Origin of the sequence: Enterovibrio qingdaonensis, assembly GCF_028683135.1 — a bacterium.
GTDB classification, from domain to species: Bacteria; Pseudomonadota; Gammaproteobacteria; order Enterobacterales; family Vibrionaceae; genus Enterovibrio; species Enterovibrio qingdaonensis.
The window spans coordinates 57,672-104,688 of the sequence record NZ_JAJUBB010000018.1 but is presented as its reverse complement, the minus strand read 5'-3'; the positions used below and the strand labels follow the sequence as shown (position 1 = coordinate 104,688).

Annotated in this window: 37 protein-coding genes (1 of these 37 running past the window's edge); 19 read left to right on the top strand and 18 right to left on the bottom strand. The window is 46.9% G+C overall.

Annotated elements, in window-relative coordinates; translation table 11 throughout:
• Nucleotides 1-297: 297 nt before the first annotated feature.
• From LRP49_RS19770 to LRP49_RS19725, 10 genes are all read right to left on the bottom strand, one after another.
• On the bottom strand, nt 298-2,622 hold the full coding sequence (locus LRP49_RS19770) for a KAP family P-loop NTPase fold protein (protein WP_274144245.1): 2,325 nt from the start codon (nt 2,620-2,622) through the stop codon (nt 298-300).
• A 390-nt stretch (nt 2,623-3,012) separates the two neighbouring features.
• Entirely contained in the window at nt 3,013-4,413 is a 1,401-nt protein-coding gene (locus LRP49_RS19765) for a xanthine/uracil/vitamin C permease (protein WP_274144243.1), read from the bottom strand.
• A 144-nt stretch (nt 4,414-4,557) separates the two neighbouring features.
• The gene (locus LRP49_RS19760; protein WP_274144241.1) at nt 4,558-5,706 is read right to left on the bottom strand and encodes an iron-containing alcohol dehydrogenase; all 1,149 of its coding nucleotides are present in this window, start codon (nt 5,704-5,706) and stop codon (nt 4,558-4,560) included.
• A 100-nt stretch (nt 5,707-5,806) separates the two neighbouring features.
• The gene (locus LRP49_RS19755) at nt 5,807-6,703 is read right to left on the bottom strand and encodes a sulfite exporter TauE/SafE family protein (protein WP_274144239.1); all 897 of its coding nucleotides are present in this window, start codon (nt 6,701-6,703) and stop codon (nt 5,807-5,809) included.
• Nucleotides 6,704-6,771: 68 nt separating this feature from the next.
• On the bottom strand, nt 6,772-9,276 hold the full coding sequence (gene hpfG / locus LRP49_RS19750) for a (2S)-3-sulfopropanediol dehydratase (protein ID WP_274144237.1): 2,505 nt from the start codon (nt 9,274-9,276) through the stop codon (nt 6,772-6,774).
• Nucleotides 9,277-9,450: 174 nt separating this feature from the next.
• On the bottom strand, nt 9,451-10,425 hold the full coding sequence (gene hpfH, locus LRP49_RS19745) for a (2S)-3-sulfopropanediol dehydratase activating enzyme (RefSeq protein ID WP_274144249.1): 975 nt from the start codon (nt 10,423-10,425) through the stop codon (nt 9,451-9,453).
• 403 nt (nt 10,426-10,828) lie between these two features.
• Nucleotides 10,829-11,809: a LacI family DNA-binding transcriptional regulator gene (locus LRP49_RS19740; protein ID WP_274144235.1), complete on the bottom strand. Its 981-nt coding sequence runs from the start codon at nt 11,807-11,809 to the stop codon at nt 10,829-10,831.
• Nucleotides 11,810-12,011: 202 nt separating this feature from the next.
• Entirely contained in the window at nt 12,012-13,517 is a 1,506-nt protein-coding gene (locus LRP49_RS19735) for a PIG-L deacetylase family protein (protein WP_274144233.1), read from the bottom strand.
• 77 nt (nt 13,518-13,594) lie between these two features.
• Nucleotides 13,595-14,719: a radical SAM/SPASM domain-containing protein gene (locus LRP49_RS19730; RefSeq protein WP_274144231.1), complete on the bottom strand. Its 1,125-nt coding sequence runs from the start codon at nt 14,717-14,719 to the stop codon at nt 13,595-13,597.
• Nucleotides 14,720-15,103: 384 nt separating this feature from the next.
• Nucleotides 15,104-15,412: a hypothetical protein gene (locus LRP49_RS19725; RefSeq protein WP_274144229.1), complete on the bottom strand. Its 309-nt coding sequence runs from the start codon at nt 15,410-15,412 to the stop codon at nt 15,104-15,106.
• Nucleotides 15,413-15,432: 20 nt separating this feature from the next.
• Between LRP49_RS19725 and LRP49_RS19720 the strand changes: the two genes are divergently transcribed.
• The 9 genes from LRP49_RS19720 (at nt 15,433) to LRP49_RS19680 (ending at nt 24,426) form a co-directional block, all read left to right on the top strand.
• Nucleotides 15,433-16,155 (top strand): FadR/GntR family transcriptional regulator, encoded by a 723-nt coding sequence (locus tag LRP49_RS19720; RefSeq protein WP_274144228.1) that lies wholly within the window; start codon nt 15,433-15,435, stop codon nt 16,153-16,155.
• 77 nt (nt 16,156-16,232) lie between these two features.
• On the top strand, nt 16,233-17,156 hold the full coding sequence (locus LRP49_RS19715; RefSeq protein WP_274144226.1) for a 2-dehydro-3-deoxygalactonokinase: 924 nt from the start codon (nt 16,233-16,235) through the stop codon (nt 17,154-17,156).
• Nucleotides 17,146-17,793: a 2-dehydro-3-deoxy-6-phosphogalactonate aldolase gene (locus LRP49_RS19710; protein ID WP_274144223.1), complete on the top strand. Its 648-nt coding sequence runs from the start codon at nt 17,146-17,148 to the stop codon at nt 17,791-17,793. Before LRP49_RS19715 ends, LRP49_RS19710 begins: the two co-directional genes overlap by 11 nt.
• Before the next feature lie 20 nt (nt 17,794-17,813).
• Nucleotides 17,814-18,815, top strand: a complete 1,002-nt coding sequence (dctP, locus tag LRP49_RS19705) for a TRAP transporter substrate-binding protein (protein WP_274144221.1) — start codon at nt 17,814-17,816, stop codon at nt 18,813-18,815.
• Nucleotides 18,816-18,875: 60 nt separating this feature from the next.
• Complete coding sequence (locus tag LRP49_RS19700; RefSeq protein WP_274144220.1) at nt 18,876-19,388, top strand: TRAP transporter small permease; 513 nt, start codon at nt 18,876-18,878, stop codon at nt 19,386-19,388.
• Nucleotides 19,388-20,668 (top strand): TRAP transporter large permease, encoded by a 1,281-nt coding sequence (locus LRP49_RS19695; RefSeq protein ID WP_274144218.1) that lies wholly within the window; start codon nt 19,388-19,390, stop codon nt 20,666-20,668. The genes LRP49_RS19700 and LRP49_RS19695 overlap by 1 nt, the downstream gene beginning before the upstream one ends.
• 10 nt (nt 20,669-20,678) lie before the next feature.
• The gene (dgoD, locus tag LRP49_RS19690; protein ID WP_274144216.1) at nt 20,679-21,827 is read left to right on the top strand and encodes a galactonate dehydratase; all 1,149 of its coding nucleotides are present in this window, start codon (nt 20,679-20,681) and stop codon (nt 21,825-21,827) included.
• Between the two features lie 2 nt (nt 21,828-21,829).
• Nucleotides 21,830-23,518 carry a dihydroxy-acid dehydratase gene (ilvD, locus tag LRP49_RS19685; protein WP_274144214.1) on the top strand — a complete coding sequence of 563 codons (1,689 nt, stop codon included), beginning with the start codon at nt 21,830-21,832 and terminating at the stop codon, nt 23,516-23,518.
• Nucleotides 23,515-24,426: a dihydrodipicolinate synthase family protein gene (locus LRP49_RS19680; protein WP_274144213.1), complete on the top strand. Its 912-nt coding sequence runs from the start codon at nt 23,515-23,517 to the stop codon at nt 24,424-24,426. Before ilvD ends, LRP49_RS19680 begins: the two co-directional genes overlap by 4 nt.
• 59 nt (nt 24,427-24,485) lie before the next feature.
• Here LRP49_RS19680 and LRP49_RS19675 read toward each other — a convergent pair whose 3' ends face one another.
• Genes LRP49_RS19675 through iolD form a run of 6 tightly spaced genes read right to left on the bottom strand, consistent with a single transcriptional unit; the run spans nt 24,486 to nt 31,481 of the window.
• Nucleotides 24,486-25,655 carry a Gfo/Idh/MocA family protein gene (locus LRP49_RS19675; protein ID WP_274144211.1) on the bottom strand — a complete coding sequence of 390 codons (1,170 nt, stop codon included), beginning with the start codon at nt 25,653-25,655 and terminating at the stop codon, nt 24,486-24,488.
• A 21-nt stretch (nt 25,656-25,676) separates the two neighbouring features.
• On the bottom strand, nt 25,677-26,504 hold the full coding sequence (locus LRP49_RS19670; RefSeq protein ID WP_274144209.1) for a class II fructose-bisphosphate aldolase: 828 nt from the start codon (nt 26,502-26,504) through the stop codon (nt 25,677-25,679).
• Nucleotides 26,505-26,514: 10 nt separating this feature from the next.
• Nucleotides 26,515-27,375, bottom strand: a complete 861-nt coding sequence (locus tag LRP49_RS19665; protein WP_274144208.1) for a 5-deoxy-glucuronate isomerase — start codon at nt 27,373-27,375, stop codon at nt 26,515-26,517.
• Between the two features lie 10 nt (nt 27,376-27,385).
• Nucleotides 27,386-28,438 (bottom strand): 5-dehydro-2-deoxygluconokinase, encoded by a 1,053-nt coding sequence (iolC, locus tag LRP49_RS19660; protein ID WP_274144206.1) that lies wholly within the window; start codon nt 28,436-28,438, stop codon nt 27,386-27,388.
• A complete protein-coding gene (locus tag LRP49_RS19655) occupies nt 28,431-29,603 on the bottom strand; it encodes a Gfo/Idh/MocA family protein (protein ID WP_274144204.1) in 1,173 nt (390 codons plus the stop codon). Before LRP49_RS19655 ends, iolC begins: the two co-directional genes overlap by 8 nt.
• 24 nt (nt 29,604-29,627) lie before the next feature.
• Nucleotides 29,628-31,481, bottom strand: a complete 1,854-nt coding sequence (gene iolD / locus LRP49_RS19650) for a 3D-(3,5/4)-trihydroxycyclohexane-1,2-dione acylhydrolase (decyclizing) (protein WP_274144202.1) — start codon at nt 31,479-31,481, stop codon at nt 29,628-29,630.
• A gap of 306 nt (nt 31,482-31,787) precedes the next feature.
• On the opposite strand from iolD, the gene LRP49_RS19645 reads away from it, so the two are divergent.
• The 6 genes from LRP49_RS19645 (at nt 31,788) to LRP49_RS19620 (ending at nt 38,065) form a co-directional block, all read left to right on the top strand.
• Entirely contained in the window at nt 31,788-32,678 is an 891-nt protein-coding gene (locus tag LRP49_RS19645) for a TIM barrel protein (protein ID WP_274144200.1), read from the top strand.
• A gap of 72 nt (nt 32,679-32,750) precedes the next feature.
• On the top strand, nt 32,751-33,884 hold the full coding sequence (locus LRP49_RS19640) for an ABC transporter permease (protein ID WP_274144198.1): 1,134 nt from the start codon (nt 32,751-32,753) through the stop codon (nt 33,882-33,884).
• A 39-nt stretch (nt 33,885-33,923) separates the two neighbouring features.
• Nucleotides 33,924-34,733 carry an ATP-binding cassette domain-containing protein gene (locus LRP49_RS19635; protein WP_274144196.1) on the top strand — a complete coding sequence of 270 codons (810 nt, stop codon included), beginning with the start codon at nt 33,924-33,926 and terminating at the stop codon, nt 34,731-34,733.
• Between the two features lie 173 nt (nt 34,734-34,906).
• Complete coding sequence (locus tag LRP49_RS19630; protein ID WP_274144193.1) at nt 34,907-35,875, top strand: sugar ABC transporter substrate-binding protein; 969 nt, start codon at nt 34,907-34,909, stop codon at nt 35,873-35,875.
• Between the two features lie 177 nt (nt 35,876-36,052).
• The gene (locus LRP49_RS19625) at nt 36,053-37,114 is read left to right on the top strand and encodes a LacI family DNA-binding transcriptional regulator (RefSeq protein WP_337992958.1); all 1,062 of its coding nucleotides are present in this window, start codon (nt 36,053-36,055) and stop codon (nt 37,112-37,114) included.
• A gap of 111 nt (nt 37,115-37,225) precedes the next feature.
• Entirely contained in the window at nt 37,226-38,065 is an 840-nt protein-coding gene (locus tag LRP49_RS19620; RefSeq protein WP_274144189.1) for a MurR/RpiR family transcriptional regulator, read from the top strand.
• Nucleotides 38,066-38,081: 16 nt separating this feature from the next.
• Here the strand turns inward: LRP49_RS19620 and LRP49_RS19615 are convergent, their stop codons facing one another.
• Nucleotides 38,082-39,251, bottom strand: a complete 1,170-nt coding sequence (locus LRP49_RS19615; protein WP_274144187.1) for a phytanoyl-CoA dioxygenase family protein — start codon at nt 39,249-39,251, stop codon at nt 38,082-38,084.
• Nucleotides 39,252-39,408: 157 nt separating this feature from the next.
• Here LRP49_RS19615 and iolB point away from each other — a divergent pair, with 157 nt between their 5' ends.
• The 4 genes from iolB to LRP49_RS19595 all read left to right on the top strand — a co-directional run bounded on the left by iolB (nt 39,409) and on the right by LRP49_RS19595 (nt 44,960).
• Entirely contained in the window at nt 39,409-40,239 is an 831-nt protein-coding gene (gene iolB, locus LRP49_RS19610) for a 5-deoxy-glucuronate isomerase (RefSeq protein WP_274144185.1), read from the top strand.
• A gap of 49 nt (nt 40,240-40,288) precedes the next feature.
• Complete coding sequence (gene iolG / locus LRP49_RS19605; protein ID WP_274144184.1) at nt 40,289-41,278, top strand: inositol 2-dehydrogenase; 990 nt, start codon at nt 40,289-40,291, stop codon at nt 41,276-41,278.
• 216 nt (nt 41,279-41,494) lie between these two features.
• Complete coding sequence (locus LRP49_RS19600) at nt 41,495-43,423, top strand: bifunctional 5-dehydro-2-deoxygluconokinase/5-dehydro-2-deoxyphosphogluconate aldolase (RefSeq protein WP_274144182.1); 1,929 nt, start codon at nt 41,495-41,497, stop codon at nt 43,421-43,423.
• Nucleotides 43,424-43,448: 25 nt separating this feature from the next.
• The gene (locus tag LRP49_RS19595; RefSeq protein WP_274144180.1) at nt 43,449-44,960 is read left to right on the top strand and encodes a CoA-acylating methylmalonate-semialdehyde dehydrogenase; all 1,512 of its coding nucleotides are present in this window, start codon (nt 43,449-43,451) and stop codon (nt 44,958-44,960) included.
• A gap of 41 nt (nt 44,961-45,001) precedes the next feature.
• On the opposite strand, the gene LRP49_RS19590 is transcribed toward LRP49_RS19595, so the two are convergent.
• Nucleotides 45,002-47,017, bottom strand: partial view of a serine/threonine protein kinase gene (locus LRP49_RS19590; RefSeq protein WP_274144178.1) — the 3' portion only. The gene runs 900 nt beyond the window's last position; the window shows 2,016 of its 2,916 coding nt (coding positions 901-2,916); the start codon falls outside the window, past its right edge; it ends in the stop codon at nt 45,002-45,004.

The window sequence follows — 47,017 nt, the reverse complement described above, 5'->3', positions numbered from 1 at the left end:
ATCTCCCTATTTCTTATTGAGGAACTGGGTAATTGTATGGGAACATAGAATAGATAAATAGAACTTCCAAAAGTGTCTGTCCCTTTTTTCTGCTAAATACAGAATATAAAGGATGGAAAATAGCAAAATCATACAAGTGTCGATAAAAGATACTATCTGCTCAAAAATTACAGTTGAAATGCACTCTCTAGCGTATAAAAAGGAAATATACGTTAGAGAGTATTTTATCCATACATGATCAGGGTATATGAAGCTGTTCGATAGATGAAGATTATCCTACCCACAGCATTTACACAATTATAATACGGAGAGCATGTTTGCCGAGTACTTCAGTTCTTCTAGTATATCAATGCTAATATTAGGATTTGAATAGCTAGGTAAACTTTCGCTGTTACTAATGTGAATCAATATGTCAATGATGATCTTTTCGTCACATTCAATATCCCATGTGTCAATAAGTTTCTTATCTAGAAGTCTTACGTGAAATATTTGCTTTAAAATCAAATACTTATAATAGAATATCCTGATTTTACGTGGTGTTGGATTATTGAGTCTTGAGATTGATTCAATTAACGCAGTCTCTTCTTCTTTTGATATTTCAATTTCTCTTTCTATGTCCAACTTGTTTGTTTTAAGCTCGGAATTCTCAGATGATTTACTCTCGCCATTATCATCCACCGTAATAACGGTTTCGGATGAATAAATAGGCTCTACAATCAATGCATCTTGACTTTCTGACATTCTATTATCAGGAGCATTTAACTCTTTCCGATCATTTTTAACTAAGTTTGATATGTATTCTTTGACTTCGTCTATTTCTAGGTCATTGAGCTTTATACCTATTATGAATATTTTTTCAATGTATTCTTTAAATAAGTTTCTGTCATTATTGTTTAGCTTTTGATATTTATCTTCAATTGAGTTTTTAAGTATTTTCTCATCAATTGCAGTTATGATAATCAGTCTTTTATGAATTTCTGGATTATCAAGGATGATTCGTAGTCCATCAATTAATTTTACTATTTTGCTGGTTTCACACCTATCAATATCATCAACAAATAGGATGACTTTACCATCATTTTCTTTTGGTATCCATGTTTTAAGAAGGTGCTCAATCTCATTCTCTATCTCAGCTTGCATTCCCAAGTAATCAGAATACCCTGGTTTATGAATATATTGCTTGACAATATTCAAAGCTCGATTCTTATTTGTTAGATAGAATAAGAATAACTTTACAATAAAAATTACACTGAATGAGTTTACTATTAGCTTAATTAATTCGGTGCTGCCATTATAAAAATTCCAATAAATAGAAAAAGATATAATGAGAAGAAAACTAAATATAGGTAAATATTTGTGCTTGCTATAATTGAGACTAAATAGTTTTATTGAACTCGACAACCACTTTGGTAAACATTTATGATTTGGGGTTAAGTATGCATTAATTAAGTTTTCATACAAGTACGCCCAAGATTCTTTTGTTTCTTGATACTTCCAAGCTGAAAAATCAACTCGATGGTAACTATTATCGTTAGAACTTATACTTTCCCAAATTTTGTTGAAGAGATACGTTTTTCCGCGTCCCCATTTACCAAAGATACCCACCATCATTCCTGATTCGTCTGGTTTTTTAGTAATTATTGCCGACAAGGATTTAGATATGGACTCTACATTAAACGATGGAGGAGCCTCCTTAATTAATATGGTTTTAGGTATTTTTATTGGATTGTTTCTTTGTCTAGGTATTGAATTATACCAATCAATAATATACTGATAAGACAATGAATTCTTATTGTTTGCTAAGGAAAGTGTTCCTCTAGTGTTAGGGAATTTATCCATATCACTGTTTGCATATTCTAGGACAATAACTTTCCTTCTATATTTGAACCAATCTAAGTTTAGGGTTTCATCCTTATTATCATTTATTTCTTCCAGTTCGCTATTAACTTGTACTAAAGCGACTGGGATGTTTCCTCTTCGAACTAGAACAATATCGTTGATCTTCATCTTTTCGAAATTGATGAAGGAAGGTTCTTGTTTACTTTTGCCTAAACCTATAAGAGCATATTTCTCAAGAAGTTCTTTCTCCTTCCCCCAATTTACGTAATTTGGATGTAGTTGCATATGCCAGAGCTGAATGTTTGAAGCTACGTCGTTCTCTAAAGGGGCGTTAAAATCAGGAGTATGGCTTTGTGATGTAAGGGCTAACAAAGTGTCAGAGATACCTAACACGTCGCCGTCAACATAGACATCGTATGTATAAAATGTATGTAAAACACGGATTACTTCAGAGCTATTTGTTAAGATAGACCCTTTATAATCATATAAGACGAAATGACTGTTGATGTGATGTTGGATTTCTAGAGCTATTGATTCAAGTCTAAAACCTTTATCTTCATACTCTGCAATGGTGTAGTTTGAAGTGTTTTTTACATTTCCTGATTCACGCATGCCAGGAAACACTTCTTTGGAGTAGTGAGGTGGCTCTGAGTTCAGATTGTTCGAGCGTACTTTAAAATCATCTGGGTCATTGTCATCATCTGATAGTTGATCAGCAATTTCGTAAGGGATGCCATCTTCTCCCCATAAGCCATTCTCTCGTCCCCACTCATAATCACCCATACTAAACTTTACCTAAATATATGAAATTGTTTATATAACTCTATTGTATCAAGCATGATCAATACATGGAATTGCTTATTTTTAGCTTGAGATTAGCTATTATGTTCGAGCTTTTAGTTTGTAATTTTTAACTGAACCTTTAAATGGAACGTAGTTACAAAGCGGTAATTTGTGCTTTGAAAGACTCTCTTATGGCTGTCGAGTCGAGTGTGATTCATTGATGGATATCTGATTTTCTATTTTCAACGGAAAAACCTCCATTGAGTCAAAGACTTTGATTCTTATAGGTTTCAGTGTAGATAATTTACAAATCCCTATCTCTCCGTCAAATTAGAAAAGCCCGCTCACAGAGCGGGCTTTTCATATCTAAAACAAATCACTGACTAAGCACTAGCGTCCATTCGCCACACTAGGTTTTGCGCTGTCTCTCAGCTCGGTCGATTCCAACTCTGCCGCGATTTCGCTTTCATGTCGGTGGCTTTTGCCAAGGTTAACAAACAGGCAAAGGATGATCCCTGCGCCTAAGCCCCATGCGGCACCTTTGGTGGCGATGATGGCGGCCATCACGCCTGCAATACCTAAATCATTGACGGTTTTTGATTTCGTCACACCCACGCGGAACGAAACAAAACCCTGAATAAGCAGTGTGGCTGCCAATGCAATGCCCAACACTGGTTTTACCAAGGTGACGATAGGCAGCAAAAAATAGCCGACAAAGGTGCCGTAACGGTAGGAAATAGCACCATTGTTGATGGAGTTCATGGTCTTAGGCCCCAGCTTGAAGCGTTCACAAACTACTACTTGCATGGCTGCCGCAAGCGGGCCGCACAAGGTGATCGTCGGGCCGAAAATACCCATCAGGACATTTCGCATACCAAAGATCATATTGGAACGGTTGGCGTTGTAATCAATCTTCTCATCTGGGCGCTTTTTACTGGCGTCTTCCAACAGACATTTGGCTTGAACAACATCACCAAACAAAATGATGTAGGTAGAAATCACGGCAGGTAAACCCATCACGAACATTTCGAGTGGGGGCCAGCCAAGGCCAAAGATAGTCCAGTTCTGGAACAATTCCCCAAAGGCGAGGGTCGTAAAGCCCCACTCAATTTGAGGCCATGGGATTTCACCCACTAAAGGGCCGACAATAATCGCCAGCAGGATAATCGGTAATGAGCCTAAATCGGCCAGAATCTTGGTGAACTTGTTGGCGTTTCTTTGGCTCTTGAAGTGGCTAGAGAACAATAAATAGAAGCCAACACCGGTACAAACGATGATAGAAATAGGGGCCTGTTCAAAGCGACCACCTTCAACCAATACCGAGTTAACGGCAGCGATGCCCGCACCGATAATAATGCCAGATTTCATGGCATTAGGAATGATAGACGCGACACGCTCTCCCAAGCCTGCAACGCCTAAGAGAATAGAGAGCACACCTAAAGAGATCTGAAACGCGATGAGTGCATGAACACGCTCTACGCCAATATCAAATTGGCCAAGGTAGAGAATGACAATAGGGATTGCGGGTGTTATCCAGCCGGGGATGATCGGGTCACCCAGCAGAATGTGTAAAAAATAGAACAAGCCATTTAAGACGACAATGGTCACTGCGACTTCAAATGGCATTCCTAGATATTCTTGTAGAATCGGAATCATGCCTAGGCACACTGCACAAAGCAGCAGACCTTGCATAAAATCTACTTTTTCAAAGCCTACATGAATGAAGGGTATCCTGAGCTTAAAGGGGCCAGCAGGTATATACGGCTGTTCCTCTCCATGTTCTCTTTTCATGACAAACCTATAAATAAAAAATTCCATATATATCCACTCACAAAACCTGTGTTGGTTGCTGCCATGAAAAAGTAGCTATATATCGAATTTCAGAAACAGGGCACTCGAAACAACCAGAGGGTTTCGAGTGCCGATATAGGTCGATTAGATCGCTTGTTTGTAAAGCTCAATCATATCTTCAAGCGTGGTCTCACGTGGGTTACAAAGCACGTTACCGCTCTTCATCGCGTCTCTTGCCATCTCTTCGATAAGGTCGCTTTTCACGCCGACTTCAGAGAGCGTTCTTGGGATCTTGAGGTCATCGTTCAGCTGTTGGATCTCTTCGATTAACATCTCAGGCGTGAAGTTTTCTACTGGCGCATCACCTTTACGGATGAAGTTGTAAATCACTTCATAGCGGCCTTTGTCAGCCACAGCGTTAAACTTCATCACGGTAGGCAGCAGAATGGAGTTAGCAACACCGTGTGGTACGTGGTAGAAGGCACTCACAGGGTGGCTCATGGCATGCACGTTACCGAGGCGAGCCCACGCAAACGCGATACCCGCAAAGTTGCTGCCGACCATCATGGCGCAAGCGGCATCTTCATCTTCGCGATTGGCAACGAACTTACGCAGGTTGGCACCAATCAGCTGCATCGCTTTCTCTGCCATGGTGTCGGTAAATGGCGATGCATTTTTGGATACGTACGCTTCGATTGCATGAATCAAGGCATCAACACCACACGCGGCTGCAATAGATTCAGGCGCAGTCATGATCAGTTGTGGGTCCAAAATCGCGTATTTTGGTAGGGTCTCGTAACTGACGATAGAGAACTTATAGTTGATCGCTTCATCTGTAATCACAGACGATGCCGTGGCTTCGCTGCCGGTTCCCGCTGTGGTTGGGATTGCGATCATTGGCACGATAGGGCCAGGTACTTTGTTCAGGCCTTCATATTGTTTAATGTCGCCGCCAAATTTCGCAAGAATACCAACGGTTTTGGCAACATCAAGCGGGCTTCCGCCACCTAACGCAACAATGCTGCTCGCACCACATTCTTTGTAAAGTGCTGCCGCTTCGTTGACGATTGTAATCGTTGGGTTAGGTATAACGTCCAAGTAAGAAGTACATTTGATACCACCTGCTTCGATGATCTCTTGCACTTTTTTTACTACGCCAAGGCTTTCAAGTCCGCGGTCAGAAATCAAAAATACGTGGTCTGAATTATTGTTGGTTAGGATCTCAGGTAATTTGTTTAAGCTGCCCAAGCCAAATTCAATATTTTGTGGAATTTTAAAATTAAAGTCTTTCACTGAATGTTCCTCAACAAACAAGTACGCCGATAAGCAGTACTTGTTTGGAATGTAAAAAATATCTGTAGCAACAATTGCTACTTAAAAAGGTTGTGGTGAATTAGCGAGTCTGAAGCTTTTCAACGTTTACTTTACGTTTTTTGAATACGTTGAATGTGTAACCCGCTAGCACGATCGCGGTGCCGATCATTGACATCATTTTGCTGTCAGCCGTCCATGGAATGTTACTTAGCAGCATGTTAGAACCGATGATCAGCAGAACCACGTAAACGATGCGTAGGAATTGTTCGCGGTTGATCTTCTCAAGGAAGCGCATACCGAAGAAGAAGCCAATACCCGCCAGAGGAAGAGCAATCAACAGAGCACTGTTCAATTCGTTGGTGAATGCGCCGTTTTGGTGTTGGTTAAAGAGGTTCCAAGAGTTCAGTACTACCCAAAGCATGGTCATGGTATTACGGAATTTTTTCTTGTCTTTTACTGCTTCCAGTGTGTAAACAGTGATAAGTGGACCACCGATGTTAAACGCGCCGTGCACAATGCCGCCAAGGATCAAACAGCCGTAACGGAAGGTGCGTTTTACAAGTGTGTCAGCCACTTCAACGTCGTCCATTTCTTTGATGACAAGCGGCTTGATGACGTACTTGTGAAGGTTCATCAAGGCAATGATGGTAACCATGGCACCGATGAGCACTTTTGCGGTTTCTGGGCTGATTTGGTAGAACAGATATTGGCCAATCAAAATGCCTGGCGCACATAGAACAACAATCTTACCCAGATCTTTCCATGAGATATCTTTTCTGCCCTTAACGGCTAAATAGTACAAAAAGGGAATAGTAATGGCAGTGCCGTAAGGCACACCCATGGTGGTACCCAGTAAACCGTTGGTCACAGGGGCGGCGATAACGGTACAGCCAAAGCCTGTTGTGCCTTGGATAAAGAAACCAATTACTTGCATTAATCCAACAAGCAAGTAGTCAATTTTAAACGTGAAATCCACGAGAGTGTCTCCAGACGAGGAGGATAGACGTCCTATCCTCCTGGGTTATTGTCGGTTGATTTGCGTGATTAGAAACGTAGCTCGGTACGGTCAATCAAATCGTTCTGTAATGGGAGACCCAGTTCCACGAAGTAAGCACTGTAACCAGCTACGCGTACTAGCATGTCTTTGTACAGCTCTGGGTTCTTCTGAGCTGCGCGCATTTTGTCTGCACTCATGATGTTGAACTGAACGTGCATCCCTTGCTTTGACATGTACTCATCAATGAAGCTGATTAGGATGTCGCGGCCTTCAACGCCAGCGACGGAGTCTTCAGGGAAACGAAGGTTGAGCAGCGTGCCGTTAGTGGCTTTGGCATGGTCAACTTTGGTGACTGAGTTAACTACCGCAGTTGGGCCAGCAAAGTCATGGGAGCCGCCAGCGGTATGTACTGGGCCCATGTTGTCTGAAATTGGCTCTTGGGCTTTGCGGCCATCAAGAGAGGCATTCATAAAGAGACCCATACCCACGTTCGCATTTACTGTGTATACGCCTGGGCTGAATGAGCCACCACGCAGGGTTGGACGACCGGAAATGTTTTTGCAGTAGCATTCAAACATGTATTTGAAGAGCTCATCCGCTTCGTCGATGTCATTGCCGTAGTGAGGGATCTTGGTGCTGTTGACCAGCGCATAAAGCTTGTCGTGGCCTTCCCAGTTGTCACGCAGTGCGGTTAGCAGCTCTTTACCTGTGTATGACTTGTCTTCGAACATCAGTTTTTTGATGGTCGCCAGCGAGTCCGCACAGGTCGCAATACCTGCCGCTTGAGGGCCAATACCGTTGTATTTCACGCCGCCCGCTGTCATGTCACGACCAGATTCGATACAGCCTTCGAAGAATGCTGAGATAAATGGCGTCGGTTTAAGTGCTGCATGCACTTTATCGGTAATGTTTAGCGTGCTGCAGAGTTGGTCGCACCAGAATTCAAATTGCTTATCAACGCTGGCAAGCACGTCTTCAAACGATTGGTACGTTTCAAGGCTTCCCGTATCTGGCCCTAGTTGAAGGTCGGTGTTTGGTCCTGCAACAAGACGACCGTGGTTCAGCACCATTTCCATCATCTTGGCGGCGTTAACGTAACCCGCGTCTTGCCAGCCATGTTCTTTACCCGGAATGGTTGGTTCTACACAACCGACAACGGCGTAATCAAGGGCTTCTTCTTGTGTCATGCCTTTGGCAAGCATGGCTTTAATCGCAGGACCGTCGTTAAACAGTTTCGGGTGGCCGTATCCTGCACGAATACATTCGGTGACTTTGACTTTCAGCTCGTAAGGCGTGTTTTCGTGCATGCGAACACATACCCATGGGTTCATCATGCGGGTATGAACAGATGCCTCAAGCATAAGCATGGTGAGGTCATTCGTCGCATCATTCCCTTTTGTATCAACACCACCAATCGTTAGGCTTTCACCACCGAAACCGCGGCCGTTACGAACGCGCACCGTGCCTTTGTCTTTCAGTTTGGTCGGGTTGTTCATTTTGACGTAGAGCACTTCAATCAGCTCTAGAACGAACTCTTTTGCTACGCCGTTGTTTTTAACGTCCGCCAGGTAAATTGGGTTCAGCCACTGGTCCATACGTCCGTAAGAGATTGAGTGACCATTGCCTTCGATTTGCGTCAGCGTCGTTGCAAAGTTAAACAGCTGAACCGCTTGCCAGAATGTTTGTGGCGCGCCGCCAGCAATCTGGTAACAGTTCTCTGCCATTGCAGCAAGTTCTTGCTTTCTTTTCTCGTCTGACTCGCTTGCCGCCATTTCGTTTGCAAGGTCTGCGTAGCGAGTGATGTATTTTTTCGCCGCGTTTTGTGTGATCAGCGTTGCTTTGTAGTAATCACGTTTAGCGGCACAATCGGCGTCTTTCTTCGACAGTTTCGCCAGTGCCTCTTCTGCTTGCGCGATGACACCATCAAAACCTTCACGCATTAAACGCGCAAAATCCATGGCGAAGTGGCCGATACCGGCAAAATGGTAGTTATTGGTTTGGAAGATCTTCTCGCCAATGTGTGAGCCATTTTTCTGGTCTTGGTCTAGTGTGGCAGTGATCATTTCGTTCACTGTTTTGCCTTTCCAATACGCGCAAAGTTCTAATATTTCAGCACGTTCTTCATCGCTACGAATATAGAATTGGTCGTTGGTGCGCTCTTCAAACGGAGAGTTGGTGATTTCATCAATGATCCAATCGACAGAGAATTCTGGGTAGATAGGGGACGCTTTTGCAGGTGCTGCAATTTCACCAAGAATCAGGTCTTCTTCGTAGATATACAGAGTGGTATTGAGAAGAATGTTTTCGAACGCATAAGCACTTTGCAGAATGCGTGGCGCAACTTCGTGCTTCTTAAATGCTTCGGTGACTAAACGCAGACGCTCTACATCAATCTCATAAGGGCGATCTAAAAAGGTTTGGCGTAAACGGTTAACACGCGGGAAGGGAGACCAATCATCGTGTCCTACTTCATAACCTAGACCATAGACTTTATCAAACGCATCGACGCCGCGAGCAGACGTGGTTTGCTTATTTGCTACAGATTCGTACATGTAACATCCTTATATTTTATCAAATGCAAAAACAAAGATGATTGGGTCAAATATCTTTGTTTTTGTATTTAACGTACGCAGTATTAACGTGATAAGAAAAAGAGCACAGATGCTCTTATTTCTTCTCTGTTATATCGATTTAAATATGTCGATTGAAAATATTATGCGTGAAGGCTATTTCTCTCTTGTCCCAACAACACAATGAATACCTCTGCTGTTGAAGTAATCTGCAATGTTACTTATCTTCTGTTGGAACGCATTCCTTTCAAAAACAACGTCTTCCATTTGGTATGGCAATCCCAATGAGCGATACTTTTCCTCGCCTAGGCGCATAAAGCTCAACAGTTGTAGCGTCCTGACTTTGTTATCTAAATTATTAATAATGAAGTCAGCGGTGGCTTGGATGTTCTTCTCATCATCATTCACATTTGGAATGACGGGAATTCTTAAAATGAATTCAATATTTTCGTGCGCGAGTTTTGTTAGGTTCTCTAAAATTCTCTCGTTATAAACACCGGTATAGGCTTTATGCACATCGGTATCCATGTGTTTAATGTCAGAGATCACTAAATCTGTATGAGGCAGTATTTTTTCAAGTTGAGACCACTTGCCGTAGAAGCTGGATTCCAAACAGGTATGTATCTCTTCTGCTTGGCAGGTTTTAAACAGTTCGGCGACAAAATCCGCTTGGCCGATGGGATCACCGCCAGATACGGTCACACCGCCGCCAGAACGCAGGTAAAACCCTTTGTCTTTACGAATCACTTTCATGCATTCGTCGATAGACATGGTGTTGCCCCATTTTTTGATAGCGTCAGAGGGGCAGGCGTTATGGCACTTCATGCAGTTTGTGCATTTACTGCTGTCGATTTCCGTGAGTTTCTCGTCGACAAACGTCAGCATGCTGCTGTCAGGACAAACATCGATGCAGGCACCACACTTATCTTTACCAATGCATTTAGTCTCATAAATGCCGGGTTGAATATAGTGCTTAAAGCTTTCAGGATTTCCGCACCACTTGCAGCGAAGTGGGCAGCCTTTTAAGAACAACTCAGTACGAATGCCAGGGCCATCATCAATCGTGAACAACTGAATATTGAACACGTTGCCATGCTGTTTATCGTTTAAAGGGTTGTTACATAAGTTCATTTTCAATGGTACATCCATGCATACGTATGCAATGGAATTTAGACGATCGGATTTAGTCGTTTATTGACTTAAATCAGAATTGCATGATTTCCGGTATCACATACCCCTTTAGTGGGACATTTATCACTTTAAATTTAGAGAGTTGCGATATTTTTGAGCGGTGGGTTGAAAATGGATGTGGAAGAACCGTGTTGGGAAAAAACACGGAGCTTTATCAGAATTGGGTTGATGTAAATGCAATGTTGCTGCGTTGTGTTTGTTAGTGTGTTTTTCTGATGCATTGTTCTAAGTCGGCTGACTTTATTTCGCGTCGAGCAATTGATGGGTAGTCGAGTCAAAATGCAGTGAAAGAGAGTGACAAAACGACGCTGACTACCCAAGGGGAATAGATGATGGTGAGCCTTTAAGACGCGCGCTCAACTAAGGTACCTTTAAACAGTATGTAGTTACCTGTTTTTTCATTATTGCCGTTAATACGGCCGAACAGATCCTCAACGGCAGACTTACAAATGATATCCGTCGGTGGTTTTATCGTGGAAAGTTGGTAAGAAGGCCAAGAAGCCATAGGAATATCATCGACACCGATAATTTTATACCCTCCTTGATTATGCATTTTTAGACCTTCAATAAAGCCAATACCAATAATGTCGTTTGCACAAAAAACGGCATCAACCTTATGGGAGCTGTTTATCAATTGTTCAGCGGCTTGCATACCAGATTCGATATCGAATGACGCTGATATTCTGATCGGTTCGGCTAAACCTAACTCAAGCGTTCTGCGATGAAATGCGTTCCAACGAAGCTCACAGGTCATTGATCCGCCTTCGCTACCTACAAATGCAAATGACGAACAGCCTTTTTTGAAAAAGTAGTCTGCAGCTTGGTTGCCGGCATCATCATTATCGAGGCCGACACTGTTGGCTCGGAAGCCATCTATGTAACGGTTAATAAAACTTAAACAAACACCGTATTGTTCGCACTGTTCAATAACATTACTGCTCAAACGGCTGGTCGCAATAATCAAACCATCAACTTGATACTCAAACGCCCTTTGAATGGCGGAATCGAGATCGCCGTTGGAGATAGGGCAGAGAATGGCATGTCCACCTTTCGCCTGTATTTCTGATGCCAGCATACGCGCTTGCAAGTCGTACATAGGGTTGGCACTGCTGTCCAATGCGATGGCGATTAAACCGGAACGATTGGAAATCAGGCTGCGAGCTAATGCATTAGGTTTGTAGCCCAACTTCGCTGCACCTTCCAAAATATAGGTCCGCTTTTCATCGCTGATGCTGGCCTTAGGGTTAAAGGCTCGAGATACCATCGATTGGGAAACGCCGAGATGTTTGGCGATATCATTGGAAGTCAGGTTGGGCTTTTTCATGAATGCTTACTGCTTAAGTCTATGTATTGCTTATTGATTCGCAATTTGTGGCGTAATTTTATGCCTTATTAATCCCTACATCAATCATTGTCATGTCTATGAAGAAATAGCGTGGATTGATTCGCTGTCCTGTTTCTACGGGGCATGATGCCGTATTTTAGCGTATCCACTGACGTGTTTGTCCTACCTATTCCGGTGACATCTAAGCAACGGACAATGTTTTTTCCTCTACTTGGTCAGGGTTATTGACAAAATCTTGTGCCAACTCCTCCACGCGCTCTTCAAATGCGCGGAACATAGAAGAACTCCATTCGGACAAGTAGTATTCCGTCCCGTCTAAAAGTGCCCGCGCTGCGTTTAGGCGTTCAGGAAATTTGAACTCAAAACAAGAGACGAAAATGAAAGCGTCTTGCCTTTCTGATAAGCGCGTTAAGGTATTATGTAATCCGTTTGATTGGGCATCATACAGCGTGACGTCAACGTTTCTGTTTTCAAACATCGAAACCCTTGCGGCTTCAGTGCGCTTGGTAAACACCTCTAAAGAAATATCGAACGCAGAGCATGCTTTAATGAATGCCTCGACGTCACCAGCCACAAAGTAGTCATTAAGCACTAAGCAGACTTTTTTGTTCTTAATAGCCAATGAGAGTGCAGGTTTCATTGCATCAAAGCGTTCGAAGTGTTGGTAGGAGAGCGCATTCGGTGTGGTGTTGATTTTCCACATACGCTCTGACGGAACGCCCGTGATGTGGGAGTACGCTGCCGCTTCAATTTTTGGCCACATCTTGTCGACCTTAAACTGGGAACCAAAAATAGAAACGAGGTTTTTCTTTTCATCCATGACGTCTGAAATATCAATATTACAAACGCTGGTGTCGCCGTAAGGGAAAAGGTTAGCGTGAAGCTTTTCCGTAAACGCCTTTCCTGCATCATACCCATAGGGCTGGTCTTCGAAGAAATAGATATCCGCCGTTTCTAAAAGCTCTGGGTGTTGATTAAGCATCAATACCGCAGCGTTGCGGATGTTGTGATGATCGGCATGAAGCCCTGTTGCGAGCGGTAACCAGAGTTCGGTTGGTTTGAGCTCGGAAATGTTGGCATAAAGGTGCTCGGCAAGGTACGAAAGTTCTGATTCAGGGAAGAGGTCGCGGCAGTCTGGTTGGTTCCATCGAATAGGTTGATCGGTCATACCCATCGTTTTATGTGCTGCGCCCATCATTGCGGCAGAAATACGGGCTTCACGTTCTCTTCGACTTGATATGTAGTCGCGTTTTCCGCGTGTTTTCTCTGAATAACTGGTGTAGTCCGTGTATTGGATGGCGGTCAATATGGTGGTGCGCTGCTTTCCGCGTCGCTTGATAAGGGCTCCGCCCACAGACAATGCTGCATCATCAATGTGAGGCTCTAACACGACCAGATGTTTGTCGTCCTCGACCGCCGTATTTGCATCAATACGAGGGTAAGCGTGTACCAATCCGAGTTGAAGCCATTGCTTTAAAATGGGCTCGCACGATGGGTATTTTTTCAGGAGGTCATCAAAAGAGCATGGCGCATCTAATTCAACAAATAGGGAGTGCCAAGGACCGAGCTGGCAAACAGGTTTCTTTGAACGATGATACGAGCCCAGTGTGTAGTAAACGTCATTATTGTCTATTTCAAAGTTTGGATTTCTGATGAAACATAATTGACGTTTTGTTGAATTCTTCATTATCTAACCAATGACCTAGCTGTATTTGTATATTTGATTATTTTTTATTAAATAAATTGCGTTGGTGATGAAGTGCATCACCATGCAAAATCGATAAAGGTATCCCCGTCATTCCCATACCGAATATTGTTTTCGTCTATTAACTGCTTTAATCGGTGATGCTCAGGGTGTGAAGGGTGGTGAATTGCCTCATCCTCAAATGTTCCATTAATCGAATATGCGGACTGTGCCCAAGCCTGAAGAGGATTGATAATAATGGTGTCTGCCTTGAGTTCTTTACCGAGTTGAATGAATACTGGTATTTCATGGTAATTACTTTTTCGATAAATCATGACGATGGAGATAGATTCCAATTCTCCGTTCTCGAGCAATTCTCTGACAAAATACATGTTTTCCATCAAGGTTTGGAAAGAGTCTCCCCTGACAACCTCGTAAGTGGATTCAGTAGCCGCGTCAATTGAGATACAGGCATGAATTTTCTTTGCTCTGAACGTAGGGTGAATGCGGTACCAGTTTTTTCGGTTCCAGAGAACGGCATTCGATCTGAATTTAATTTCTTTTAGGTTTGGGAAGTCGCTGACCGGAAAGTCTCGAAGAAATTTGTTATACCATTTGCTCGCAAACACATCACCGGAACCATCTAACTCTAGGAACTCGATGCCAGGGGTTATGCTTCTCAAATTGCCATAGAGTGTATCCAGCCGTTCAGTGCCAGATTTGTCGATAAACAGGGCGTCGCGACATGAAGGACACTTGAGGTTGCAACTCGGGTCAATGCCCAAATACAAACGGGTCGGCATCCCTGTTAACGTCCCATCAAACGTGTCAGGGCTATCAGAAAACGAGGAATAATTACTTTTTGATAAGTGCTCATCACAACGAATTTCTTCAAGCGTATGCAGCAGTAATCTGGCTTCAGGGCTTTGCTTGTTTGCCAATGCTGAGCAAGATTTTTCGTTACAGTAGCGCAGACTTCCGTCTGTGAAGGACTGACGAAACGTTTTGTAAACTTCGTTGTTCCAAATGCGCTTAGCATCTTCGCTAAAGAGGTTCCCAGCAACAGGGGACATGTTCTTAATATGGGAGCCACAACAGAGGTTCACGTTTCCTAGTTCATCGACTAAAACCTGATTAAAAGGAATGGTGCAAAGGATTGGATTTACAGCAGTAATATCTCGGATATCAATGTTATTTTCGAGCATGTTCACTGTTTCATTCTCTAGCCATAGAGGTTGAAAGGGATATTTAGATTCTGCTGTTTATGAAAACGCAGTTCTAAACGTATTTATATTTTGGTGAATATGCTATTGGCTTTTTTCTGGCGTAGGAATTGTGACACTGTCATTTTGCGACACATAAAGCGAAGGGTTAAAGCGTGGCTTTCAATAATGCTGTCAATTAATTGTTGAATAATGTAATGAATATGGCGGATTTCCTTTTTAAAACTGATTGATTCTATGAAATGCATCGATACTTATTGGAAATGCTCGCAAACGTTTGAGGTTAAATTCGATGGTCGTCGAGTTTTTCGGAATCTGAAATTAGAGTGACATCAATACGGAATGTCACTCATTATTCTTTTGTAGCTAATACAGTTTTTTCACCGGCTCCCATTTCCCCTCATTATCTCTCGATCTCACCGACGCATACACAAACGCCATACCTTGCGCACCGTTTTCGACGGTGGGGTTGGTGAGTGAAAGCGGGTCAGGGGCATTGCCGGAAATGTCATCAACAATGTTTGATGCAAAATCATAGTAAAGGTTGGCAAAGGCTTCGGGGTTCTCACCATCAAAAAATCTACGATTTATACTTTTCTTGGCTGTACTGCATATTCCTTTTTCTGAATAAATACACATAACTGGACATATGATGTATCCTTGCAAAGAAATCATGTCACACAAGAGAAGGTAAGATGAAAACAAAGCCTGTATCTGAAACGCTTGCGGAAGAGATTGCGAATCTCATCGTTTCTGGTCGCTATGGTACGGATGATCAATTACCCGGTGAAAATGAGATAGCCCGTCAGTTCGACAAATCCAGAACGACAGTGCGTTCGGCACTGCAAAGTCTGGCTTCAAAAGGAATGCTTATCATCCAACCGAAAAAACGAACAACCATTGCGGCTATTGAAAATTGGAACTGGTTGGACGGTGATGTATTGCGCTGGACAGCCCAAGTAAAAAGTAGTGATCGCATATTGCGAGACTTGATTGCGACACGTCTGATTTTTGAACCAAATATTGCTGCGTTGGCTGCACTAAATGCAACAAGCCGTGACTTGGCTGAGATTGAGGCTGGTTATGAAATCATGCGTGATGCCAAGGAAGAGATGAACCGTGACAAATTTAATCAAGGTGATATTCGTTTCCATAACGCGATTATTCGTGCCTCACATAACCCGTTTCTTTTAGCATTAGGAGACATGCTTGCCGCCACAATGGAGCTTTCATTTTCCAATACCTTGGAAGAGGATGTGAGTCTAAGTGGCCCCGCACTACAAGAGCACTGGGACGTCCTCGATGCAATCCGAATGCGGGACGCAGCAACTGCCCGAAACTGTATGCGTGAGATGGTGTTGGCGTCTATGCGTAAAGTGCTCAACGATCAGCCTGATTACGTAAATTTAATCCCGTAATAGATTTTAGGTTTTGATCACACACAAAGGGTAAAAAAGTACCTATCATGCTTGTCATACAAGATAGGAATGTATGTATGACAAATATGAGTCTTAAAGCAAGTTGGGTCGCGGTAGATTGGGGAACATCCAATTTTCGTGCATTCCTGATGACGCCAGAAGGTCAAACTATCGACAAGCTGACGGCATCTTGCGGGTTGCTTGCCGTGCCCAACGGCCAATTCTCTGACACCTTTCAACAACTTGTTAGCCCTTGGGCTGACTCCATCAACTCGTTGTCAGTTCTTTTTGCTGGCATGGTAGGTTCCCAGCAAGGTTGGCGTGATGTGCCATACGTATCGCTGCCAGTCTCTCCCGACGCACTAATTCAGAACATGGCCGACGTGACGTTGCCATGGGGCAAAAAGGGTTGGATTGTTCCGGGTGCAACGGGAGATAACGATTTTGACCTGCCAGATGTGATGCGTGGTGAAGAAGTGCAGTTGATGGGTCTAGTAAGTCTTACTGATAACTGTGTTACACACGCCATTCTGCCGGGCACGCACAGCAAACACGTTCACGTTAAGTCCGGTGAACTGACCCATTTTCAAACCTATATGACTGGTGAGTTGTTCTCAGTACTCAAACAACACTCGATTTTAGGTCGCCAACTGCCCGAGCAACAGCATTGTGATACGAGCTACTTGTTGGGGGTGGATGCAGGTCGCAAGGGCGCGTTGAGCTCAGTACTGTTTTCTGCCCGTACACAGCGACTCTTCAACCATGTCGCACCTGAGAATGTAGAGAGCTACCTGTCTGGTGTGCTGATCGGTGCTGAACTCGGCACTCTCAATGAAGACGGGCCTATCTATCTCGTTGGCGATGAAAAACTCTGCCAACGTTACCTTCTTGCCATCGAGCATTTGGATCTGCAAGGAAAGATAATGTCTGGCGACGAATGCTTCCTCGCTGGCATGACCACCATTTATCAGCAAAGTAGGAATCGCTGCCATGTCGCCTGAACAATTTATCGACAGTGAATCGTTCAAGTCTCTGCCTCTTGTCGCCATTCTGCGTGGTATTACGCCCGCAGAAGTGCTCCCGGTGGCGGAGGCATTAATCAATGAAGGGTACACGCTTATCGAAGTACCGCTAAATAGTCCTGATGCACTTACCAGCATTCGCTTATTAGTAGAAAAATTTGGCAACCAAGCCTTAGTCGGGGCGGGAACCGTTACCACGGTATCACTGTTGGATGAAGTGCTTGCCACTGGCGCTCGCCTGATCGTCACACCGAACATGAACCCTGACGTCATTAAACGCGCTGCCGAGCATGGTTGTGTGACATTGCCGGGAGTAATGACGCCAACAGAAGCATTTGAAGCACTAGCGTGTGGGGCGAGTGGATTGAAGTTTTTCCCAGCAGATTCTATTGAACCTCGTTACATCAAAGCACTGAGAGCTGTGTTACCGAAAGGCGTAGCTTGCTTCCCTGTTGGGGGAGTCAATGCAGATCCTGCTCAAATGCGTGAATTTAGACAGGCTGGCGCGTCTGGCTTTGGTTTAGGTTCCGGCCTATATAAACCGGGAAACACTGTAGAAGAAATAATAACAATAGCCCGTCAATATCGTGAAGCATGGGCGAATTCCAATAATTAATATGCTCAAGGAAGCGTGAAATGAAAAAGACCCTTACCTCAATAATTGTATCAATGGCTTTATTTGGACTCACCGGATGTGGTGAAAGCGGCGATGACGTAAAGGTGATGAAAGTGGGCATTGGTGTTCCAGAATCACACTTTGAATTTAAAGCGATGAAGTCTTTTGAGGCATTTGTAGAAGAACAAACGCAAGGCAAATTAGACGTTCAAATATATGCAAGTAACCAACTTGGTAATGACCAAGAAGTTTTGGAGTCAATTAAACTTAACACGGTACAAATGAACCTTCCTGCACCTGCAGTAATGGGAAATATTGTTAAAGAGTTTAATATTCTCGAGCTACCATTTATTTTCCCAACCGAAGATATTGCAAACCAAGTTGTTGACGGTCAATGGGGTAAAGACCTTTTGGGTAAACTCGAAAATGCGGGCTACGTAGGTTTAGGTTACGGTAACTTTGGTTTCCGCCATGTCACCAACAGCATCAAACCGATTACGCAGCTGAGCGACTTTGAAGGTTTGAAACTTAGAACTATGCAAAACCGCTCACACTTGGATGCGTTCCGAGCGCTAGGTTCAAACCCAACGCCAATGCCGTTCTCCGAGCTGTTCTCATCTCTACAGTTGGGCACAGTGGATGGTCAAGAAAACCCATTCACTAATATTTATTCTCAACGCCTGTTTGAAGTGCAGCCTTACGCGTCAGACACTGGCCACGTGTATAGCTGGGTTGTCTTTGTTGTTGGTAAGAAGTTCTATGATGGCCTGACACCTGAGTATCAGAAAATTTTGCAGCAAGGCGCAGATATCGTGAAAGAAGAGATGCGATCAGCGGTGCGCATTCAGGATGAAGAGTCACTGCAAAAAATGATCGAAGCTGGCGTTGAGTTCCATCAATTAACGGACGCAGCGAAAGAAGAAATTCGTGAAGCAGTTGCACCTGTTGTGAAAAAACATGGTGACCAAATAGATCCTGCATTCTTCTCAGAACTACAAAAAGAAGTAAACAAACTTTCTTAATTAATAAAGGGGCTGGCCCAGGCCCCTTTTTATTTAAACATCCAATATTCGAGATTAGCTATGTCTAGATTGCAAAAGATCTTTTCTGACGAATTCGAAGAGTACTTAAGTGTTGCGTTATTTTTGGCGCTAATTGTTTTATGTCTTCTTCAAATATTATTCCGTTTTGTTTTTAACTTTTCGTTATCTTGGACGGAAGAGTTGGCGAGATACGTATTTATTGCCCTTGTTTATGCTGCCTCTTCCCTAGCGGTTATTAAAGGTGCGCACGTTCGTGTTGAAATCATCGACAACTTTGTAAAAGGCAAGGCGAAATATTATTTAGACCAAGTCATTGAAGCCTCTTGGTGTGCTTTCATGATTTATATCGGTGCATACGGCGTTGAAATCACGTTAGAAGCATTGCGTGTGTCTCAAGTGACGCCTGCGCTTGAGTGGCAGATTGGCTGGGTATACATGATTGTGCCTGTGTTCTTCTTCCTTATATCTCTGCGCTTGATTCAGCGCATGTACCAACGTTTTCAGAATAAAGACGTGCTTTGCACTAGCCAAACCGATATGGAGGCTCAGTAATGGTATCTTTCGGAATAACGATGCTGATCTTCGTTGCGTTGCTCTTCGTGGGCATGCCAATCGCAATTTGTATCGGTATGTCGACGCTTGCAGCGTTGTTAATGAATGACATTTCTGGCGGTTTTATTGCCCAAATTTCATTCTCAGGCTTGGACTCATTCACTTACCTCGCAATCCCAATGTTTATCATGGCAGGCTTTGTCATGGAAACAGGTGGCCTGTCGCGCCGTATCGTAGGTTTCGCATCAACCTTGGTAGGTCGTACGACAGGTGGCTTGGGCATTGTTACTGTTATCGCGTGTATGTTCTTTGCAGCGATTTCAGGGTCATCGCCAGCCACCGTTGCTGCTATCGGCTCAATGATGGTGCCGTCGATGATAGAAAAAGGTTACAACCGCCACTTCGCGGGTGCGTTGACGGCGTCGGCTGGTTCGCTCGGTATCTTGATCCCACCTTCTATTCCAATGATTATCTACGCGGTGACGGCGGAGATTTCCATCGGTGATATGTTCCTGTCAGGCTTTATTCCAGGCGGTATGGTTGGTCTGGGTCTGATCTTAACCGTATATCTCATTGCGAAAAAACGCGGCTATGTCGGTATGGCCGAGAAGTTTGACAGCAAAAAGGTCTGGGCCGCATTTTACGATGCGAAATGGGCATTGCTGACACCTGTTATTATTCTTGGCGGCATTTACTCTGGCGTATTTACGGCGACGGAAGCTGCCTGTATCACGGTTATCTACACCCTCATTGTCAGCCTGTTTGTTCATAAAGAAATCACGCTGAAAGACATTCGTCCTATCATCGTGAAATCGGCCATCACCACAGGTTGTGTCATCATCATCCTTGGTTTTGCTACGGCCTTTGCCCGCTACCTGACCATGAGCCAAATCCCGCAAATGATCGGTGAGGCGATTCTTCAGGTAACCGACAACCCGACGATCATTTTGTTGATATTCGTTGCCTTAATTATGTTTACGGGTCTGTTCATCGAAACGGCTGCACAGATTCTGATTTATACCCCGTTGTTCCTGCCTATTCTGGTGGACCTCGGTATCAGCCCTTACCACTTCGGTATCATTCTGATTGTGGGTACTGAGCTGGCACTTATCACACCGCCAGTTGGCGTAAACCTGTTCGTTGCAAAAGGCATCACAGGCTCCTCGATGGTGCAGCTCTCCCGGGCCGTCGTTCCTTTCCTCATCAGTATGTTGTTGGTTCAAATTGCCTTGGTATTCCTGCCTGGCGTGATCACCTTTTTGCCTGAATTAGCGAAGTAGAGAAGTTGCTATGAAAATCGTAAGTTATGAAACATTTATCGTTCCACCACGTTGGTGCTTCCTAAAGCTAGAAACGGATACAGGCCTAGTGGGTTGGGGTGAGCCTGTACTTGAAGGGCGTGCACACACGGTTCAAGCGGCAGTTGATGAGCTGATGGACTATGTGATTGGTAAAGACCCACGCGACATCGAAGATTTATGGAACGTACTTTACCGCGCGTCGTTCTATCGCGGCGGCCCAATTATGATGAGTGCGCTTTCAGGTATCGATCAGGCACTATGGGATATCAAAGGTAAAGATCTTGGCGTTCCGGTCTATCAATTGCTGGGTGGTAAATGCCGTGACTCAATCCGTACCTACTCTTGGATCGGCGGAGACCGCCCTGACGACGTAGCGCGTATGGCAAAAGAGCGCATGGAACTTGGCTTTACCGCAATCAAGATGAATGGCACCGAAGAACTGAATTACATCGATGACTACAGCAAGGTGGATGCAGTGCTTGAGCGTGTTCAGGCGGTACGCGATGCAACCCATAAAGACATGGGTATTGGTATCGACTTCCACGGCCGTGTCCACAAAGGCATGGCAAAAGTATTGATGCGTGAGCTTGAGCCTCTTCGTCCAATGTTCGTAGAAGAACCTTTGCTACCAGAGCACTTCGATGCTATTCACGAAGTCGCGAAATACGGTGCGATTCCTATTGCGACGGGCGAGCGTATGTTTACACGTTGGGACTTCAAAACGCTGCTACAGCGAGGTGGTGTCGACATCATTCAGCCTGATTTGTCTCATGCGGGTGGCATTACCGAAGTGAAGAAAATTGCGTCCATGGCTGAGGCATTTGATGTGGCATTGGCACCTCACTGTCCATTAGGCCCTGTTGCATTGTCTTCATGTGTTCAGGTCGACGCAGTTGCACTGAACGCGGTTATCCAAGAGCAGAGTATCGGTATTCATTACAACCAAGGCTGTGATGTATTGGATTACGTGAAGAATAAGGAAGTGTTCACTTTCAAAGAAGGCTACTGTGAATTGCCGCAGGGGCCGGGCCTGGGTGTGGATATTGACGAAGATTACTTGCGAGAAATGGCCAAGGTCGGACATCGCTGGCGCAACCCAGTGTGGCGTAACAAAGATGGCTCATTTGCGGAGTGGTAATCATGGCTAACTGTGGAAACTGCGGCAATTGTGGCCCTCACTTTAGCTCGATTCTACAGGGTGATGACGGTGCGCTGAAACGCGCACTGTATAAATCGATGGGTCACAGTGATTGTGACCTTCGTAAACCCGTCATTGCCGTTGTGAACAGCTACACCAATGCTACGCCCGGACACGTGAACTTGAATGATGTCGCTGATCGTGTGTTTGAAGGTATTCGTGAAGCAGGTGGTGTGCCGATGATGTTTGGCACTATTGCCCCTTGTGATGGCATTGCTGAAGGGCATCTTGGTATGCGCTACATTTTGGCTGCTCGTGAAGTGATCACGGCATCCATCGAAATCATGGTACGTGCACACCGCTTTGATGGCATGGTACTTCTGGGTTCGTGCGACAAAATTGTACCGGGTATGTTGATGGCGGCGGCACGCCTCGATATTCCCGCGATTTTGGTAAACGGCGGTCCTATGTATCCGGCGGAATATGGTGGCAAACACTGGGACGGTAATATCGTCACAGAAGCCATTGGCTGGAAACAGCGTGGTGAAATTACGGAGGAAGAATTCCGTCGTATTGAAGATTTAGCCGAGCCTGGACCGGGTTCTTGCACCATGTATGGCACTGCAAATACCATGTCGTGTTTGGCAGAATCATTGGGCATGAGTTTACCTCAAACATCAACCATACCAGCCATTGATCCTGCACGTTTTGAAGTTGGCTATACGGCGGGCAAGCGAATAGTAAAATTGGTCGAAGATGGGATTACCGCTCGTCAAATATTGACCAAAGAAGCAATCCATAACGCCATGTGCGCCCTTCTCGCGACAGGCGGCTCAACCAACGCAATATTGCACCTCCAAGCGATTCACTATGAAGCAGGACTCGGCCACCTATCCCTGAGCGAATTTGATGCGCTGAGCCGCACGATTCCGCTATTGGCGGCAATTTATCCGGCCTCTGAGCATGACATGATTGATTTTCACCATGCGGGTGGTATTGCTGCAGTAGAAAAGCAGCTTTCCAGTAAGCTGGCGTTGTCGGCATTGACAGTAGCAGGCACAAAAGCAGATGTTCTGGAAGGGGTCGAAATTATCGAGAATACCCCTGTTGTAAGCAGCTTAGCGTCACCTATCAAACCAGATGCTGGCGTGGCTGTACTCAATGGCAACGTGTCCCCACTAGGCGCAGTGATCAAGCCAGCCGCGGTGCCCGATCATATGTATCACTTCACAGGCCCAGCGGTGGTATTCGATTCTGAGCAAGAAGCAATTGATCGTATTCAACAAGGTGAAATTGCTAAAGGCAGTGTGCTTGTCTTGCGCTACGAGGGGCCCAAAGGCGGTCCGGGTATGCCAGAAATGTATAAGCCAATGAAATTCCTAGAAGGGATGGCTCTCTCCAATGATTGTGCATTAATTACCGATGGTCGTTTCTCTGGCTCTAACCGTGGCCTGTTCGTGGGGCACATTTCGCCAGAAGCGGCAGACGGCGGCGTGATTGCGCTTATTCAGAATGGGGACATGATTGAGATTGATATTGCGCAGCGCACACTGAACCTTGATGTCGATAGCACGGAACTTGAAGCGCGCAAGGCGAACTGGATTCCGTTGAACAAAGAAGTCCCCGCTGGTTTCCTCAACCTTTATCGTGAGCGCGCTGCATCAGCGGCTGAAGGAGCAGTCCTACTATGAGTCGAACCTATACGCCAGTTGAGTTAGCGGGTGTTAACCCCATCGCAGCAATGCCGTTCACACAAGACGGTAAGGTCGATACCCTGTCATTTATCCGCTTAATCGAGCATTTAAAAACGACAGGTTGTCACGGTATTACCTTGTTTGGCATTGCCAGCGAGTTCTACAAATTGACTGAAAAAGAGAAAGAACAACTCGCTACGGTGTTTGTTCAATTGCTGGCAGAAAGTGACGTATATAGCTGTATTTCAGTGACTGACCACTCGACCGAAGTGGCAGTAGAAAGAGCGCGTTACTACCAAGCATTGGGGGCGAATTGCCTCATGCTGTTGCCGCCTTTCTTTTTAAAACCAACAACCGAGCAAATTGTTCATCACATTTGTTCTGTACTTGAGTCAGTTTCTATCCCCGTGTTGGTCCAATATGCACCGGGCGAAACAGGACTGGATATCCCACCATCAGAGATGGCAGAGATCAGCCGCCGTTTTCCGCATGCGGTGTTCAAAATTGAATGCAACCCGCCAGTGGAATACTGCGAAGAACTGCTAACACTGAAGTCAGATGTCGTGATCCTAAATGGTTACGCGGGTTTGTACATGATGGATATGCTGGATATCGGCGGTAAAGGCGTCATGCCGGGATGTTCATTTACAGAAATCTATGTGGAGATCTATCGCCTATACCAAGAAGGAAAATCGGAAAAAGCCAAAGTGCTACACGCCGTCCTATTGGAATATATTCAGCGTTGGATGAGCCATTGTGAGTACATCATCGCTATAGAAAAAGACATACTCAAGCAGCGTGGCATCATAGAGACGGATTACTGCCGATTGCCCGCTTATAAAATTGATGATGACGCAGAAGGTATTACCGGATTCATAGAGACCTTTGGCGACTACCTAAAGTAAGTGAAGCGTGTCTTCCACTTTATGCCCGCGATTTAGCGGGCTTTTCACCATACTAACTATCATCTCAAATCTCTAATAGTCTCCCATTTTCCCTCATTATCTCTCGATCTTACTGATGCATACACAAACGCCATACCTTGCGCGCCGTCTTCAACGGTGGGGTTGGTGAGCGAAAGCGGATCAGGGGAATTGCCGGATATGTCATCAACAATGTTTGACGCAAAATCATAGTAAAGGTTGGCAAACGCTTCGCGATAGCCTTCGGGATGACCAATAGCGATGTGAGAAACACGCTCACCTGCGGATGAGAGGCCGACGCCACCTTTTGTCAGGATGTAGGCGGGTTTATCGATTGGGCGCACGAGCAACTCATTGGGCTGTTCTTGGTGCCACTCTAAGCCGCCCTTGGTGCCGTAAATCGTGAAGCTCAAACCGTGCACTGCCCCTGCAGCAGATTGTGTGACCCAGAAAATGCCACGGGCATTGTTGGGGTACTTCAATAGGATCCCGCAGTAATCGTCGGCGGTGCGTCCTTCAACGAGTGCAGTAACATCGGCACTTAAACTGCTGGCTTCCATACCGATGACGTAGCTGGTGAGGTGATAGCTGTGCGTGGCTATGTCACCCAAAATCAATGAAGGTCCGGAAAGCTCAGGTTTCATGTGCCAATTTGTGCCGGACTTTTCTGATTCGGTTAGCGTTGCCAAGTGCCCCTGCACATAGTTACTTTGCACCATGGTGATCTCACCAATAGCCCCTGAGGCAACCAACGCCCTTGCTTCGCGCACCATGGCATAGCCGCTGTAACCATACGCGACGCAATACCGCTTTCCTGACGCTTTAACGCGTTGAACGAGCGAGGCAGCTTCTTCTTCATTCATGGTTAACGGCTTTTCACAAAACACGTTAAAGCCTGCTTCTAATGCTTTGACTGACAAATCGTAATGGCTGTTGTTGGGTGTCATGATGGCAAGGGCATCAATGGGTTGGTCGTGAGCTGCTTCGCCTTCAAACAAGGCGTCTGGAGTTGGATAGGAGCGAGCTATACCCATTGCTTTTCCCGCCGCAACAGAACGTTCTGCGTTGGAAGAAAACACGCCTGCCACTACATCAAACTCTTCATGCATGGTGGCAGCTGAGCGATGTATCGAACCAATAAAGGAATCTGGGCCACCGCCAATAACGCCAAGCCGTAGTCTTCTTCCAAGTGTTTTATATGCCTTGCTCATGTTCTCTCCCTATAAACCTAGCTATGACAATAACGACAGCACTCGAATGGCTTCCTGCCGAAGCGCGGGGATTGCCTTGCTTGCAAAGTATTGTTTGTCGAACTTAGCAGGCTCGTGTTCCATGGCCTCGCGCATTGCATTGCCGAAGGCCATACGGAGTGTGGTTCCCACGTTAAATTTGGCGACACGCTGTGTTTTCAACTTCAACAGATCGCTTTCTGCGATGCCCGTTGTACCGTGAATGACTAGCGGCAGCGTCGTTGCTGCCTCGATCGTTTCAAGCAAATCAAAATTGATGGGACTGCCTGCTTCAGTCATTCGGTGAACGTTACCGACGGACACTGCCAGTGCATCGATGCCGGATTCGTTGACATATCGCGTCGCTTCCGTCGGTTCAGTGAATTCCGATTTAATATGGTCACGCCCCTCTTGGTAGGGCACTGAGCCTAATTCCCCTTCAACACTGACACCAACAGCATGAGCAACATCCACCACGTTCTTCGTACGGCGAATGTTCTCGTTTAAGGGAAGCTGTGAACCGTCAAACATCACGGACGTAAATCCCGCGTGAATCGCACGGAAGACAATGGCTTCTTCATAGCAGTGGTCGAGGTGCACACAAACTTTAGTAGAACTGGCTTTTGCTAGCGGCAACAGCAAGCCCGCCATCGCCTCGACGCCTGCTAAGTCCACCATGTCTTTGTTCACTGCAAGTATCACGGGGCGATGTAAATGTTCTGCCGCGCTGATGATGGCTTTGGCCTCTTCAATACCAAAGACATTACAGCAAGCAACCGCCCCCGATGATTGCGCCTCTTGAGGGAGTAAATCATTAAGCGTTACCAGCAAAATTTTCTCCTCACTTAAACTTAGCGACCATGTCTTTGATGCCGGGAATGGTATGCACTTGATACTCGTGGTGAGGGTCGAAATACTGCACCAAGGATTTACTTTTCTCGCCAACAATAATGGTGAAGTAGTACATCTCATAGCCGGGTGCCGCCACGGAAGGGTGGTAGCCCTTGTCAATCGCAATAACGCTGCCTGTTCTTACGTGATAGACCGGACCAAAGTCATCTTCGTGCTCGTAGAGAAATTGTGCACCGAACCCAAAGTCTGGGTTAAATCTGAATTGGTAGACTTCTTCATAGCGGGTTTCATTAGGCGGACGCTCTTCATCGTGCTTATGTGGCGGGAATCCTGACCAACCGCCAGCACCGACGGTGAACAATTCACTGACCAGTAAGCGTCCGCGTTTATCGGCGTTTTTCTGCCCGAGAATATGCTTAATCTTGCGGTGGGTCTTGGTATCGTCACTGCCGTATTGGACCTTGTCTGTGTCTTTTGGGCGAATGGCGAAAGGTTCAAGTGGGGCACCCTCACTATCAGCTTCGTAGCGTCCACCCGCGATCAATACATCCGCATCGGCGGATACACAGGTAATGGTGACCGAACTGCCGACGGGCACGTAAACACCCGAAGGGTCGCCATCCCATACGCTGGCGCGTTCACCGATATTGCTGAATGTTTCGCCATTGACCGTGATATCACAGGTGCCGCCAGCCAGCACAACCGCTGACTCATAGCCATCAAGCTGGTAGCTGTATTGCTCACTTTGGGTGAGTTTTACGGGGTTGAAATAACAAAGTGGTGTGGTGTCATCGTTGATGCCGATAACGGGTTCGTTTTTGTTATCAAACGGAGGAATGTGCTTTCCCATTTCTTACTCCTTATTCGTTCCCTGAAAGTGGCGAGTTGCTTCCTGCAAACTGATAGCCTCTTTGCTGCATAAAGGTTTTTAGCGGTTCGAGCGCTGACATCGCGTCAGCGCACGTATCGCCCGTCACATTGAGTGCGGCGTTTGCGGCTCCCATCGCCACGGCATCTTTCAAGCACTGCTGGTTGAGAAGGCCAAATAGGAATGCTGCTGCAAACGCATCTCCCGCACCATACGGTTTTCGAGCTTCAACCTGAAAGACGGTTTGGGACAGGCTGACAAGGTTGTTATCCATATCTAAGCCAAACACGTCACACCCTTCAGAGCCCGCTTTAACGATCACGAGTTCCGTGTTTCCGCTTAACATCTCAGAGGCAGCGTTGACGTGATTCTCTTCCACATCAAAGGGCATGCCCATGACTTCAAATTCCTCTCGGTTGCCGATGACAACATCGCTAAAAGAGGCGGCGAGCTTATAAAAATGAGGCGGATCATCGGGTGATGCCCAAGAATAAGGTCGGTAATCGAGATCGAGTACCACCAAGGTGCCTGCCATCTGTGCGGTTTGCATCGCATGTAAGGTGGCCTCTCGCGAAGGGCTTTGTGACAACGCAGTTCCAGTAACAAAAAGACACCGAGCGGAAGCGAGGTAGTCTGTCTTGATATGATCCGTATTTAACGCGAGATCCGCTGCATTGTTTCGGTAAATGACAACGTCAGGTTCGGGCCGGAGTTCGGCGATGGCCAAGCTGGTGCGATATTCGCCACCTAGCGTGAATACGCCATCAAGGTTGATGCTTTTACCTGTAAGGTAGTGGCGTACATAGTTGCCTTGCGCGTCGTCAGACAAGCAAGAAATCACACCCACTCGCGCACCGAGCGTGGCTAATCCAACGGCGACATTGCCTGACGACCCCCCCACGCACTTTTTAAACCCTGATTCGGAAATGAAATCAGCACCGTCGGTGACGCCATAAAAATCAACACCAACACGACCCAGGCAAATCACGTCTAGTGGTCGCTCTGCATTGGAGTGCCAATCTGACAGGTGAATAGAATCAGTCATAGTCCACCCATGTCGCGCCATTGTCGGCGGATCTCACACATGCGTTTACCAACTTCACACCGTCAATACCGCCGTTAATATCGGGGTACCAATGTGTTTCTAAAAAGGCCTCGTCGCCGCGATCAAATGCATCAATCGCCAATGCATAGCGGTGGTAAATATTTGCCCAAGACTCAAAGAAGCCCTCTGCATGACCGCCACCTTGTCGGTTCGCTGAAACGCCCAGATCGTCATTGTGCAAATAGCCCATTCCCCGTTCCAGAATGCGAACAGGTTCCCCTTGAATCTCGTACCTGAGCTGATTCGGATATTCGTCCCACCACTCTAGGCTTGCTTTCTCTCCGACAATGCGAATTTTTTGTTGATGCATCGAGCCGCAGTTGATCGCACTTGCCCAAAGCGTACCGACTGCACCGCCTTCGAACTGAAAAACAATGTGTGCATTGTCTTCAAGGGGCGAGCGGGATTCGATAAAGCTTTGTCGAGAACACATCAGTGATTTTACTTTCAGACCGGTGATCATTCCCGCCATGTAGAAAGGGTGTGTGCCGCAATCGCCGATGATAAAGCTAGGGCCGGATACCTCTGGGTTCATTCGCCATTTGGCTCCGGGGCTGTTTTTCTCCACTTCAGTATTGTGGAACCCATGAGCAAAAGACATTTGAACGACGCGTACGGCACCAATGTCGCCGCGCTGAACCATTTCCCTTGCTTGCTGAACCATGGGAAAGCCAGTGTAGCCATACATTACCGCGAGCATTTTGTTTTGCTTTTCGGCCAGAGCCTTAAGCTCAACGGCGTCTGCGACATGAATGGTCACGGGTTTTTCGCACACCACATGTAACCCAGCCTCTAACGCCGCTTTGGCGATTTCGTAGTGGGTGCCGTTGGGTGTTGCAATGGATACGGCTTGAATGCCGTCCTCTCGCTTTCCTTCTTCTACAAACAAAGTTTTGTAATCTGGATAACAACGTTCAGGGTCGAGCCCGATTTTGGTACCAAAATCACGGCCGCGCTCAGGGTCAATATCTAGCGCGCCAGCAACAAAGGTAAAAAGGCGATCACGTTGTGCTGCCGCACGGTGTGAATAACCGATTTCGCTGCCTCTGCCGCCGCCGACCATACCCCAGCGGATTGGGGTGAGTTGTGTTTCTTCATTAAACATGTTCACGCACTCCTTTGGCTGAATTTAAACGCCACGGCGTTGGTGTTGGCGACCTGCTTCCCAGTTATCGCGGGCTTCGTTAACACTTGGATTATCGGAAACTTCAGAAAGGCCAACTTCCCACCACGCGTCGCAGGAGGACCAGACGGTATCGTCAATATCGAGCACCAGAACATAGGTGCGGTCAGCCGCTTTGGCGCGTTCAAACGCGTCGTCGAAATCATTAAGGTGAGTGACTTTCTCGGCATGCGCACCTAATCCGCGTGCATGGCTGACAAAATCAACACGCGGCAAGTCGTAGTCACGCTCTGTCGTGCAGTCTTCCAGTTGGTTATTGAACGCAACATTACCTGTGTTGGTTTGAAGCTTGCGGATAACGGCAAAGCCCCCGTTGTCACACACCACCACGATCATTTTGTGACCCGTGAGCACGGAACTGTAGATGTCGGAATTCATCATCAGATAAGAACCATCTCCAACCATGACGATAGATTCGTTGTCTGGTCGTGCGATCTTATTGCCCCAACCCGCTGCGAGCTCATAGCCCATGCATGAAAACCCAAACTCTATGTCGAGTGAATAGGGGTAGGTGGCTTGCCAATTCATGTTGAGTTCTGCAGGTAAACCGCCGGCGGCAGTGATCACACGGTCGCCTTCGTTAACCAGTTGATTCACTTTACCGATGACTTGCGCGTAGGATGGACAGGCTGTTTCAGTTGCCGCCATTCGTGCGTTCACAATCTCTTTCCATGCTGCTTTTTCTCCAACGCCTTTGGCGACCCACGAAGCATCCGCACAATGATCACCCAGTTTTGTGTCTAACTGCGCAATGGCGGTTTTGGCATCAGCAATGATGGACTGCGCCATGTGTTTGGTGGCATCGAAGCGACCTGCGTTGATGCTGATAAGTTTCATGTCAGGGTCGCGAAATACAGTCCAAGAGCCGGTCGTGAAATCTTGCAATCGCGTTCCAATGGCCAACACCAAATCAGCGTCATGACACATATGGTTTGCACTGTTTGAACCTGTTGCACCAATAGGCCCGCAGTTCAGCGGGTGATCGTCTGGAAGCAGGGTACGTCCAGCGATGGTTTCGACGACAGGCACCTGATGCTTCTCAGCAAAGTTGATTAACGTGTCTCTCGCGCCTGAATAGAAAACACCGCCGCCAGCAATGATGAGAGGGCGTTTGGCCGCTTTGATCGCGTCGGTCGCCAATTCAATGTCGATCTCTTCTGGTTGAGGGCGACGAATGCGATGTACCTTTGGCGCAAAGAAACTTTCCGGAAAATCCCAGGCTTCACCTTGTACATCTTGTGGCAAAGCAATGAGCGCAGGTCCGCAGTCAGCAGGGTCGAGCATCGTGGCGATTGCTTGTGGCAGTGCCACGGTTAACTGCGACGGGGCGTTGATGCGGTCCCAAAATCGTGTCACTGACTTGAACGCATCGTTAACCGTCAATGACGGATCGGAAAAGTGCTCAGTTTGCTGAAGAACAGGATCGGGAAGTCTCGACTGGAACGTGTCCCCGCAAAGCAGCAACAGAGGTAAGCGATTCGTGTGGGCAACACCCGCGGCAGTCACCATATTCGCCGCACCTGGCCCAACCGAAGATGTAGCGATACCAATGCGTCTGCGCTGATTTGCCCGCGCGTAGGCAATAGCAGCGTGAGCCATGGATTGTTCATTTTGCCCACGCCATGTCGGAAAAACGGACTGATTTTCATAAAGTTGCTGCCCTAAGCAGGTCACGTTTCCATGTCCGAAAATGGCAAAAGCACAACCAAATAAAGACGTAACTTCGCCATCAATTTCAATTTGTTGAGCTGCTAAATAGCGGACTAAAGCCTGCGCGGTTGTGAGTCTTACTATACCCATCCTGGAATCTCCCACTCGTTATCCTTGTTTGCATAATAGTAGTCATGTAATGAAAATGTTTTCAAATCGTGAATGTTGAAAAACGAGATTTACGCCTCTTTTTTCATTGCTAGCACCGATCCAAGGCAAATTTGCGCAATTTTGAGACGGTGTGAAGTTTGACAAAATGAAATCATTACCATAAATGTTTAAAAAGTGTTAACGAGAGTTTAAATCCTATTTTAGGTGTGTGGATTTCAACTTCTTCGCGTTAGTCGCAGGTATTAGCGGCAGTTAATGGAAGCGTAAAAGGTCAGGAGGCCCTCATTGGAACTACAAATAGCGAATGCACCTTGCTCATGGGGAATTGAGTTTGCAGACAACCCGGCCAACCCAAGTTGGCAAACCGTATTGAACGAGATTTCTGGTGCAGGTTATGGGGCGACAGAGTTGGGGCCTCTCGGTTATTTACCAACAGACAAAGACACGCTAAGTGAAGCACTGGTGTCACGTTCATTGGGGCTTATTGCTGGAACCTTGTTTGTATACCTGCACAGGCCGGAAGAGCGCGAGGCGATTTTTGAGAAAACCCATACCACCTGCCAAATCCTTCAACAACAAGGCGCGGACTATCTGGTCGTGATTGATCATGTCTCTTCACCACGCACCGATCAGGCGGGTCAAGTGGACACCGCAACAAGGCTGACAGACGAGCAGTGGGCACAAATGATGGAAACGCTGAGAGGCGTAGGTGAAATATGCGCGGAATATGGCGTAACACCGACACTCCACGCTCATGCGGGCACCTTCATTGAGTATCGAGATGAACTCGATAAGGCAATGCGAGATTTGCCAGCAGATCTCATGTCTCTATGCGTGGACACGGGCCATTGTGTGTATGCGGGCATGGATCCGAGTGAGGTATTGCGCACTTATAAAGACAGAGTGAAATACCTTCACTTTAAGGACATCAATGCCGACGTATTGGCGGAATCTGTTGCGTCAGGCACCGATTTTTATGCCGCGATTGGCAACAACATATTCTGCCCGTTAGGACAGGGCTGCGTAGATTTCGACGACGTTAAACAAACCTTGATAGATATTGATTTTAAAGGTTGGGTCACCGTTGAACAGGACACCGACCCAGCAGCGAAAAGTGATGCCAAAACAGACGCTGAGAAGAGCCGTGTGTTTATTGAGAAAACGGTAATCGCTTAATGGACTCGTTGCTTTTTTGCAGCGAAATGTTGGGTCGTGTTGACCCAGCGATAAATGGATAGTGGAGGTAGTATGTCGGTAAAAGAAGCCGAGACAGAGGCAGATTCAAAGCCAATTGCACCGGGAGACGAGCGTGTTAGAAAGGTCTCGACACTCAATAGTTTATTGTCTAGGCCAGAGCTAGGGTCTGTCTCTGGGGCTATTCTCGTGTTTGCTTTCTTTGCCCTTGTGGCATGGGATTCAGGTATGTTCAATGCCGATGGTATCGTCAACTGGACCACGGTATCCGCGCAACTTGGCATCATCGCTGTCGGAGCCTGCCTCCTAATGATTGCCGGTGAATTCGATTTGTCTATCGGCTCAATGATTGGGTTCGCGGGTATGTTGATAGCGATTCCCGCTGTGTACTGGGGATGGCCGGTTTGGGCTGCGATCATTTTTGCGTTTGTGGGCGCAATGGCCGTTGGCTTTGTAAACGGGTATATCGTGGTTCGAACAGGATTACCTTCCTTTATTGTCTCCCTCGCTTTTCTGTTCATTTTGCGTGGTCTCACCATCGCACTTTCTATCGCACTCACTAATAAAACCATTATCTCAGGTGTTGGCAACATTGCTGAAGGCGATTGGCTCGCGGCGATGTTTGGCGGAGAAATCGGCGTCGGCTTTTTCAACTGGCTTGCCAGTATGGGATGGATAGAAACCTATTCTGATGGTTCGCCCATTGTCACGGGCATTCCTATGGTTGTGGTTTGGTGGTTCTTGCTGACCGCAGTCTGTTCTTTTGTCCTGTTACGTACTCGTTTTGGAAACTGGATTTTTGCTTCTGGTGGTGACGCCAATGCAGCAAAAAATGTGGGTGTACCCACCAACCGCGTGAAAATTATGCTGTTTATGTTCACGGCTTTCTGCGCCACTGTGTTTGCTGCTTGCCAAGTATTGGAGTTTGGCTCTGCGGCGGCTGACCGTGGTCTGCTCAAAGAGTTTGAAGCCATCATTGCTGCGGTTATTGGCGGTGCGCTGCTGACCGGTGGTTATGGTTCGGTCATTGGTGCGTTCTTCGGTGCGCTCATTTTCGGTGTGGTTCAGATGGGGATTTTCTTTACGGGCGTGGACTCAGATTGGTTCCGCGTCTTCCTTGGCGTCATGCTCCTGATTGCGGTGCTGTTTAATAACTTCATCCGCAAAAAAGTCACCAGTGCGCGATAAAACGCGACGACCACGGAAACGGATTTCAGGAGAACATACATGTCAGAGTACATCCTAGAGTTAAAGAAAGTCAGCCGTTACTTCGGTTCGGTGATCGCACTGAAAGACATCGATATGGAAGTGAAAATGGGCGAAGTCCATTGCTTGCTTGGCGATAACGGTGCAGGTAAATCCACGCTTATCAAAACGCTTGCCGGGGTGCATAAGCCGTCGGAAGGCGAATTTCTTATGAATGGCAAACCCACGGTTTTCAGCTCACCGCGTGATGCGCTGGATGCGGGTATTGCGACCGTGTATCAAGATCTTGCGCTCGTCCCGCTGATGAGCGTGACCCGCAACTTCTTTATGGGCCGAGAACTCACGAAAAAAGTCGGCCCCTTTGAAGTGTTCGATACCAAGCGCGCCAATGAAATTGCCAAGGCAGGCATGAAAGACATGGGCATTGATGTGCGTGACCCAGAGCATCCCATCGGGACTATGTCAGGCGGTGAGCGTCAATGTCTGGCGATTGCGCGTGCCATTCATTTCGGCGCGAAAGTGCTGATCCTCGATGAGCCAACGGCTGCACTGGGTGTTAAGCAGTCTGCCAATGTGCTGAAAGTGGTGGCAAGGGCGCGTGGCAAAGGGCTTGCAGTGATTCTGATCACCCACAACGTTCATCACGCTTACCCCATTGCTGATCGCTTTACCTTACTTAACCGAGGAAAGAGCTTAGGTACGTGGTTGAAGAAAGACGTAACACGCGAAGAAATCCTCGAAATGATGGCGGGTGGACAAGAACTCGAATCACTCGAAGCTGAATTGGCTGAGTTCCAGCGGGCAGATGCTGATGCTGCCTCTGCAAACTAGGCTTTTATATATTCAAACAACCTGAAGATGCTTGAATCCTGCAGCTTCAGGCTGATTGGGCATAAGAAAGAAGAGCAAATGGGCAATTGGCAACCCATAAAAGTATCGCCGTAACCGTGTAGGCCGTAACGCCTGCAAAGGATCCAACAATAAAGTAACTTGGAGAACACCGGATGAATACCCTACTTAAATCTGTAGCAAAGAGAGCGTCCGTCCTTGTGTTAGCAATGGCAGCCAGTTTGGCCGCTATGCTGCCAGGCACAGCACTCGCTGAAGGCGAGCGTTTTGTCCTGATCAGCCACGCACCGGACTCAGATTCTTGGTGGAATACGATTAAAAATGCGATTGGCACGGCGGGCGAGCAGCTCAATGTGGAAGTGGAATACCGTAATCCTACTACTGGCGACTTGGCAGACATGGCACGTATTATCGAGCAGGCCGTCGCATCAAACCCTGACGGTATTATTACGACCATCGCAGATTATGAAGTGCTAAAAGGTCCACTGGAGAAAGCGAAAAAGAAAGGCATTCCCGTTGTTACCATCAACTCTGGGACACACCAGCAAAGTGAAGATGTGGGTGCAATCCTACACGTCGGGCAACCAGAATATGATGCCGGTTTCGGTGCAGGTAAACGCGCTAAGAAAGATGGTGTGACGAGCTTTGTGTGTGTTAACCACTACATTACTAACCCAGCATCTGTTGAGCGTTGTCAGGGTTTTGCTGACGCGCTAGGCGTAGAGCTGGGCAGCCAGATGATCGATGTGGGTCAGGATCCTACAGGTATCGAGAAGAAAGTGTCTGCTTACCTACGCGCAAACCCAGATACTGATGCAGTGCTTACACTCGGCCCTACGTCGGCTCACCCAACCATTCGTGCGCTTGATAAGAACCGTCAGCTTGGCAAAATCTACTTCGGTACGTTTGACCTGAGTGGCGAAATTGCTCAGGGCATCAAAGATGGCAACATCCAGTGGGGTATCGACCAGCAACCATTCTTGCAAGGTTATGTGCCTGTAATGGTATTGACGCTGTACAACCGTTACGGCATCTCGCCTTCAAACAACATCAACTCTGGTCCTGGCTTCGTGACCAAAGAAAATGTTGAGCTGGTAGAGAAACTGGCGGGTGAATACCGTTAATTGATATGCATGCACCGTGGCAGTTTAATCCCCCTAACTGTCACGGAGCATGTACTTTGCTATCTCACGAAAACTCAAAATTACTTGGCACACAGTGATTAGGCGGTGTGCAGCTGCAAACAATTTCATTAAGATAATGCAGTGCCTAGAGAGCAAGGGAAGAATTTTTAAGCGGGAATGCGTATGTCAAAAGAAGCTCAGGTTACTGAAACCTCGCCGATTCAGAAAAAACGAAAGGTAACGGTTGTCGAAGTTGCAGAGGCCGCTGGCGTCTCTATCTCTGCCGTTTCCAGAGCGTTTAACCCTGAAGCCAGCATTTCCAGACCGCTGCGTGAGAAAGTTTTCAAAGCAGCTGCGTCACTCAATTACAAACCCAACCGATTGGCGAGAGGGATTAAATCCCGTTCCAGTTTGGTTGGTATTTTAATGACAGATTTTAATAACCCATTTTATCTGCCTGTTCTTTCCCGATTCACCACTGAAATTCAACGCCGTAATTGCCACAGTTTGCTCATCCACGTCGATGGCGATATGGATATTCAAGAAGCCGTTGAACTGGTCATGGAATACAACGTTGATGGCTTGATCATTACGTCTGCTTCGCTGCCGCTGAAGCTGGTGGAGGCTTGTCGCTCTCAAAACACCCCAGCGGTAATTTTTGGTCGCGATTCAACAGAAAATAGCGTGACGGTCGTGAGTTGTGACAATGTTCTCGCAGGCAATATGGCTGCGGATATGCTGTTGGATGCGGGTTATAAAAAGCCTGCATTTGTCGCAGGTCCCATTGGTACGTCTGCAACGATTGATCGCCAGCGTGGTTTTATCGCGCGGTTGATGGAGAGAGGTTGCCACGAATGGCAGGTCGTTGAAGGTGGCGAGTTTAGCTATGACGCAGGATACGACGCGACATTGCGAATTTTTCAGCATACGGAGAAGCCAGATGCCTTATTTTACGCGGATGACATCATGGCTTGTGGAGGGATGGATGCGTTGCGCTACGAGCTAGGCTGTCGTGTTCCGGAAGAAATTGGGGTAGTAGGGGTTGATGATATTCGCTTAGCTAACAGCCGTTCGTACAACCTATCGACGATCCGGCAACCCAACGAAGAAATGATTCAATGCACAATAGATGCCTTGTTTGAGCATATCGCGGACTCTGATTTGCCTGCCCGTTCAATAACCTTACCTTGTGAACCTGTCGTTCGAGGGTCAACCCAGAAATACCCCAAAACGCAGTAACCGAAAAGTAGCATGCATAAAATTGCCCTTTCTGTCTGAAATTAAAATGTTTATTTCAATATAAACAAGGAGAGATTACACTTCGTTAGAATGTGTCAGACAGGGATCCTCATGGCAACCGCGAATCATCTTGCAGAATTGCAGCTACAAATTCGTCAGCGATATCCAACATTAAGCAAAAGATTACAACAGGTTGCGCAATATGTGTTGGATAACCCCAACAGCATAGCATTTGATACCGTTGCAGTGATTGCTGAACATGCAGACGTTCCACCTTCCACACTTATTCGTTTTGCTAATGCGTTCGACTTTAGTGGTTTCAATGAAATGAAACAGCTATTTCGCCGAAAACTGGTGGAAGAAACCTCCAGTTATACCAAACGTGCACAATTGGCTCAGCGAAATGAGCGCAATGCCAATTGGGGCGAGACACCGCTCGATGTTCTCAATCAATTCGTGCATGCCAATACGTTGGCACTTCAAGAGCTTGCTACAAATGTGCCCGAGCATGATCTGAATAACGCCGTTGATCTACTAGAGGAAGCGGAAACTATTTACATCCTCGCGATGAGAAGGGCATTTAGTATTGCCTCTTATCTGGCATACGCGCTCAGTCATTTGGAACGTAAGGTTGTTTTGGTTGATAGCATTGGTGGAATGGGGGCGGAACAACTAAGCCAAATCAGAGAGAAAGACGTTCTGGTCGCGGCGAGTTTTTCACCTTACTCACCTGAAACCGTGTCCTTATGTGAAGGCGCGACACCGTCTGGAGCCAAACAGATTGTGCTAACAGACAGCCAACTCAGTCCATTAGCCATGAACAGCGACATCTGCTTTCTGGTCAATGAAGCAGAAGTCGACGCATTTCGCTCACAAACTGCAAGCTTGTGTCTGGCCCAAAGCCTTGTGGTATCGCTTGCGTTTCGTTTAAGCGGAAAAGCTGACGCATAAACACACTCTTTGGTGTTTAGGTACGTTGCTTTTCTTTTAATTGCGCTAATGCAATCTCAAAACTTGCAGGGTCGAGCTTCTCGTCTAACGCCCGAATAAGCAATGCCTCCATGGTTTCTGGTGCCAGTCCGCCAATGGGTGGATCAGTATCCAAATTGGTCGGGAACGAATAGCCGTCAGATGAAGCTGTCGCGATTGCATGTTTTTCTTCTTTACTGACTTGGCCTGAATGCCACATTGTTAACAGTGATGGGTATAGCACTCGACAAATGTGGGCAAGATCGACCGTTTCCATCGGCTTTGCAAATGCGGAAGAAACTTGCAACAGATTCGCACATCGATGGAAGTCTGTTGTTCTGTTTTCTCCCGCCGCATGAAATAAGGCTGGATTGAAGAAAACCGCATCACCTTTTTCTAACGGTACCTGTACACAATGGGCATCAAAGTAGGCTTGAAACGCCTTTTGGTGGTATGCCACGTAACCCAATGGATAGAGGTGAGAGAAGGGAAGCAGTTTCGTTGGGCCGCTTTCTAGCGGCATGTCTGTGTGCGCCACAGCACCCTGAAGGGTCAGCATAGCTGACATCTGTTGTATGTGGATCGGATAACGACTCGTTTCTTCTGGCTGCTGGAAACCAAGATGATAGTCGCGGTGGGACACTTGCGCTTTGCCACCGGGTCTCACAATGTTCACTTGTGCCGTGAGCTGAAAATGCGGACCCAGCCAAGCTTCGCTAACGGCCAAAAGTAACGGGTTTTTGTAGTAATGGATGAAGCTGTCGGGGCTTACGTCAGCACTCTTTTGAAACACATTCCAGATTCGTCCGTTCGCTAGCTCTCCTGTTTCGCCAAAATGATCACCCGCGCCAAACCCACTCTCTGATTTCAGAATTTGTTCAAATACCTCACTCATTTTATCGATGACGGAAGTATCGTCGTAAAAATTTTTTATCACGAAAACGCCCGGGCCAGTCAGGAGGGCATGGGCAAATTCTGCCTGATAGTCTCTGACCTCTGACAGATTCTTTCTGATGTCATCCCCCTGATAAACAAGCACATTACTAATTACTTGGGAAGCCAGAGGGTAGTGTTCCGCACTGGTGGAAGCTGAGCAAAACAGGCTGAACTCATCGAGGTCACAATCCTTTGTGCTGTAATACGTCTTAGGTGTTTGAAGAGCACGCATCGCAGATCTCCTGATCACTTTTTCATCCCGTCCTGTATTTCACTTTAACACCAAAATGAAATATTAATTTCAAAATAGTGAGAACTGAAAAAAATGTTCTATTATTTGCAAGTCGAGAGTCATTAATTTGATTGCGCTAGACAGACAAGGAGGTGTGATGTCTGAATTACTGAAAAAGCGAACAGCCTTGGAGGCGAATGGGCGATTTCAGCATATAACGCCGCAAACCGCAGGTTGGGAATACGTAGGATTTGAGGCCTACGTACTGGAAGAAGGGCAATCACTTTCTTTCGCTACCCAGTCGGACGAAGAAATTTGTCTTGTATTGGTGGGAGGGCGCGCGGATTTTTCGCTTTGCGGCAGAGCAATCGGCGAGCTAGGAGAGAGAAGCGGTCCCTTTGAAAAAACGAAACCTTACTCGGTGTATGTCACGGCGGGTGATGATGTGTCGCTAATCGCGACATCTCCACTGGAGTTGGCGGTGTGCAGGGCTCCAGGTAAAGGCACTTATCCATCACGCGTTATTGCCCCAGAGGATGTGGGAGCCGAAGCGCGGGGCGTCGGAAACAATAAACGTTACGTCCACAACATCCTTCCGGATACCGCAGATGCAGATAGCTTGCTCGTGGTAGAAGTCTATACCGATGAGGGATGTACGAGTTCGTATCCAAGCCACAAGCATGACAGAAATGCGCCCCCCGAAGAGACACATTTGGAAGAAACCTATTATCACCGCCTTAACCCACATCAAGGTTTCTGTATCCAGCGCGTTTACACCGATGATCGCCAGTTAGATGAATGCATGGCGGTTTACGATGGCGATGTTGTCATGGTGCCAGAGGGTTATCACCCAGTCGCGACGATTGCTGGCTATGACAGTTACTATCTCAATGTGATGGCAGGCCCTGTGCGCAAATGGTTATTTACGTGGGAAGCGGACCACGCGTGGGTAAATAGCCCGGTGTATGCACAAAAGCATGGCGAGTAGGTCTCGTTTTACGCATTCAAAATTCTGATATTCAGCAAAAGGAGTAGGCATGTTTAATATCGCGTTATTTGGTTGTGGACGGATAGGAAAAGTCCACGCTGTTAATATTGCTGCACATCCTAATACTCAAATCAAAGCCGTTATTGACCCGTATCTCGAGGGTGCAAACCAGTTAGCTAAACAATACGGGGCTGAGGTGATGAGTGTTGATGAGGCGATGTCGAATAAAGACATTGATGCAGTCTGCATCTGTTCAGCGACAGATACTCACGCCGATCTTATTGAAAAAGCGGCGCAAGCGGGCAAGGCCATATTCTGTGAGAAGCCAATAGACCTCAGTTTGTCTCGAGTGAAGGCGTGTTTAGAGGTGGTTAGCCAATCTGGCGTGAAGCTTCTGGTGGGCTTCAATCGTCGCTACGACCCGCAATTTAGAACATTACGAGAATTGTTTGAAAGTGGTGCCGTGGGTAAAGCCGAGACCTTGGTGATTACATCACGTGATCCATCGCCTCCTCCGGCAGACTATGTTCACGTTTCCGGTGGTATTTTTCGGGATATGTCGATTCATGATCTCGACATGGCGCGCTACATTCTGGGGGAAGACCCCAGTTCAGTGTCTGCACATGGTGCTTGTCTCGTTGACCCAGCGATTGGAGAAGCGGGAGATATCGACAGTGCCGTGATCGTGTTGCACTTCCCATCGGGCGCAATGGCGAACATCATCAATAGTCGCCGTTCTGGCTATGGGTACGATCAACGTATTGAGCTTCATGGCAGCAAAGGAATGCTTAAAGCGGGTAACGTTCGAGAGCACTTGGTTGAACATTGGGGAGACGAGCACTGTACGGCTGCTAAGCCTCAAAACTTCTTCTTAGAGCGTTATAAAGACGCGTATATCGATGAATGGCAACACTTTGTTGATGTGCTTGAAGGGAAATCAGAACCGCAATGCACAGGGATTGATGGAGAACAAGCACTCGTTCTTGCAGATGCGTGCTTAACGTCGTTGGAATCTCACCAGACCATTGCACTGAAATAGACGTTCCAACATATACGAAAATAAAAAATGCAGCAAAATGGCTGCATTTTTTATTGGAATCAGATTGTTGTGTATTTCTCTCGCTGCATTCGACACGGATACAAAGGAGAATGCTTTGAAATATTCATTTCAAAAGTTGCGCTTTTGTTGGGTCTTGCTTAGCATTAAATGAAACGTTTATTTCGTTATGGATAACCTAAGCAGGGAGCTAAGCTGGTGAGTAAAGCGTTAGATGTAATATGTCTTGGGCGCGTAGCCGTTGACTTATATGGTGAACAAGTAGGATCACGATTGGAAGATATGCGTACTTTCGCGAAATATCTTGGTGGTTCCTCGGGCAACGTGGCGCACGGAACTGCGCGCCAAGGACTGAAGTCTGGCATGCTTGCCAGAGTGGGCGACGAACACATGGGCCGTTTTGTTTGCGAGGAGTTAGCGCGAGCGGGCGTCGATACCAGCCACATCATTACCGATAAAGAGCGCTTAACCGCACTGGTGGTTCTGGGCATTAAAGATTCTGAAACCTTTCCTCTTATTTTTTATCGTGACAACTGTGCGGACCAAGCAATTGTTCCCGAAGACATTAGCGAAGACTACATTGCCTCGGCCAAATGCCTTGCAATCACAGGGACGCACCTCTCCAACCCAAAATCCCGCGAAGCAGTGATCACCGCCTTAAACTATGCCCGAAAGCATGGTGTAAGAACGGCACTCGATGTCGATTACCGTCCGGTTCTTTGGGGGCTAACCTCGTTAGGAGATGGCGAAACGCGCTATATCGAATCGGCGTCGGTGACGCAAAGCCTGCAAGAAGTGCTCGGCTTATTTGACCTGATTGTCGGTACCGAAGAGGAATTTCATATTGCAGGTGGGTCAGAAGACTCCGTTGCAGCCCTGCGCAACGTTCGAGAGTTCACTAACGCGACACTGGTTTGCAAACGTGGCCCGCTAGGGTGCAGTGTATTTGAGCAAGACATTGGTGATTCGTTGGATGATGGCATCACCATTCGCGGTGTGCGTGTTGATGTGCTCAACGTGCTGGGGGCGGGCGATGCCTTTATGTCTGGTCTGTTAAGAGGGTATGTAAACGACGAGCCTTGGGAACAAAGCTGTCGATACGCCAACGCGTGCGGTGCGCTGGTGGTTTCGCGTCATGGTTGTTCTCCAGCAATGCCAACGCGGGAAGAGTTGGATTATTACCTCGCAAACGAACATCAAATTCCCCGACCAGACAAAGATACCATGCTCAATCATTTGCATCGCGTGACCACGCGGGAAAGAGGTTGGCCGGAATTGTGTGTGCTGGCGTTTGACCATCGCGCCCAGTTTGTCGAGATGGCCCGAGAAGCGGATATCGACGTTGCCCATATTCCGTATTTGAAAAAGCTTATTTGGCAAGCCACGCAAAACGTTGTCGAGGAAAAAGGCCTGCAAGGGAAAGCTGGCATTCTGTGTGACTCGACGTTTGGGATGGATATTCTCAATGACGCTACTGGGTTTGGTGACAACGTCACTAAAAGGTGTTGGGTTGGAAGACCTATTGAACTCCCTGGGTCTCGTCCGCTTCAGCTTGAACATGGAAACATAGGGACGCAACTTGCCAGTTGGCCCAAAGAACAGGTCGTTAAATGTTTGGTCTTCTACCATCCCGATGATGCCGCCAAGTTGAAGGCGCGTCAGGAAAGTTTGTTGAAAGAAGTGTATGAAGCGTGTTGTGCGAGCGGTAACGAATTACTTGTTGAAGTGATACTTCCGAAATCCATGCCGCACTCAAATGTGGAAAGTGGACAGTTTTACTATCTCCATACGATGCAGCGATTGTATGACTTAGGCATTAAGCCGGATTGGTGGAAGCTTCCACCTTTGATGCAAGAGGAGTGGCAGGGTGTAGACGCTCTAATCGATGGACAGGACACACATTGTCGTGGCGTATTGCTCCTCGGGTTGGATGCTCCAGTGGATGCCTTAGCAAACGGTTTTTCCATCGCCAAGCAATCAAAGCATGTGAAAGGCTTCGCCATCGGTCGCACTATCTTTGGAGAGCCGAGTAAACAATGGATGCAGGGTAAGTTGGATGATGCCAAATTCATGCAGGCAGTGAAAACCAACTTCATCACCTTAATTGATCTTTGGCGTTCAAACTGAACCACGTGAATAGGGAAATTCAGACATGGAAACGATCCAAAATTTTATCAACGGTGAAGTGACGGACAGCAATAGCCTTCGCTTTGCGCCTATTTTTAATCCAGCGACGGGTGAACAGACCCGACGTGTTGTGTTGAGCACGGTTGAAGACACCAAGAAAGCAATAGAGGCCGCGCAGGCGGCATTTCCTAGCTGGGCAAAGACGCCGCCACTAAGACGTGCTCGTGTGATGTTTAAATTCAAAGCATTGCTGGAGGCTAACCAAGATGCGTTGGCGAGGATGATCAGTAATGAACATGGCAAAGTGTATTCCGATGCTGTCGGTGAGCTAACGCGTGGATTAGAGGTGGTGGAATTTGCCTGCGGCATTCCCCATCTCCAAAAAGGGGAAAGCTCGGCGAATGTTGGCTCGACGGTAGATAGCCACTCTATCATGCAACCTTTGGGTGTTTGTGCGGGTATCACACCGTTTAACTTTCCCGCGATGGTGCCAATGTGGATGTTCCCCATTGCCCTCGCAACTGGGAATACTTTCATCTTAAAGCCATCAGAAAAAGACCCGTCTTTAGGTCTTATGATGGCGAAACTTCTCAAAGAAGCAGGATTACCTGATGGCGTATTTAACGTCGTAAATGGCGATAAGGAAGCCGTCGATGTGTTGTTGACAGACCCGCGTGTTCAGGCAGTGAGCTTCGTCGGTTCGACACCCATCGCAGAGTATATATACACTACTGCTTCAGCGCATGGTAAGCGTTGTCAGGCACTTGGTGGGGCGAAAAATCACTGCATATTGATGCCTGATGCAGACTTAGACATGGCGAGTAATGCCATTGTTGGCGCGGGTTTTGGTGCTGCAGGTGAGCGCTGTATGGCGCTGTCTGTGGTTGTGGCAGTGGGCGATGAAATCGCAGACAGACTGGTTGATTCACTGGCCAAGAGCATTCAGAAGATGCGCGTCGGTCCGGGGATTGTCGACGGCAGAGAAAACGATATGGGACCCGTGATATCGGCAGCGCACAGGGACAAAATACTGGGCTATATCGATGCTGGCGTAGAGCAGGGCGCAACCTTGGTTGTTGATGGCAGAAATTGTAAGGTCGCGGACCATGAAAACGGCTATTTCGTGGGCCCAACACTCTTTGATGATGTAAAGCCAGATATGACTATCTACCAAGATGAGATTTTTGGCCCAGTGTTATCTATCGTTCGCGCGCCGGATTATCAAACGGCGTTGACCTTGATAAACCAACACCAATACGGCAATGGATCGGCGATCTTTACCCGTGATGGTGATACCGCACGTCAATTTAGTGAAGATGTGTTGGCTGGTATGGTTGGCGTGAACGTGCCGATTCCGGTTCCGATGGCATTCCACAGTTTTGGCGGCTGGAAGCGCTCTATCTTTGGGCCGTTAAACGTGCATGGGAATGACGGAGTGCGCTTCTACACCCGAATGAAGACGGTAACGACTCGCTGGCCGGCAAGCGTGCGTTTAGAAGATCATAGCAGTGCGTTCACCATGCCGACCATGGACTAACGGAACCAGACACAAAGCCCGCCGAGATAGCGGGCTTTTTGTCAGATAGATTTAAGCCTGCTATCAATGCCTGCCGCCAACCCCGCTAGGTCTTTTCGGAAAGAAAAATCTGCTGCGGTGAGTGCGTACTCTTCCAAAAGTAACTTAGCCACTTTCAGGTTGCCGTTTTGTACATAACCTTCCGCAAGGTACAGCACCTGTATTTTGAGAAAGTCTGACCCGTACCATTGTTTATTGTGTTGCTTAAAAACGTTACGAATGATGGTTTCAGCGCGCGCAAATTGTCCTCGTTGCATGAGCGTCCGCGTATAGTACGCCACCGCTTCTTCCATCAAGGGGACACCGTTTGAAAGATACATGATGGTAAAGTCAGACAACGAGTTTTCAGATACTGCGTTATAAAACGCATCGCTAAGTGAGGGGTGACCTGTAATCCCTGTGGCAAAGTGCAGGTAGATCAGCGCGCTGGTCCCATTAATGAACTGTGGGAGTTGCGCTTTCAGAGTCGCCTCTGTGGGCGATTCTGAGTCTTTGATAAGCAGCGCATTGAACAACTGATAAATATTGTCATGAGAGGGCTGTCTTTGATCGTTCTGCAGTGCCGAAAGGGCCATATATTGCGAATAAGCTGAGTGAAAGCTATCCCAATCTCGGTGGAATATTGCCAGTGTCATTTGCGATGGCGTTGTGCCAAACAAAGGTTGTAACTTCGCGCTTATTTGAAATTGTGGTGTTTGGTCTAACGAGAGAACCTCTTGTGCTTTTTCCGTTGCTCCCAGCAAGAAATAGGCACTCGATAGGGCCTCGATAGCATTTTTCGCCAATGCATTCTGTTCGCCAAATTTTTCTGCAATTTCCACTTCGGTTTCTTTCAATGCAATGAGCGACTTTTTAGGGTTGTTCAACTGAGTTTGAACCAATGGTTCGTAGGACAACATCGTTGTATTGAGCGAAAGTGTCTCCGCCTTTAGTGTGTCTTTAGTCTCTGAGTACTTGCCAATTTTAGATTTATCATCAAACACATACGCTAGATTTAGGGCGGAGCTGACGGCGAGATAGGTTTCGCTGGCAAACGAGGTTTGCTTAATCCACTCATCAACAATGGCAAACAGAGCTTGGCTTTTTTCTTGTGCGATGGGTTCATTCACTTTCATCATGCGGTGTTGAAAGGTTTGCAGGAGGTCGTGTTTTTCACTGAACGAAAGTGCTTGCCACCGCGTATTGTCGGTCAGGATGAAATCCAAAATGTTGTCAGTGATAGGACCCACTAACCGCTGGAATGGGACAAGCTGAAAGCCTGGCATGTTGACGAGCTCGCCGAAAATCAACCAATCATAGAACGAATGCTGGGGGTAAGCTGACAAGTGTGACCATGCTTCCGCTGAAAACGCATGCGCCCAGCACCCTGTGCTCTCACCCCAGGTGTTGATACATGCTTTGTCACTTGAGGCTTTTAGCCGTAAATTTCGTACCTGATAAAAGCGCAATATGGCTTGCTGCTCATCACTAAATACGGAGACGTTAGCATTCAACGCTTTCAAAATGGCGTGGGTGTCGTCATGTATATAGAGTGATTGTAGGCCTTTGATCAGCAGTGAACCTGTCTGGAATCTCGCGCCATCGGTCATGACGGAATGTGAGGCTACCCATTCTTTGGCCGCATATCGATATAAGCTCTCGATACTCGGTGTTTCAAAGGTATGGGCAAGCTCGGGTTGAGAGTAGAGCAGGACGTTGGAGAGCTGTTCTACCACTTCATCACTGGTTTGTTTTTCAAGTACCAGTGCAACGTGCTGACGAATGAGAGACACGGAAGCTGCGACCAACAAGGCCGTACTTACGAGGACGATCGCCGACGTGAGCGGCCAACGCGTGATGCCTTTCCGTGCACGATAGAACAGGCTTTGCGAGTAGGCATCGACAGGAAATCGATTGAGCCATCTCAAAATGTCTTGCTGCATTTCGTCGGCATCGCGATAACGTAGTGACGCATCATGGCTCACCGCTTTGGCGATAATGGCGGCACTTTCTTTGCCAAATCCTCTTCCAACAAAATA

Bases quoted from the DNA above. Each gene is read 5' to 3' on its own strand.
- LRP49_RS19770 (WP_274144245.1), bottom strand. From the start codon at position 2,622: ATGGGTGATTATGAGTGGGGACGAGAGAATGGCTTATGGGGAGAAGAT.
- LRP49_RS19765 (WP_274144243.1), bottom strand. From the start codon at position 4,413: ATGAAAAGAGAACATGGAGAGGAACAGCCGTATATACCTGCTGGCCCC.
- hpfG (WP_274144237.1), bottom strand. From the start codon at position 9,276: ATGTACGAATCTGTAGCAAATAAGCAAACCACGTCTGCTCGCGGCGTC.
- hpfH (WP_274144249.1), bottom strand. From the start codon at position 10,425: ATGAACTTATGTAACAACCCTTTAAACGATAAACAGCATGGCAACGTG.
- LRP49_RS19740 (WP_274144235.1), bottom strand. From the start codon at position 11,809: ATGAAAAAGCCCAACCTGACTTCCAATGATATCGCCAAACATCTCGGC.
- LRP49_RS19735 (WP_274144233.1), bottom strand. From the start codon at position 13,517: ATGAAGAATTCAACAAAACGTCAATTATGTTTCATCAGAAATCCAAAC.
- LRP49_RS19730 (WP_274144231.1), bottom strand. From the start codon at position 14,719: ATGCTCGAAAATAACATTGATATCCGAGATATTACTGCTGTAAATCCA.
- LRP49_RS19725 (WP_274144229.1), bottom strand. From the start codon at position 15,412: ATGATTTCTTTGCAAGGATACATCATATGTCCAGTTATGTGTATTTAT.
- LRP49_RS19720 (WP_274144228.1), top strand. From the start codon at position 15,433: ATGAAAACAAAGCCTGTATCTGAAACGCTTGCGGAAGAGATTGCGAAT.
- LRP49_RS19715 (WP_274144226.1), top strand. From the start codon at position 16,233: ATGACAAATATGAGTCTTAAAGCAAGTTGGGTCGCGGTAGATTGGGGA.
- LRP49_RS19710 (WP_274144223.1), top strand. From the start codon at position 17,146: ATGTCGCCTGAACAATTTATCGACAGTGAATCGTTCAAGTCTCTGCCT.
- dctP (WP_274144221.1), top strand. From the start codon at position 17,814: ATGAAAAAGACCCTTACCTCAATAATTGTATCAATGGCTTTATTTGGA.
- LRP49_RS19700 (WP_274144220.1), top strand. From the start codon at position 18,876: ATGTCTAGATTGCAAAAGATCTTTTCTGACGAATTCGAAGAGTACTTA.
- LRP49_RS19695 (WP_274144218.1), top strand. From the start codon at position 19,388: ATGGTATCTTTCGGAATAACGATGCTGATCTTCGTTGCGTTGCTCTTC.
- dgoD (WP_274144216.1), top strand. From the start codon at position 20,679: ATGAAAATCGTAAGTTATGAAACATTTATCGTTCCACCACGTTGGTGC.
- ilvD (WP_274144214.1), top strand. From the start codon at position 21,830: ATGGCTAACTGTGGAAACTGCGGCAATTGTGGCCCTCACTTTAGCTCG.
- LRP49_RS19680 (WP_274144213.1), top strand. From the start codon at position 23,515: ATGAGTCGAACCTATACGCCAGTTGAGTTAGCGGGTGTTAACCCCATC.
- LRP49_RS19675 (WP_274144211.1), bottom strand. From the start codon at position 25,655: ATGAGCAAGGCATATAAAACACTTGGAAGAAGACTACGGCTTGGCGTT.
- LRP49_RS19665 (WP_274144208.1), bottom strand. From the start codon at position 27,375: ATGGGAAAGCACATTCCTCCGTTTGATAACAAAAACGAACCCGTTATC.
- iolC (WP_274144206.1), bottom strand. From the start codon at position 28,438: ATGACTGATTCTATTCACCTGTCAGATTGGCACTCCAATGCAGAGCGA.
- LRP49_RS19655 (WP_274144204.1), bottom strand. From the start codon at position 29,603: ATGTTTAATGAAGAAACACAACTCACCCCAATCCGCTGGGGTATGGTC.
- iolD (WP_274144202.1), bottom strand. From the start codon at position 31,481: ATGGGTATAGTAAGACTCACAACCGCGCAGGCTTTAGTCCGCTATTTA.
- LRP49_RS19640 (WP_274144198.1), top strand. From the start codon at position 32,751: ATGTCGGTAAAAGAAGCCGAGACAGAGGCAGATTCAAAGCCAATTGCA.
- LRP49_RS19635 (WP_274144196.1), top strand. From the start codon at position 33,924: ATGTCAGAGTACATCCTAGAGTTAAAGAAAGTCAGCCGTTACTTCGGT.
- LRP49_RS19630 (WP_274144193.1), top strand. From the start codon at position 34,907: ATGAATACCCTACTTAAATCTGTAGCAAAGAGAGCGTCCGTCCTTGTG.
- LRP49_RS19625 (WP_337992958.1), top strand. From the start codon at position 36,053: ATGCGTATGTCAAAAGAAGCTCAGGTTACTGAAACCTCGCCGATTCAG.
- LRP49_RS19620 (WP_274144189.1), top strand. From the start codon at position 37,226: ATGGCAACCGCGAATCATCTTGCAGAATTGCAGCTACAAATTCGTCAG.
- LRP49_RS19615 (WP_274144187.1), bottom strand. From the start codon at position 39,251: ATGCGTGCTCTTCAAACACCTAAGACGTATTACAGCACAAAGGATTGT.
- iolB (WP_274144185.1), top strand. From the start codon at position 39,409: ATGTCTGAATTACTGAAAAAGCGAACAGCCTTGGAGGCGAATGGGCGA.
- iolG (WP_274144184.1), top strand. From the start codon at position 40,289: ATGTTTAATATCGCGTTATTTGGTTGTGGACGGATAGGAAAAGTCCAC.
- LRP49_RS19595 (WP_274144180.1), top strand. From the start codon at position 43,449: ATGGAAACGATCCAAAATTTTATCAACGGTGAAGTGACGGACAGCAAT.